The 57,671-nt window shown below is 46.5% G+C and carries 50 protein-coding genes, 1 other RNA gene, 1 pseudogene and 1 riboswitch (2 of these 53 only partly in view); of the genes and pseudogenes, 30 read left to right on the top strand and 22 right to left on the bottom strand.

Features of this window, described 5'->3' with window-relative positions; genetic code table 11:
* The 5 genes from lgt to ICN10_RS01285 all read left to right on the top strand — a co-directional run.
* Positions 1-679, top strand: partial view of a prolipoprotein diacylglyceryl transferase gene (lgt, locus tag ICN10_RS01305; protein ID WP_216211605.1) — the 3' portion only. It extends 110 nt beyond the left edge of the window; the window shows 679 of its 789 coding nt (coding positions 111-789); its start codon lies off the left edge, out of view; the stop codon is at positions 677-679.
* Positions 680-694: 15 nt separating this feature from the next.
* On the top strand, positions 695-1,603 hold the full coding sequence (locus ICN10_RS01300; protein WP_216211602.1) for a LysR family transcriptional regulator: 909 nt from the start codon (positions 695-697) through the stop codon (positions 1,601-1,603).
* Positions 1,604-1,738: 135 nt separating this feature from the next.
* Positions 1,739-3,043, top strand: coding sequence for a malonyl-CoA decarboxylase (locus ICN10_RS01295; RefSeq protein WP_216211598.1), 1,305 nt, complete (start codon positions 1,739-1,741; stop codon positions 3,041-3,043).
* A 191-nt stretch (positions 3,044-3,234) separates the two neighbouring features.
* Positions 3,235-4,191 (top strand): tripartite tricarboxylate transporter substrate binding protein, encoded by a 957-nt coding sequence (locus tag ICN10_RS01290; protein ID WP_255536860.1) that lies wholly within the window; start codon positions 3,235-3,237, stop codon positions 4,189-4,191.
* A gap of 39 nt (positions 4,192-4,230) precedes the next feature.
* On the top strand, positions 4,231-5,754 hold the full coding sequence (locus ICN10_RS01285) for a malonyl-CoA synthase (protein ID WP_216211592.1): 1,524 nt from the start codon (positions 4,231-4,233) through the stop codon (positions 5,752-5,754).
* On the opposite strand, the gene ICN10_RS01280 is transcribed toward ICN10_RS01285, so the two are convergent.
* The 5 genes and pseudogenes from ICN10_RS01280 to ICN10_RS01260 form a co-directional block, all read right to left on the bottom strand.
* A complete protein-coding gene (locus tag ICN10_RS01280; protein ID WP_216211590.1) occupies positions 5,755-6,573 on the bottom strand; it encodes a sulfite exporter TauE/SafE family protein in 819 nt (272 codons plus the stop codon).
* A non-coding RNA gene (ssrS, locus tag ICN10_RS01275) (6S RNA) lies at positions 6,574-6,792 on the bottom strand.
* 99 nt (positions 6,793-6,891) lie between these two features.
* Positions 6,892-7,107: pseudogene (locus tag ICN10_RS10190) on the bottom strand (cell division protein ZapA); the annotation flags it as partial.
* Positions 7,088-7,375: a hypothetical protein gene (locus ICN10_RS01265; RefSeq protein ID WP_216211587.1), complete on the bottom strand. Its 288-nt coding sequence runs from the start codon at positions 7,373-7,375 to the stop codon at positions 7,088-7,090. The pseudogene ICN10_RS10190 and the gene ICN10_RS01265, both read right to left, overlap by 20 nt.
* A gap of 102 nt (positions 7,376-7,477) precedes the next feature.
* Positions 7,478-9,610, bottom strand: coding sequence for a TonB-dependent receptor (locus ICN10_RS01260; protein ID WP_216211585.1), 2,133 nt, complete (start codon positions 9,608-9,610; stop codon positions 7,478-7,480).
* 131 nt (positions 9,611-9,741) lie between these two features.
* Positions 9,742-9,957, bottom strand: a riboswitch (cobalamin riboswitch).
* Positions 9,958-10,039: 82 nt separating this feature from the next.
* Here ICN10_RS01260 and ICN10_RS01255 point away from each other — a divergent pair.
* From ICN10_RS01255 to ICN10_RS01230, 6 genes are all read left to right on the top strand, one after another.
* Positions 10,040-10,657: a Crp/Fnr family transcriptional regulator gene (locus ICN10_RS01255; RefSeq protein ID WP_216186477.1), complete on the top strand. Its 618-nt coding sequence runs from the start codon at positions 10,040-10,042 to the stop codon at positions 10,655-10,657.
* Between the two features lie 202 nt (positions 10,658-10,859).
* Complete coding sequence (gene oxc, locus ICN10_RS01250) at positions 10,860-12,569, top strand: oxalyl-CoA decarboxylase (RefSeq protein ID WP_068323857.1); 1,710 nt, start codon at positions 10,860-10,862, stop codon at positions 12,567-12,569.
* Positions 12,570-12,617: 48 nt separating this feature from the next.
* The gene (frc, locus tag ICN10_RS01245) at positions 12,618-13,868 is read left to right on the top strand and encodes a formyl-CoA transferase (protein WP_216211582.1); all 1,251 of its coding nucleotides are present in this window, start codon (positions 12,618-12,620) and stop codon (positions 13,866-13,868) included.
* 71 nt (positions 13,869-13,939) lie between these two features.
* The gene (locus tag ICN10_RS01240) at positions 13,940-14,368 is read left to right on the top strand and encodes a PAS domain S-box protein (protein ID WP_216211580.1); all 429 of its coding nucleotides are present in this window, start codon (positions 13,940-13,942) and stop codon (positions 14,366-14,368) included.
* A 140-nt stretch (positions 14,369-14,508) separates the two neighbouring features.
* Positions 14,509-15,756 (top strand): formyl-CoA transferase, encoded by a 1,248-nt coding sequence (gene frc, locus ICN10_RS01235; protein ID WP_215399878.1) that lies wholly within the window; start codon positions 14,509-14,511, stop codon positions 15,754-15,756.
* Between the two features lies 1 nt (position 15,757).
* Positions 15,758-16,690 carry a methionyl-tRNA formyltransferase gene (locus ICN10_RS01230; protein ID WP_216211577.1) on the top strand — a complete coding sequence of 311 codons (933 nt, stop codon included), beginning with the start codon at positions 15,758-15,760 and terminating at the stop codon, positions 16,688-16,690.
* 29 nt (positions 16,691-16,719) lie between these two features.
* Here ICN10_RS01230 and ICN10_RS01225 read toward each other — a convergent pair whose 3' ends face one another.
* From ICN10_RS01225 to metG, 5 genes are all read right to left on the bottom strand, one after another.
* Positions 16,720-17,394: a DUF4239 domain-containing protein gene (locus tag ICN10_RS01225; RefSeq protein ID WP_216211574.1), complete on the bottom strand. Its 675-nt coding sequence runs from the start codon at positions 17,392-17,394 to the stop codon at positions 16,720-16,722.
* Between the two features lie 180 nt (positions 17,395-17,574).
* Positions 17,575-18,426 (bottom strand): pantoate--beta-alanine ligase, encoded by an 852-nt coding sequence (gene panC / locus ICN10_RS01220; RefSeq protein WP_216211571.1) that lies wholly within the window; start codon positions 18,424-18,426, stop codon positions 17,575-17,577.
* The gene (locus ICN10_RS01215; RefSeq protein ID WP_215346801.1) at positions 18,423-19,286 is read right to left on the bottom strand and encodes a ScpA family protein; all 864 of its coding nucleotides are present in this window, start codon (positions 19,284-19,286) and stop codon (positions 18,423-18,425) included. Before ICN10_RS01215 ends, panC begins: the two co-directional genes overlap by 4 nt.
* Positions 19,279-19,467, bottom strand: a complete 189-nt coding sequence (locus ICN10_RS01210) for a DUF3460 family protein (RefSeq protein WP_215346799.1) — start codon at positions 19,465-19,467, stop codon at positions 19,279-19,281. The genes ICN10_RS01215 and ICN10_RS01210 overlap by 8 nt, the downstream gene beginning before the upstream one ends.
* Before the next feature lie 103 nt (positions 19,468-19,570).
* The gene (metG, locus tag ICN10_RS01205; RefSeq protein WP_216211569.1) at positions 19,571-21,241 is read right to left on the bottom strand and encodes a methionine--tRNA ligase; all 1,671 of its coding nucleotides are present in this window, start codon (positions 21,239-21,241) and stop codon (positions 19,571-19,573) included.
* A gap of 161 nt (positions 21,242-21,402) precedes the next feature.
* On the opposite strand from metG, the gene ICN10_RS01200 reads away from it, so the two are divergent.
* Genes ICN10_RS01200 through ICN10_RS01185 form a run of 4 tightly spaced genes read left to right on the top strand, consistent with a single transcriptional unit; the run spans position 21,403 to position 26,046 of the window.
* Positions 21,403-22,245, top strand: a complete 843-nt coding sequence (locus ICN10_RS01200; RefSeq protein ID WP_216211566.1) for a formate dehydrogenase accessory sulfurtransferase FdhD — start codon at positions 21,403-21,405, stop codon at positions 22,243-22,245.
* A 40-nt stretch (positions 22,246-22,285) separates the two neighbouring features.
* Positions 22,286-22,852 carry a dCTP deaminase gene (gene dcd / locus ICN10_RS01195; RefSeq protein WP_216186498.1) on the top strand — a complete coding sequence of 189 codons (567 nt, stop codon included), beginning with the start codon at positions 22,286-22,288 and terminating at the stop codon, positions 22,850-22,852.
* Positions 22,853-22,864: 12 nt separating this feature from the next.
* Positions 22,865-23,782: an ion channel gene (locus tag ICN10_RS10185; RefSeq protein WP_216211563.1), complete on the top strand. Its 918-nt coding sequence runs from the start codon at positions 22,865-22,867 to the stop codon at positions 23,780-23,782.
* A complete protein-coding gene (locus tag ICN10_RS01185) occupies positions 23,779-26,046 on the top strand; it encodes an arginine/lysine/ornithine decarboxylase (protein ID WP_216211560.1) in 2,268 nt (755 codons plus the stop codon). The genes ICN10_RS10185 and ICN10_RS01185 overlap by 4 nt, the downstream gene beginning before the upstream one ends.
* Positions 26,047-26,094: 48 nt before the next feature.
* Here the strand turns inward: ICN10_RS01185 and ICN10_RS01180 are convergent, their stop codons facing one another.
* The 4 genes from ICN10_RS01180 to argH form a co-directional block, all read right to left on the bottom strand.
* Positions 26,095-27,351, bottom strand: a complete 1,257-nt coding sequence (locus ICN10_RS01180; RefSeq protein ID WP_216211558.1) for a hypothetical protein — start codon at positions 27,349-27,351, stop codon at positions 26,095-26,097.
* A gap of 105 nt (positions 27,352-27,456) precedes the next feature.
* Positions 27,457-28,986, bottom strand: coding sequence for a TRAP transporter large permease subunit (locus ICN10_RS01175; RefSeq protein WP_216211555.1), 1,530 nt, complete (start codon positions 28,984-28,986; stop codon positions 27,457-27,459).
* Positions 28,983-29,534: a TRAP transporter small permease subunit gene (locus ICN10_RS01170; RefSeq protein WP_216211553.1), complete on the bottom strand. Its 552-nt coding sequence runs from the start codon at positions 29,532-29,534 to the stop codon at positions 28,983-28,985. The genes ICN10_RS01175 and ICN10_RS01170 overlap by 4 nt, the downstream gene beginning before the upstream one ends.
* Positions 29,535-29,539: 5 nt before the next feature.
* The gene (gene argH, locus ICN10_RS01165) at positions 29,540-30,958 is read right to left on the bottom strand and encodes an argininosuccinate lyase (RefSeq protein ID WP_216211551.1); all 1,419 of its coding nucleotides are present in this window, start codon (positions 30,956-30,958) and stop codon (positions 29,540-29,542) included.
* Positions 30,959-31,001: 43 nt separating this feature from the next.
* Between argH and hemC the strand changes: the two genes are divergently transcribed.
* Positions 31,002-31,967, top strand: a complete 966-nt coding sequence (hemC, locus tag ICN10_RS01160) for a hydroxymethylbilane synthase (RefSeq protein ID WP_216211549.1) — start codon at positions 31,002-31,004, stop codon at positions 31,965-31,967.
* A gap of 14 nt (positions 31,968-31,981) precedes the next feature.
* The gene (locus ICN10_RS01155) at positions 31,982-32,806 is read left to right on the top strand and encodes a uroporphyrinogen-III synthase (protein WP_216211548.1); all 825 of its coding nucleotides are present in this window, start codon (positions 31,982-31,984) and stop codon (positions 32,804-32,806) included.
* 29 nt (positions 32,807-32,835) lie between these two features.
* On the opposite strand, the gene ICN10_RS01150 is transcribed toward ICN10_RS01155, so the two are convergent.
* Positions 32,836-33,408 (bottom strand): chorismate lyase, encoded by a 573-nt coding sequence (locus ICN10_RS01150; protein ID WP_216211544.1) that lies wholly within the window; start codon positions 33,406-33,408, stop codon positions 32,836-32,838.
* A 2-nt stretch (positions 33,409-33,410) separates the two neighbouring features.
* Entirely contained in the window at positions 33,411-34,907 is a 1,497-nt protein-coding gene (locus ICN10_RS01145) for a DEAD/DEAH box helicase (protein ID WP_216211542.1), read from the bottom strand.
* 243 nt (positions 34,908-35,150) lie between these two features.
* Between ICN10_RS01145 and leuE the strand changes: the two genes are divergently transcribed.
* Positions 35,151-35,831: a leucine efflux protein LeuE gene (gene leuE / locus ICN10_RS01140; protein ID WP_216211539.1), complete on the top strand. Its 681-nt coding sequence runs from the start codon at positions 35,151-35,153 to the stop codon at positions 35,829-35,831.
* Positions 35,832-35,835: 4 nt separating this feature from the next.
* Here the strand turns inward: leuE and ICN10_RS01135 are convergent, their stop codons facing one another.
* Positions 35,836-37,233 carry a coniferyl aldehyde dehydrogenase gene (locus ICN10_RS01135; RefSeq protein ID WP_216211536.1) on the bottom strand — a complete coding sequence of 466 codons (1,398 nt, stop codon included), beginning with the start codon at positions 37,231-37,233 and terminating at the stop codon, positions 35,836-35,838.
* 49 nt (positions 37,234-37,282) lie between these two features.
* Here ICN10_RS01135 and msrA point away from each other — a divergent pair, with 49 nt between their 5' ends.
* On the top strand, positions 37,283-37,855 hold the full coding sequence (msrA, locus tag ICN10_RS01130) for a peptide-methionine (S)-S-oxide reductase MsrA (protein WP_216211533.1): 573 nt from the start codon (positions 37,283-37,285) through the stop codon (positions 37,853-37,855).
* A gap of 12 nt (positions 37,856-37,867) precedes the next feature.
* On the opposite strand, the gene pdxH is transcribed toward msrA, so the two are convergent.
* Entirely contained in the window at positions 37,868-38,503 is a 636-nt protein-coding gene (pdxH, locus tag ICN10_RS01125) for a pyridoxamine 5'-phosphate oxidase (RefSeq protein ID WP_216211530.1), read from the bottom strand.
* Between the two features lie 22 nt (positions 38,504-38,525).
* Between pdxH and ICN10_RS01120 the strand changes: the two genes are divergently transcribed.
* From ICN10_RS01120 to pepN, 5 genes are all read left to right on the top strand, one after another.
* Entirely contained in the window at positions 38,526-39,287 is a 762-nt protein-coding gene (locus ICN10_RS01120) for a ThiF family adenylyltransferase (protein WP_068323788.1), read from the top strand.
* Positions 39,288-39,533: 246 nt separating this feature from the next.
* Positions 39,534-40,916 carry an amino acid permease gene (locus tag ICN10_RS01115; protein ID WP_216211528.1) on the top strand — a complete coding sequence of 461 codons (1,383 nt, stop codon included), beginning with the start codon at positions 39,534-39,536 and terminating at the stop codon, positions 40,914-40,916.
* A 12-nt stretch (positions 40,917-40,928) separates the two neighbouring features.
* Positions 40,929-42,047, top strand: a complete 1,119-nt coding sequence (gene ald / locus ICN10_RS01110; protein WP_216211526.1) for an alanine dehydrogenase — start codon at positions 40,929-40,931, stop codon at positions 42,045-42,047.
* 90 nt (positions 42,048-42,137) lie between these two features.
* On the top strand, positions 42,138-42,713 hold the full coding sequence (locus tag ICN10_RS01105) for a TMEM165/GDT1 family protein (RefSeq protein ID WP_216215092.1): 576 nt from the start codon (positions 42,138-42,140) through the stop codon (positions 42,711-42,713).
* Positions 42,714-42,758: 45 nt separating this feature from the next.
* The gene (pepN, locus tag ICN10_RS01100) at positions 42,759-45,368 is read left to right on the top strand and encodes an aminopeptidase N (protein WP_216211521.1); all 2,610 of its coding nucleotides are present in this window, start codon (positions 42,759-42,761) and stop codon (positions 45,366-45,368) included.
* Positions 45,369-45,371: 3 nt separating this feature from the next.
* Here the strand turns inward: pepN and ICN10_RS01095 are convergent, their stop codons facing one another.
* Both ICN10_RS01095 and ICN10_RS01090 read right to left on the bottom strand, forming a co-directional pair.
* The gene (locus ICN10_RS01095) at positions 45,372-45,755 is read right to left on the bottom strand and encodes a type II toxin-antitoxin system VapC family toxin (protein ID WP_216215090.1); all 384 of its coding nucleotides are present in this window, start codon (positions 45,753-45,755) and stop codon (positions 45,372-45,374) included.
* A 2-nt stretch (positions 45,756-45,757) separates the two neighbouring features.
* Positions 45,758-45,961 (bottom strand): type II toxin-antitoxin system VapB family antitoxin, encoded by a 204-nt coding sequence (locus ICN10_RS01090; protein ID WP_215359488.1) that lies wholly within the window; start codon positions 45,959-45,961, stop codon positions 45,758-45,760.
* A gap of 169 nt (positions 45,962-46,130) precedes the next feature.
* On the opposite strand from ICN10_RS01090, the gene ICN10_RS01085 reads away from it, so the two are divergent.
* On the top strand, positions 46,131-47,129 hold the full coding sequence (locus ICN10_RS01085) for a class 1 fructose-bisphosphatase (RefSeq protein ID WP_216861041.1): 999 nt from the start codon (positions 46,131-46,133) through the stop codon (positions 47,127-47,129).
* Between the two features lie 90 nt (positions 47,130-47,219).
* On the opposite strand, the gene cphA (ICN10_RS01080) is transcribed toward ICN10_RS01085, so the two are convergent.
* A complete protein-coding gene (cphA, locus tag ICN10_RS01080; RefSeq protein WP_216211518.1) occupies positions 47,220-49,790 on the bottom strand; it encodes a cyanophycin synthetase in 2,571 nt (856 codons plus the stop codon).
* A complete protein-coding gene (gene cphA, locus ICN10_RS01075) occupies positions 49,791-51,983 on the bottom strand; it encodes a cyanophycin synthetase (protein WP_216211515.1) in 2,193 nt (730 codons plus the stop codon). It lies immediately after the preceding gene.
* A gap of 204 nt (positions 51,984-52,187) precedes the next feature.
* On the opposite strand from cphA (ICN10_RS01075), the gene ICN10_RS01070 reads away from it, so the two are divergent.
* From ICN10_RS01070 to ICN10_RS01050, 5 genes are all read left to right on the top strand, one after another.
* Complete coding sequence (locus tag ICN10_RS01070) at positions 52,188-54,533, top strand: ABC transporter ATP-binding protein (protein ID WP_216211512.1); 2,346 nt, start codon at positions 52,188-52,190, stop codon at positions 54,531-54,533.
* Positions 54,530-55,009: a DUF1854 domain-containing protein gene (locus ICN10_RS01065; protein ID WP_216211509.1), complete on the top strand. Its 480-nt coding sequence runs from the start codon at positions 54,530-54,532 to the stop codon at positions 55,007-55,009. Before ICN10_RS01070 ends, ICN10_RS01065 begins: the two co-directional genes overlap by 4 nt.
* Positions 55,010-55,314: 305 nt before the next feature.
* The gene (locus ICN10_RS01060; protein WP_216215088.1) at positions 55,315-56,313 is read left to right on the top strand and encodes a tripartite tricarboxylate transporter substrate binding protein; all 999 of its coding nucleotides are present in this window, start codon (positions 55,315-55,317) and stop codon (positions 56,311-56,313) included.
* 84 nt (positions 56,314-56,397) lie between these two features.
* Entirely contained in the window at positions 56,398-56,925 is a 528-nt protein-coding gene (locus tag ICN10_RS01055) for a tripartite tricarboxylate transporter TctB family protein (protein WP_216211507.1), read from the top strand.
* A gap of 41 nt (positions 56,926-56,966) precedes the next feature.
* Positions 56,967-57,671, top strand: partial view of a tripartite tricarboxylate transporter permease gene (locus tag ICN10_RS01050; protein WP_216211504.1) — the 5' portion only. The gene runs 795 nt beyond the window's last position; the window shows 705 of its 1,500 coding nt (coding positions 1-705); the start codon lies at positions 56,967-56,969; the stop codon falls past the right edge of the window.

Raw genomic sequence — 57,671 nt, 5'->3', positions numbered from 1 at the left:
TCGCTTACGTATTCGAGCGCCGCGTTATCAGGCTTTAGGCTGGACCTACAAAGATCTTGAGGATCTCCTCTTTGCTGGTGTTCTCGGTGTTGTGCTTGGTGGGCGCTTAGGCTATACCTTGTTTTATATGCCAGGCTTTTACTTGGCCAATCCCTTGAGTATTTTCAAAATCTGGGAAGGTGGTATGTCTTTCCATGGTGGCTTGCTAGGGGTGCTTGCTGCTCTTTACTGGTTTGCCAAAAAACGGAAGACCACTTTCTTTGTTGTTAGTGATTTAGTAGCTCCACTCGTCCCATTTGGCTTAGCTTTTGGTCGACTTGGTAACTTTATTAACGGAGAGCTCTGGGGCAGACCTACTGATTTGCCTTGGGCAATGGTGTTCCCATTGGTAGATTCTGTGCCGCGTCACCCCTCGCAAATTTATCAACTACTAGGCGAGGGCATATTGCTTGGTATTGCGCTCTGGATTTATGCAGGTAAACCAAGACGTGTGGGTCAAGTGTCCGGATTCTTCTTATTGGGCTACGGTATTTGCCGTTTCTTAGCTGAATACGCGCGTGAACCAGATGCGTTCCTTGGTCTTCTTGGTCTAGGCTTGTCGATGGGTCAATGGTTATGCGTGCCAATGATTTTATTTGGCATTTATTTGATGACCGCATTTAAATCTAAAAGTATTTAATACTCATCACGCTCTATGTTGAATGAAGAACTGACGCTGCGAAAGTTAGAGATTCTTTGTTCTTTCGTGCGAACGGGGAGTCTCTCGCGAACTGCAGAAGAGTTGCACTTGAGCTCAGTCAGCATTCACAAGGCGTTGCACTCTCTTGAGTCAGGGATTGGTTGTCCTTTATTTGTTAAAGAGGGACGTCAATTAAAAGCCTTGCCAGCAGCGATCTATTTAGCTGAAGCAAGCAATGATTTGCTATCAGATGTAGATCGCATTCTAAAAAAGACGAGGGCTAAAGCGGGGGTTGAAAGTGGGCAAATTCGCCTAGGGTCTATGTACTCCCTGACTGCCAATATCATTCCTCGCATGATCATGGGCACCAAAATCCGCAGACCCGATTTAGATATTGATTTATTTCTTGGGTCTAATGAAGAGTTGATGAAGCGCTTGACTGAGGGTAGTGTTGATGCAGTTGTCATTGCTGTTCCAACGCAAGACTTGCCTGAGGGCGTCCAGGTTGTCTCTCTTTTTGAGGATCAGTTATTTTTGGCCTCCTCAAAAGGCAGCAAGCCTGCCGCAGCCGATATTGACCTATCCGAATATCAACATAAGAAATTTCTTACCCTTCAGGATGGCTTTGCTACTACCTCGGGGTTTTATGAGGCTTTCCAGCTCGCAGGCTTTAAACCTGATGTGGTCATGAAGGTAGGTGACATCTTCTCGCTGATGAATATGGTCTCAGGCGATCTTGGGCATTCCTTATTGCCGGGTAGGGTGAGGGCGCTAATGGGTGATGCAATTGAATTTACGCCTTTATTACCCAAATACCAGGTGATTCAGCGTATTGGTCTAATGTATCTTCAGGCTAATGAATCAAATCCCAATATTTTGGCTTTAGCTGCTGAAGCCCGCATGCTGCATCGCAAAAACTCATGATTTACCCTAATATTTTACGCATATCATTAACTTTAAGTTAATGATTATTCATTTAACTTAATTGATTTTGCATGTTCCGAGTAATAAATTGAATTCGATCTTAATTTTGTCGTTTTTCTTTTTTGAAAAGATTACATGCTCGAAAAGTTAGCAAAAGCCCGCAACCTGTCAAAGGCAAACAACGCCATTAAGCGCTTGATTTCTGAGCGAGGCGAATCTAATGCAGTCAGCATGGCAGACGATGTTGTGAACAACTATCGCAAGCTGACAAAAGATCAACACATTGCATTCTTTACCTATCTATTTGAGAAATTAAATCCTCAAGTAGATGCCGTATTGAAAGCTGCGCAAAACTATGCAGCTGAATCTACAGCTCGTAATTACATTCAATTACAAAAAGTTTCTGAATCTCCTAGACAAGAATTATTTCGCCGCTTGAATCGTGCTGGCCATGGAACTGCCGCTGTGGTGCAAATGCGGCGAGATCTTTTGCAAATATTGGATAAGAAGCCAGAGCTAGCAGCAGTTGATTTTGATATGCGCCATCTTTTGTCATCTTGGTTTAATCCGGGATTTTTGAAGATGCATCGTGTTGACTGGAAATCACCTGCAGAGGTTTTGGAGAAGTTGATTCAGCACGAAGCAGTGCACGCTATTGATGGTTGGGATGATTTACGTCGCCGCCTACAGCCTGATCGCCGCTGCTTTGCCTTCTTTCATCCGCAGCTGCCTAGCGAGCCTTTGATCTTTGTGGAAGTAGCCTTATTGCCCGAGATCCCAACTGTTATTACGCCTTTGGTGGATAAGAAGGCTGAGACAGTAGATCAGCCATCGCAATACAAAGTAGCGGTGTTCTATTCAATTAGTAACTGTGAGCCAGGTCTGCGTGGCGTATCAATGGGCAATTTCCTAATTAAGCGTGTTGCCGAGCAGTTGCATGCTGAATTCCCAGGACTTAAAACCTTTGTCACCTTGTCGCCGATTCCTGGATTTATGGATTGGGTATCTGCTGGTGCTAACTTGGGTGAAGATATTCCTGCGGAGAGATTAAAGCCAAACTTGCGCTCAGCTCGAGACCAGGCATTGGCAAATCTTAAGTTAGATGTGCAGTCATGGACAGAAAAACTCAGTGCTGGATGGCACCCCGATTTGGCGTCACCAAAAGAGCAAGAATCTTTGCTCTGTTTAGCCTCCATCTATTTAGGTCTCGGCTCTACTGGTCGTAATGGCAATCCAGTTGCTAAATTCCATTTAGGCAACGGCGCTAAGTTGCATTTAGTGAATTGGGCAGGGGATTTGTCGCGCAAAGGTTTGCGTCAGTCAGCTGGCCTAATGGTGAACTATCTCTATGACCTAGGGAATGTGGAAGAGAACCACGAGAAATTTGCCAATGGCGAGATTGTGTATTCAAGATCGGTAGGGCGCTTGATGGCGCCGTGAAAAGGAATTGAGGAGGAGATACCCTGGGGGAGAATCCAAAGAGATTCACTTTAGGGTTTAATAAGCGAACTGGGCGCAAAGATCCAGAAAGTAGTATGGTGTGCGATTCAGCGGTATTAATAATGAACATAGCCATGAAATAGTGGCAAGTGGAGGAGATGAAGATGTTTAATCAATCAAGCCTTTCGGCAATGATCAAGAAAGCAGTTCTTTTAGTTTGTGCTGCCCCTTTGGTGGTGATGGCGCAAGAATGGCCCAATAAACCGATTACCTTTGTTGTGCCCTTTCCTGCGGGCGGCGGTACAGATGCATTTGCTAGACCTTTGGCAACTCAACTGACTAAGCAGTTAGGTAAGCAAATCATTATCGATAATCGCGGCGGTGCTGGCGGAACTCTAGGTGCCTCAATCGCTGCTAAAGCTGCACCAGATGGCTATACCTTTTTTGTAGGCGCAGCCCACCATGCAATTGCACCTTCCATGTATCCAAACTTGGATTACGACATCGAGAAAAGTTTTGTGCCAGTTGCAATGATTGCAAGTCCACCGCAGGTGATCGTTGTTAATCCAAAGAATGTGCAAGTGAAAGACTTGAAAGAATTTATTGCGCTATTGAAGAAAAACCCAGGTAAGTTCAACTACGCCAGTGCCGGTAATGGCTCGACCCATCATCTGGCAGGCGAGCAATTTAAGATGTTGACCAAAACCTTTATCACGCACATTCCTTATCGTGGTGCTGGCCCAGCTATGCAGGATCTGATTGCGGGTCAAGTAGATATTGAGTTTGATGGTCTGGGCTCTTCTGCTGCACAAATTAAGAATGGCTCGATTGTGGCTTTGGCAGTTGCTTCACAAAAGCGCGCCCCAGGATTTCCGAATGTACCTACTGCAGCTGAAGCAGGTTTAGTAGGTTACGAGGTTTCTACATGGTATGGCTTGTTTGCCCCTAAAGGAACACCGCAACCGATCGTGGATAAGATGATCGCTGAGACACAGAAGGCGCTGAATACGCCTGAGATCAAAACTATCTGGACTAATAACGGTTCCGAAACTCCAAGTCTTTCAGGCGAAGCATTTGGAAAATTTGTGAGTGCTGATGTTAAGCGTTGGGCTGCTGTTGCTAAGGCCTCTGGCGCCAAATTAGATTAAGAATTTTATTAAATATTACCCCTGGGGTTTGAGGTTCAAATGAATTTATATTCACTATTGGAAAAAGGTTTTCCAAAAGATAAAAAAGCATGCGCTCTCGAGACGCATGATGGTTTGTATTACTCCTGGGGTGACCTAGAGTCTGCAACGGCAAAGCTGGCAAATTTACTTGCCAGCTTGAAGTTGCCAAAAGGGTCTAGGGTTGCTGTTCAGGTTGAGAAGTCACCTGAAGCTCTTTTTCTATACCTAGCAACGATTCGTGCGGGTTATGTTTACTTGCCACTCAACACGGCTTATCAGTCTGCTGAAATTCAATACTTCTTAGAGAACGCTGAGCCAGCGGTAGTTGTTTGCAGTAGTAAGAATCTATCTTGGGTATCTAAGGTTGCTGCTAAAGCCGGCACTAAGCATGTCCTTACCTTGGATGAAAACCGCACTGGTTCTTTGTTAGACCGTGCAGCTGGTTTAAGCGATAAATTCAAAACTGTACCTGCCAAGGATGATGATCTTGCCGCTATTTTGTACACCTCTGGCACTACAGGTCGTAGCAAGGGTGCAATGCTGACGCATAAAAACTTGGGCAGCAACGCTCAAGTATTGCAAAAGTTTTGGGGTTGGAAAAAAGGCGATGTTCTATTGCACGCTTTGCCTATCTTCCACGTTCACGGTTTGTTCGTTGCGGCTCATGGCGCATTGATTAATGGCAGCAAGATGATTTGGTTGCCGCGCTTGGATACTGCGCAACTGATCAAACATATGCCACAGTCAACAGTGATGATGGGTGTGCCAACATTCTATGTACGCTTATTAGCCGATAAAGGCTTTAATAAGAAAGTGGCGCGCAATATGCGTCTATTTGTTTCTGGTTCTGCTCCACTGCTTACAGAAACGTTTAATACTTTCAAGGAAGTCATTGGCCAGCCAATTTTGGAACGCTATGGCATGAGTGAGACTGTGATGTTGGTCTCCAATCCTTACAAAGGTAAGCGCGTAGGCGGCTCTGTTGGCCTGCCCCTTCCTGGGGTAAAGGTACGTGTAGTGAATGAAGACAATAAACCTTGTAAGGTCGATGAAATTGGCGGCATTCAGGTTAAAGGTCCCAATATATTCAAAGGCTACTGGCGTATGCCGGAGAAGACTGCTGAAGAATTTACCAAAGATGGTTGGTTCAAGACGGGTGACGTTGGTCGCTGGGGTGGTGATGCCAATGGTGGCAAAGCTCCGAAGGAGTACTTGTGCATCGTTGGCCGCAGTAAGGATTTAATTATTTCTGGTGGCTATAACGTTTATCCCAAAGAGATTGAAAGCTTTATCGATGACATGCCTGGTGTTGACGAAAGTGCTGTGATTGGCATTCCGCATCCAGATTTCGGCGAGGCAGTGATGGCGGTTGTTGTGCCTAAGGCTGGAGCCAAATTGAATGCCGAAGCGATGATCGCTACTTTGAAAACACAAATTGCAAATTTTAAGATTCCAAAGCGTGTGGAAATTGTTTCTGATTTACCGCGTAATGCTATGGGTAAAGTGCAAAAGAATATTTTGCGCCAGCAATTTACTGGTTAATTAATAACCAAATGCCTTGCGGCTTTCATTAAACATGAAGGCCGCAAGCATTAGTAGCATCACCCCAAAAATACGTTTGAGTTGTGCCACATCCAGTTTGCGAGCCATTTTGGCGCCAAGCGGCGCTGTGAAAATGCTCACTACTGCAATACACACTACCGCTGGTAAATAAACAAAGCCTAGGGATCCAGAGGGTAGGTTAGGGTGACCCCAACTACCGTACATGTAGCCTACAGTGGCTGCTGCTGCAATCGGAAAGCCCAAGCCAGAGGAACTCGCCATAGCAACGTGTGGTTTGACATTGCACCAGAGCATAAAAGGAACGGTGATGAAGGCACCACCAGCGCCAACCAAGCTAGCTAGAGCTCCAGCGAAGGATCCAAATCCAAATAATCCTAAAGACCCCGGCAAATCTCTTCCAGGTTTAGGTTTCTTATTTAGCAGCATCTGAATGGATGTATAGACAATAAAAATGGCGAAGAAAAGTGAGAGCCAAGAAGTATTTAGGGCTTCAAAAATCTCGCTGCCACCAATCAAGCTGCCAACGACCAAACCAGGACTCAGCGACGCAACTAACTTCCAGTCGATGGAGCCATGTTTGTGATGCGCCCAAATTGCGGAGGTGGTGGTGAATAAGATAGTGGCCATACCGGTAGCGATGGCCATGTGCACAATGACTTCTTGACTAAAGCCTTGATGGTTAAAAACTAAGATCATGAATGGCACCAGAATCATGCCGCCACCAATGCCTAGTAGACCCGCTAAAAATCCAGAGATGCTGCCGCAAAGCATCAACATGGCGATATCGCTTAGTAACATGAATTCCCCGCCTTAGCCGCTAGGCCGTCATCCTGAACCCTAAGGTTCAAGGTGGAACGGCTACTCTGTTTCGGGTGCATTAAGAGGTTCAGGGAGTGACCAAGTCTAAGTTGGCACTGTGAACTTTCGAAACGCTCACGCCCACAAGGTAAAGATCGTTCCGGATGCTTGCGCATCGGTTCAAGGAACTATTGGCCTTGGCGAACCAGGCAGGGAAAGGGTTTGCATCAAAGCGTCGACTTGATCTTCTAGAGCGCGAATTTCACTTTGCAGGCGGGTGATTTCATCGGAGCTCACGTTAGAGGAAGTACTTTGCTGCGTTTGATTTTTTTGTAATGTAATGAGATCGCCGGCAATTTTGAGTGCTGCCATCATGCTAGCGCGTTCAATACTACGGTTACCACCACTAATAGCAAGCTGAATTTGTTCGTCAACTAGGACGCATGCTGCTCTTAATAGAGGTTCATGCTCAGCGCTCGTTGCTAAGGTGATTTTTTGGCCGGCAAGACTTACTTCAATGCGTTGTTGGCTCATTATCATCCTCTAGATTATTGGGTGTAGCAACTTCGCCAAGTAGATTTAGTTGGCGACCATCACTTTGATCTGGTAAGCGACTCAAAATGCGTTGAACGCGTTTTTGAGCATCATCAATCTTGCCTTCCAGTTGCGCTCGATTTTGATTCAAGTTTTTTACTGCATCTTCAATCAATGAAATTTTTTCAGATACGCGGGCAATAGAGATGCTGAGCGAATTCAGGTCGCTAGCATCTTCGCTTGGGGGAATTGGGCTTAATTCACTCATATTGGCATTGTAGCCTCAGCTTCCACCCATGGGGGAGGACGCTACTTTAAGTCCCGCAATGCAGAATTGGGGCTTAAAGTAGGTGAATTATTGCTGGGGCATTTAATTGAAGTTGTATTTCAGGGTTACAAAAACCGACCTTGGTTCACTAGGGTAGTAGGAGTAACGACTTGAGACATTGCTTGGCGCAGTTCCGTACGTGGCATATTGCGCATTACCAACGTTTTTGACTGTAAGACGCGCTTCGACTCCCTGGAACTTATACGAGGTAAATATATCTCCAATGACATAAGACGGCATAACTGGTGTTGCGCTGTAGTAGCTTGGGCCGGTATCGTAATGCTGACTGCTAACGTAATTCACTACTCCACCGATAGTCCAATTTGTTGCAATGAGGTAATTTGCTCTAGCATTAAGAAGCGTGTCTGGAACTACTGGAATAGCATTTCCGGAAAAAGGCCCATTGGCATAGTATGACTTTTGGTATTTTCCTCCGAAGCCAATATTGAGTGAAGGTGAAATATTGGATGCAACATCCAATAGAACTCCGCCGCGATTCACTTGATAAATTGAGTTGTAGTTGTAACCTGTGGCGGGGTTATAGCTAATTTCATTTTGTGTCATCGACTTAAATATTGATGATGTCACTTTAGAGCTCAAAACATCCCAGTGGCCGCCAACCTCATATGTCTGAGTTGTTTGAGGTTGCAAAATCCCGCTAAAGACGGTTGAGGTGGTTTGGGTTGTTGGGTTGTATAGCAGACCCCAGTATTCGTCAATGTTAGGGAATCTGAAGGACTGATTCCATTTCACATACACACGTTGTCCGGGCAGGTAGTTGGCATTAAGCGCTAAATCTCCCGCATTAGCAGCATATTGCTGATTGCCGGAGACGGTCCCATTTGATGCGCTAATGGCAGAACTAGTCGTTGATGCTTGCTGCACTTGTCGGCGGAATCCTCCGCTTGCCTCCAAAATATTTCCTAGTGGGACTCTTTGCATTACGTAGACTGAATTATTAATTTGTGTAGCGTTTTGCGAGTCGCTTGTTAGATTGTTGTAATAAGTTCCAAAGGGATTGCTCGTGGCATCGAATTGATTCGCGAGAATAATGCTTTGAGATTGTGGTGTGTAGCTATTGCTGCCAGCTTGATTCGCTTTCGAGAAATCATAGCCAAAAATCGAAGTACCAATAACACCAAAGTCTGCCTTCAGACGTGGTGACAAAGCAAGTTGCCAGCCCTGCAATTTATTATTCATCGGACTACCGGCTGAACCAAACTCGGGGCTAGCAAAGTAATCTGCTTGGGGTACGTAGAAGAAAGAAGATTTATTGTTATAAGAGGTATCAATTTCTACTACGTAATTCTCGCTTAATGTTTTTGTTAATCCTTGGCGAAAGCCAGAATTGTTGGTTGTTATGTTATTGCCTGCATTTTGCGGTCTAACGGAGAGTGGGTTTCCTGAGCCAACCAATCCAACTACAGGACTAGCAAGTTGTGAATTGGTGTAGCCGTAATAAGCATCAACAAACAAGCGATCTCTGTTGCCTAAATCTTGCAAAATTTTTGCATCGATGGAGTAAGCGTTTGCCGCTGTATTGGGGCGCCAGCCATTGGTATTGGATGTGTTCGCACTGACTTGTACAGTGGTTTTATCGACCGTATTTCTGAAGATGGCATTGTTAATAGAAGTGCCCCAAGTACCATAGGTCGCAGAGGCCTGGTTAATGGTTTTCTTGCCGCCATTAGTAATAATGTTGATCACGCCACCAACTGCACCATTGCCGTATTGAACGCTTGCGCCACCCTGAAGAATTTCAATTCGCTCAATTGAGTCGATCGGAATGGATTCCCAGTCGATGCCGCCTGAATCAATGGGATTTACTCGGATGCCATCAACCAAAATTGCGGTTGTACTGTTGCCAGTTGGTCCAAATCCACCCATATCAACTGATGCATCCAGATTTAAGGCACTTGAATTTAAGCCGCTTACTCTTAAACCGCCAATTTGAGATAACACCTGGGGGATTGTGTTGGAAGTTGAGTTTTCAATTTCATCCCGCGTTATAACTTTGACGTTCGCTGGGACCTGATTAAGGTTTTCCTCAAATCGCGTACCAGTCACAATGAGTGTGGATGGATTATTTTCTGCAAATGCTACCTGGGTGATGCTGAGGGAGAGGAGGGCACCACATACTACGGCGATTTTTTTCTGCTTTAACTGTGATTTCATAAAAGACTTTCTGTTATCGATTGCCTAGCTAACTTCCCCGTTAGCTGGGTCGAACAGAATTTCACGTGCAGGAGTTCAGGCGTCAATGAGGCGCAGGTTGCGCTTTATTGGCGCGCGAAGATCCCCGTCCGCAAAATTCCACCTGTCTTGGCCGGTATCCGGGCTAGTAAATATCAGAATCTGGCCTTCCCATGCGATTGACGCGCACAGTGGCCTTGTCAGATTCCTGACGCCTTTGAATTCAATGAAAGACGCATTTACCTACCGTTGCGGGGGCAGCACACGTTTAGTGTTTCCCGTTTAACTTTATTGCATTGCAACAAAGCACCACGACCCCGCCATTCTAGCGGATTTGGTGGGGCCTAAGCCCAAAACGCCCGCTCAAAAAGGTAAAAAAGCCTACAATATGAGGTCTAGGAGTAAGCATTGATGACCGTATTAGATAAGCATCCCGAAAAAAACCTGATTCGCCTGCAGTTGAGCCAAAACTCGGTCTTAAAAAGCTTGGATCCAGCTGCAATGGCCGAGTTGGAGCGTCATTTAGAGATCTCCGACCTCAAAAAATCCGAAATTTTGCTTCATCAAGGCGACCATCAGATGGAGCAGTACTTTGTTTTGGACGGCATCCTAAAGCGTATTGTTTCTAGTGCGGATGCAAAAGAAATGATTCTGCGTTTTGCCATCGAAAAAGACATTGAAACTAGCTATGCGGCATGGCGCCTGAAGACGGCTGCCCCCTACAGTATTGCCTCTGTGACCAAGGCCCGCGTGGCTCGGATGCCTCTAAAGAAGTGGGCGGAGTTCTTGGATCAGCACAAGATTCTGAAAGAGAGTTTTGAGTTTGAAGTCATGCGCCTGATGAGTGAAATCATGGCTCATACGATTACTTTGCATATGCTCGATGCCCCGGGTCGGGTAGAGCGTTTCCTGCGTAAATACGAGGATTTGTTTGAGCTTCTCCCGAAAAAGGAGCTGGCGGCTTACCTCAACCTCTCCCCGGAGACCTTGAGTCGCCTCAAAACAAAGCATAAAGAGCTTTTTGTATAAGCAGTCACCCAGCTGTAATTACAGGATTTAGAGGGAAATTGACCGAAGTCAATGATGAACCCCCTCCCCAAGCCTAATATTCATCTCAGCCTAAGCGGGGTCAAAAATCCCGCAGTGCGATTAATAACTAAATTGGAGACATTAGCGAAAGCTAAATTGCATTAGCCCTTATCGGGCGATTTGTGATTCTTAAAAAATTTCTATGACAACAGATAATCAAAACACACAGTTAACGGATGGTTTCCATCTCGTCATTGATGCCTTAAAGGCAAACGACCTTGATACGATTTTTGGCCTGGTTGGTATTCCAATTACCGACTTATGTCGTTTAGCGCAGGCTGAAGGTTTGCGTTTTATCGGCTTCCGTCATGAGCAGCATGCAGGTAATGCTGCAGCGATTGCTGGTTACATGACACAAAAGCCAGGCATTTGCATGACAGTTTCTGCTCCTGGTTTCTTGAATGGTTTGACAGCACTTGCTAATGCAACTGTGAACTGCTTCCCAATGATTTTGATCTCTGGTTCAAGCGAGCGTGAAATCGTTGACTTGCAACAAGGTGACTACGAAGAGATGGATCAGCTCAATGCGGCTAAGCCATATTGCAAAGCTGCTTATCGTATTAACCATATCGAAGATATCGGCATCGGTTTTGCACGTGCAATCCGCGCTGCGGTTTCTGGTCGTCCAGGCGGTGTGTATTTGGACTTGCCAGCTCAGTTGCTCGCGCAAACAATGCCTGTTGAAGAAGCTAAGAAATCCATCTTCAAGGTAATCGATCCAGTTCCACGTCAGATCCCAGCAGCCGATGCGGTTGCTCGTGCATTAGACGTATTGAAGGGCGCTAAGCGTCCATTGATTCTGTTGGGCAAAGGCGCTGCTTATGCTCAAGCTGATAAAGAGATCCGTGATTTGGTTGAGAAATCTGGCATTCCTTATTTGCCAATGTCTATGGCTAAAGGTTTGTTGCCAGACAACCATCCACAGTCTGCTTCTGCAGCACGTTCATTTGTATTGGCTGAAGCTGATGCGGTGTTGTTGGTTGGTGCGCGTTTGAATTGGTTGCTTGCACACGGTAAAGGTAAGACTTGGGGTAAAGAGCCTAAGAAATTCATCCAAATCGATATTCAAGCAAACGAAGTGGATAGCAACGTACAAATCGCTGCTCCATTAATTGGTGATATCGGTTCATGCGTTGGTGAACTCTTGAAAGGTATTTCTGCTGTTCCTAAGCCAAGCGCTGAGTGGATTGCAGCTATCACCGAGAAGAAAGATAAGAACACAGCCAAGATGGCAGAGACATTGGCTAAAGAAGCAAACCCAATGAACTTCCATGGTGCATTGCGTGTGATTCGTGATGTGATCAAGAAGAACCCAGATGTGAACTTGGTAAACGAAGGCGCAAATACACTCGACTATTGCCGCGCAATCGTTGATATGTATAAGCCACGTAAGCGTTTTGACTCTGGTACTTGGGGAATTATGGGTATCGGTATGGGTTATGCGATTGGTGCTGCTGTAACTAGCGGTTTGCCAACAGTAGCCGTAGAGGGCGATAGCGCGTTTGGATTCAGTGGCATGGAATTAGAAACAATTTGCCGTTACAACTTGCCAATTACAACAGTTGTTTTCAATAACAACGGCGTATATCGCGGAACTGACGTTAACCCAACAGGTGGTGCTGATGTTGCTCCAACTGTGTTCGTTAAAGATGCACGTTACGACAAGATGATTGAAGCATTTGGTGGTGTTGGTTACTACGTAACTACACCAGCAGAGTTAGAAGCAGCGTTAACAGAAGCTATTGCTGCCGGTAAACCAGCTCTCATCAATGCTGTTATTGATGAAACTGCAGGTACTGAGAGTGGACGTTTAACAAACTTAAACCCATCCACAGCAGCTGCTAAGAAGTAATCCAAGATAAATTTAGAAGTAAACAAGAAAGACTTAAGGAGAAACAACATGACTAAACCATTAGACGGTATTCGCATTATTGACTTCACACACGTACAAGCAGGTCCTGCATGTACTCAGTTGTTGGCTTGGTATGGTGCTGACGTTATTAAAGTAGAGCGCCCAGGTGCTGGCGACGTTACACGTAGCCAATTGCGCGATATTCCAGGTGCTGACGCTTTGTACTTCACTATGTTGAACGGCAACAAGCGTTCTTTGACTTTGGATACTAAGACTCAAGAAGGTAAAGAAGTTTTAGAGAAGATGATCAAAACTTCTGACGTAATGGTTGAGAACTTTGGTCCAGGCGCTTTGGATCGTATGGGATTCTCTTGGAAGCGTATTCAAGAATTGAACCCAAAAATGATCATGGCCTCTGTAAAAGGCTTTAGCGATGGTCACTCATACGAAGATTTAAAAGTGTATGAGAACGTTGCTCAGTGTGCTGGTGGCGCTGCTTCTACAACTGGTTTCTGGGATGGTCCTCCTACAGTTTCTGCTGCTGCTTTGGGCGACTCAAACACTGGTATGCACTTGGCAATCGGTATCTTGACAGCATTGATGCAACGTGAAAAAACTGGCCGTGGTCAAAAAGTGTCTTGCTCAATGCAAGATGCTGTATTGAACTTGTGCCGTGTGAAGTTGCGCGATCAACAACGTTTGGACAAAGTTGGTTACTTGGAAGAGTATCCACAGTACCCACACGGCTCATTCACTGATGTAGTTCCACGCGGTGGTAACGCTGGTGGTGGCGGTCAGCCAGGTTGGGTATTGAAGTGTAAGGGTTGGGAAACAGATCCAAACGCATACATCTACTTCACAATTCAAGGTCATGCTTGGGAGCCAATTACTAAAGCTTTGGGCAAACCAGAGTGGGCAACCGATCCAGCGTATATGACTGCTGAAGCTCGTCAAGACAAGATTTTTGACATCTTCGCAGTTATTGAAGACTGGCTCAAAGACAAGACTAAGTACGAAGCTGTGGACATCCTCCGCAAGTTCGATATTCCATGCGCTCCAGTTCTCTCAATGAAAGAATTGGCTGCTTCACCAGACTTGCGTAAGAGCGGTTCTATTGTTGAAGTTGACCACAAAGTACGTGGTAAGTATTTGACAATCGGTAGCCCAATCAAGTTCTCTGATTTGGAAATCGAAGTGAAGCCATCTCCAGTATTGGGTGAGCACACTGATGAAGTGTTGGCTGACCTTGGCTATAGCGCTGATGACATCGCTAAGTTGCACACAGCTAAAGCAGTTTAATAATAAGTAACGCTGGCATTATCTTGAAGGCGCTCCTTGTGGGCGCCTTTTTTATTCTATAGACTGAACTCATGAATACCGATATCGATTTACATCAATTAGTGGAGTGCGTAGGTGATGCGATCATCGTGGCCGATGCCCATGAAAAGATTGCGCTTTGGAATCCTGCTGCTACTCGTATCTTTGGATATTCGGAGCAAGAGGCTCTCGGTCATAAGCTCGACCTCATTGTTCCTGAGCGCCAACTTCAAAAACATAATGAGGGTTACAGCCATTCCATGGAGACCGGCACCACCCGCTATGGAGCCTCTCTATTAAAGGTACCTGCCAAACACAAAGATGGCAGCATGCTGTCGATTGCCTTTACTGTGGGAATGCTATTCGACGCCTCCGGTAAGGCCAATGGTGTAGTGGCAATCATTCGGGATGAAACCGAGCGTTTTGCCCAGGAAAGAGCTCTTAAAAAGCGTCTTGCTGACCTTGAAAATCCTCAGCCTTAGCCGCATATAGCCTTATAGCGACGCCAATACAGGCTTAGAAGGGATCTGTGCCCAAATATTGGGCACGCATCATTTTTACCTATTTCCCGCTGGTAAAATTGCCTCAATTCAAAATTTTCATTCTTATTAGGACTTAAATCATGGCAAAAGCACTAGAAGGGGTCAAAATCCTCGACTTTACGCACGTTCAATCAGGCCCAACCTGTACTCAGTTACTGGCTTGGTTTGGTGCTGACGTAATCAAAGTGGAAAAATCTGGCGAAGGTGATGCAACACGCGGTCAGTTGCGCGATATCCCTGATGCCGACAGTTTGTACTTCACGATGTTGAACCATAACAAGCGTTCTATCACCGTAAATACCAAAACCCAAAAGGGTAAAGAAATTCTTGAGCGCCTCATTAAGGAGTGTGACGTGCTCGTTGAGAACTTTGCACCGGGTGCTTTGGATCGCATGGGATTTTCTTGGGAGCGTATTCAAGAACTTAATCCAATGATGATCATGGCTTCTGTAAAAGGCTTTGGCCCTGGTCCATACGAAGATTGCAAAGTGTATGAGAACGTAGCGCAATGCGCTGGCGGCTCAGCATCAACTACTGGTTTTGACGATGGCCCTCCAATGGTCACTGGTGCACAAATCGGAGACAGCGGAACTGGCTTGCATTTGGCGCTCGGTATTGTGACTGCTCTGTATCAACGTACTCACTCTGGCCGTGGTCAAAAGGTATTGGCAGCAATGCAAGATGCAGTATTGAACTTGTGCCGTGTGAAGTTGCGCGATCAACAACGTTTAGAGCGTGTTGGCTTGATGCAAGAGTACCCACAGTTCCCGAACGGTGAGTTCGGCGACTCTGTACCCCGCGCAGGCAATGCTTCTGGCGGTGGTCAGCCGGGCTGGATTGTGAAATGTAAGGGTTGGGAAACAGATCCAAACGCCTATATGTACGTAATCGTTCAGGCTCCAGTTTGGGAGGCAATTTGCAAAGTAATCGGTCGTGAAGATTGGATTACGGATGTACGTTTCGCATCACCAATGGCACGCTTGCCACATCTCATGGAAATTTTCGGTGAGATCGAGAAGTGGACTATGACGATGACAAAGTTTGAAGTAATGGATATCCTCAATCAGTACGACATTCCATGTGGACCAATTTTGTCCATGAAAGAAATTGCTGAAGAGCCTGCATTGCGCGCTACTGGTACCGTGGTTGAAGTGGATCATCCAATTCGTGGCAAGTACCTCACTGTTGGTAACCCAATCAAGATGTCTGATAGCCCAACGGATGTAACTCGTTCACCATTGCTTGGTGAGCACACCGATGAGATTCTGCATGAGTTGGGTTACACCACTGACGATTTGATTTCTCTCCGTCACGATAAGGTGATCTAAGATGCGGGTTGCTTTGATTGGGAGTGCGGATTTTGGTAAAGCGGCATTAGAAGCTTTTTTAGATCGCGGCGATGAAGTGGTTGCCGTTTTCTGTCCACCCGATAATCCCAAATCAAGCAAGCCGGAAGTCTTAAAAGAAGCTGCACTCGCAAGGGGCTTAAACCCCTTGCAGTTCGCCTCCCTGAAGGGTCCTGAGGCTGCTGAGGCCATGATAGATAGCAATGCAGACATCTGTGTAATGGCATATGTCATTCAATTTGTGCCGCAAGAGCTCTGCAAGATCCCGAAGCACGGCACTATTCAATATCACCCATCACTCCTACCTAAATATCGCGGTCCAAGTGCTATTAACTGGGCAATCGCATTAGGTGAAGAGAAAACGGGCTTAACAATCTTCCGTCCATCTGATGGTCTGGATGAAGGCGAAGTAATTTTGCAAAAAGAAGTTGCCATTGGGCCTAATGACACATTAGGCAAGATCTACTTTGATCATCTTTTCCCAATCGGCGTTAAAGCATTGCTCGAAGCTGCTGACTTAGTAGTCGCAGGCAAGCATCAAGAAATCGTTCAAGATGAATCACAAGCGAACTATGAAGGTTGGTTTGACGCGAACGCTGCACAGATTCATTGGGCTACACACATCAGTCAAATCTATAACCTGATTCGCGCATGTAATCCAGCGCCTGGTGCATGGACGAAGTTCGGCGAGCAAAAGGTTCAGATCTACGATTGCCATAAGCATGTAGCCGCTACATTCGGTGCCGTCAAAGGCAAGCCTGGAGAAGTAACTCAGATCACGCTAGATTCATTCTTCATCACCTGCCATGGCGGACAGATTGAAGTCCTCAAAGCCAAAGGCGCTGCAGGCAAGGTCACTGGCGCTGAATTGGCTAAAGAACTGAATTTAGAAGTAGGGCAGTTCTTCACGCTGTAACCCCGTTGACCTCGATTAGCCCCTGCAGATTATTTGATGATCTGCAAATAAGGAGCGTGCGAGATCGAAATTAGACCTTGATAGGGGCTGCTAAAGGTCAAAGCCAGAATACAAAGCGGCGTGAGAACAGTGAGGGTGGCGATTGACATTGCTACCATCAAGGCTTTCGGCTTCGTAGAGTGACTAAAAGCGACAGATATCAGCACCAATACTGCTAAAAAAAGGATTGCGTACCAGCGAACGGGGTGAAGGTCAAACGAAGCATAAGCTTGACGAGTTTCACGCGCGGTATTGATTGCATAGAACTCGTTTAACAATGCCTTTGATTCAGCCTTATCGGGCTGAATATTCACCGCCTTAAATATTTCTGATCTCATGACGATAAATTTTTCATTAGTAATTGGTGAGTTTGATCGTCCTGATGCTAACGTTTTCCACTCATCCTCAATGATTGACTTAATATAGACTTTGGCTGAAGCTGAAAGGTTGCTATCTCTCAAGTAAGGAGCGGAATTTGCTAGGCTGATAACAGTCATAATGCTTTGACTCTCGGTTTTAATGGCTCTAGTAGCAACACTATAGTTATCCCAAACGGAGGTTGCCAGCAGGGCGGCGGTTAAGGAAAATAGAACTGCAGGTAGGCTAAAAAAAGGAGCAACGAGACCCTCATATCTTTCAAGCAGGGATTTGCTTTTTGGACTCACAAAGAGCACTGTAATGATGGTTGAGAGCCCTATAAACCCAATACAAAGGGCTAAGATTAAACTAAGCTCAGTTTTGAAAAATAAGTTTTGCAATTTGCACCTTTCTAAGTTATCGGCGCTGCTTAAGGCATGATTTGCCATTGCCAAATTCTGAAAGCATGCCCCTAGATGCCCGAATGATTAAATCTCTAGGTTATCAATCAAGCGTGTTTTACCAAGCTTAGCCGCCGTCAGAATAACAAGCGGCTCACCAGCCTGCAGTTGCTCGTTCGATGCAGGCGCTAAATCACTTTGCTGACGAATGGCGATGTAATCTGGCTCCCAGCCACGCCCAGCAAGAGAAGCAACTGCTAATTTTTCAATTTCAGAGATGGTCTTCACATCGCGTACATTCAAATCAAGTACACGTTGGCGTACTTCTTTTAATGCTTTCATGAGCTCTGGTGCTTCAGCACGTTCCTCAACAGAGAGGTAGCCATTACGAGAGGAGAGTGCAAGACCGTCCTCTGCGCGAATCGTTTCGCCAGGAATGATGTCAACTGGCAAAGCAAACTGCTTGGCCATCTGACGAATGATCATTAGCTGTTGGTAATCTTTTTTACCAAACACGGCAACCTTAGGCTGAACACAAGAGAAGAGCTTGAGAACAACGGTGCAAACACCTTTAAAGAACCCTGGACGGAACTCGCCCTCGAGGATATCCCCTAATTGCTGCGGTGGATCAACGCGGTACTCTTGTGGCTGTGGGTATAGGTCGCGCTCAGTTGGTGCAAAAAGGATGTACACACCTTCTTTTTCTAGCTTATCGATATCAGCCTGCATGGTGCGAGGGTAGCTATCAAAATCTTCGTTAGGACCAAACTGCAAACGGTTCACAAAAATGCTGGCAACTACAGGATCACCATGTTGTCTTGCCAAGCGCATCAAAGATAGGTGACCTTCGTGAAGATTACCCATGGTTGGTACAAATGAAGCTCGGTTTTGACCTCTTAGATGGTCGCGCAACTCCTGAATGTCGCTAATGATTTTCATGCAACAGGGGTATAGGCAAGACGCACATAAATTGGTGCATACGGCTCAGCTTGAGTAATTTCTACCAAAGCTTCACGTGAGAGTTCAAGCATTGCGATGAAGTTCACGATCACCACAGGGATGCCTTTACCTGACTTAATCGCATCTTCAAACAGCTCACCAAACTCTACGAATTTAGTGCCTTGTAAACGGCGCAAGATACGTGTCATAAAGTCGCGTACTGATAATTCTTCACGAGTAATGGTGTGATGCTGAGTCAGTTTGGCGCGGTGGAGCACGTCACGCCAAGCTGCTTGTAAGTCTTCTACATTGACATCGGGCCATGCAATCGCAATGGTGGTATCCACATAGCCATGGGCCACTTGGAAGTCACGACCTTGTTGTGGAATCTGATCAAGCTCTTGAGCAGCAAGCTTCATGCGCTCGTACTCGAGTAAGCGGCGTACCAATTCAGCACGTGGATCTTCCACTTCTTCTTCGCTATCTGCCTTCTTCATTGGCAAGAGCATGCGGGACTTAATTTCAATCAACATAGCGGCCATAAGTAAATACTCGGCAGCTAGCTCTAGATTGTGATGACGAATTTGATCGATATAGCTCAGATACTGCTGGGTAACCTGCGCCATTGGAATATCCAGAACGTTGAAGTTCTGTTTGCGAATGAGGTAAAGCAATAGATCTAATGGCCCTTCGAATGCTTCTAGAAAAACTTCTAGTGCATCAGGTGGAATATAAAGATCAGTAGGGAGCTTAAAGAGTGGTTCGCCATACAGTTTGGCGAACGCTTCCGACATGCCATCGGTAACCGATGGAGTGCTATCTAGTAAATCGGATATTGGCTGAGTGCTGGGCTCAGTCATTCGAATAAACGTAAGCGCGTTGCTTGAGTTTTGCAGCTTTGGCGCGACGTTGATCTTCAACGCTCAATGGCTCTTTGTCCCACAAGAGGGCGCGGCCCGCTTGTTGCTCAGCCTCGAGGTTTGGATGCTCGGTCTTGAGTTCATTTAAGAACTGGGTGAATTCAGATTGATATCTTGCCATGGCATTTCCTAAAATACTCAATAAATTCAATAACTTATGAAATTAATTCGAAAAGTTATCTAGGGACTACAATCGCCATTATAGGTGCTTTTTAGGGGTATTTTTACAAGTTTGCCGCTAGTAAAGCCTCAATTTGAGGGGCTTCCACACGGGTCATTAGATGCTTGTAGGCCTTAATGGGGTTTTTGCTAGAAAGCGGGGTATTAATGTCGGCCCAGGAAAGGGGTGGCAAGGAGAAGAATTCCTCGACGCCAGCAACTACCTGTGGAATAACCGGCTTGAGATACAGGCTGAGCATGCGGAATGCTTCAAGAGTAATACTGCAAACCCTTTGCAACTCAGCTTCACGTTCTGGATCTTTAGCGATTTCCCATGGCTTGTTCTCGTCAACAAAGCCATTTACTTTATCTGCAAGTTCCATGACGGTACGCAGTGCTTTGGCATACTCGCGTCCCTCATAGAGTTCAGCAATTTTTTCGCTAGATGATGCAATTTCTTTTAGTAGTGGATTGCTCATTGCTTCATCAGAAACAACGCCTCCAAAACGCTTTACCAAGAAACCAGCGCTGCGACTTGCGATGTTGATGTACTTACCCAATAAGTCACTGTTAACACGCGCGACAAAATCTTGAAGATTTAAATCCAAATCTTCCATGCTGTCATTCAGCTTGGTTGCAAAGTAATAACGGAACCACTCTGGATTAAAGCCGCATTCAATCACACTGTTTGCAGAGATGAGTGTGCCGCGTGACTTACTCATCTTCTCGCCATCAACTGTTAAGAAGCCATGTGCAAATACATTAGTTGGCGTACGGTAACCTGCAAATTGCAGAGTAGCTGGCCAAAATAAAGTATGGAAATACAGAATATCTTTGCCGATGAAATGGTATTGCTCAGTTGTAGTGTCTGGCTTAACCCATTCATCAAAATTCAGGCCTTTAGCCTGGCAATAATTGAGGAAACTAGCGTAGTAACCAATAGGGGCATCAAGCCAGACATAGAAGTACTTGCCTGGCGCGTCGGGGATCTCAAACCCGAAATACGGGGCGTCGCGGGAGATATCCCAGTCGCCCAACTTGCTTTCGCCGGGTTGACCAACCCACTCTTTCATCTTATTGCGAGCCTCTGGCTGCAACGGTGTTTTTACTTGAGTCCAGTCGCGCAAGAACTCTTCGCAGCGCGGATCCGATAACTTAAAGAAGTAGTGATCAGAAATCTTTTTAATTGGTGTTGCGCCGCTAACTACTGAAAACGGATTCTTGAGGTCGGTAGGTGAGTAGGTTGCGCCACACTTTTCGCAGTTATCACCATATTGATCTTTCGCACCACACTTAGGGCACTCGCCTTTGATAAAGCGATCCGGTAAAAACATTTCTTTTACAGGATCGTAAGCTTGCTCAATAGCTCGCTTTTCAATCAATCCTGCATCACGCAGCTTTATGTAAATACTCTGCGCAAGCTTTTCATTCTCTGGACTATCTGTGGTGTAGTAGTTATCGAATGAAATCAGGAAGTTGTCAAAGTCACGCTTATGTTCTTTCCAAACATTAGCGATGAGTTCTTTTGGGGTAAGACCTTCTTTTTCAGCACGCAACATGATGGGGGTGCCGTGAGTGTCGTCGGCGCCAACGTAGTGCACTTCATGACCACGCATTCTTTGGAAGCGAACCCAAATATCGGTCTGTACATACTCCACCAGATGGCCGATATGGATCTGACCATTGGCATACGGTAGGGCGGAGGTAACAAGAAGGCGGCGTTGGGAACTGCTCATGTAATGCGGACTTAAATAAGAAGGTTAAAAGGTTAACTGGGGTTTAGCCCTCAATTATGCTGGCTTATGCAGTGATTTTAGTCTGCGGTTAAAGTAAAGCACCGTGAAGTCTTCATAAACACCGATAAACTTCCTTTAAGCCCGACCGCGAGAGAGTATTTATGGCAGCAAAACCCAATATTCAGATGTCCTGTGCCTCCGTGCCGGTAGTGCATGAGGTTGAGGTTATGGATGAAATGGGACGTCTTAAAAAGACCCATATTCCTGGCGAGCGCCCTCTAACTATTTACTTAGACAAGCGTGAGGTCGTGACCCTCATGACGCTGGGTAGTGCCCCAGAGGCTCTAGTTCTGGGCTATTTGCGTAATCAGCGCCTAGTTGAGTCTCCGGACGATATCGAGAGCATTCAGGTGGACTGGGAGACAGATTCAGCCGCTGTGAAAACCCGCCGGAGTACGGTGGATATTGATGCCCTAACGAGTAAGCGGGTGGTGACGACGGGATGTGGACAAGGCACGATGTTTGGTGGCCTTATTGAGGAGATGGACGAGATTCAGCTGCCTGAAGGTCCGACATTGTCTCAAGAGGCAATAGTTACCTTGATTGACTCGATCCGTATTCACGACACCATTTATAAAAAGTCTGGCTCGGTCCATGCCTGCGCAGTTTTTGAGCGCGACGGTAATGAGGGCGTGCGCCTTTTGCATTTCATTGAGGATGTGGGTCGCCATAATGCAGTCGACTCGATTTCTGGCTTGATGTGGTTGGCCAATAAACCGGGTAGGGATCTTATTTTCTTTACTACTGGCCGCCTAACCTCGGAGATGGTCATTAAGGGCGCCCAGATGGGCATTCCTTTCCTCTTGACCCGCTCAGGAGTCACTTTGATGGGGTTAGAGCTGGCTCGCAAAACCAATCTCACTATCCTGTCTCGCTGCTCTGGCAAACACTTCGAGATCTATAACGCCCCAGAGAGGGTCGTTTTTAGCCAAAAACCTCAATAAATTCGTGGGCAGGTGAGGGCGAAGGTTTTACAATTCGCCCATGACTATTAAATCTGACCACTGGATCCGCCGCATGGGCGAGCAAGGCATGATCAGCCCATTTGAACCTGGGCAAGTTCGCCAAGACGCCTCAGGAAACAAAATCGTAAGTTATGGCACTTCAAGCTATGGCTATGACATTCGTTGTGCAGACGAATTCAAAATCTTTACCAATATCAATAGCACCATCGTTGACCCGAAGAATTTTGACGAGCAATCCTTTGTTGATTTCAAGGGTGATGTTTGCATCATTCCGCCTAATTCATTTGCACTAGCAAGAACGGTCGAGTACTTCAAGATTCCACGTAGCGTATTAACCGTTTGCGTTGGTAAGAGTACATATGCACGTTGCGGCATTATTGTGAACGTCACACCATTCGAGCCTGAGTGGGAAGGTTATGTCACTTTAGAGTTTTCAAATACCACGCCATTGCCTGCCAAGATTTATGCGGGTGAAGGTTGCGCACAAGTACTCTTCTTTGAGAGTGATGAAGTGTGTGGTACATCGTATAAAGATCGCGGTGGTAAATATCAAGGTCAGCGGGGCGTGACCCTGCCAAAGACCTAAGCCATTACGGCAGTGCGTAAATTATTTCCATTTAATCGCCGTCCTGCGCGAATTAATTTAGATGAATATCGCGCAACACTCTCGCGTACTGAAATTGCGCGTCCAGAAAATAATTTTTATCACTGGCTTTTAGGGACCAGCTGGGGCAGCTTCTTGCTGTTGGTCGTCTTGGTTTATTTGGGCGGCAACCTCATATTTGCATTAGCCTACTTAGCTTGTGGTGATGGCGCTATTACCAATACCCAGCCAGGTTCGCTATTAGATGCATTTTTCTTCAGCGTGCAAACTATGGCAACAATTGGTTATGGTCGTATGACGCCCATAGGCAGTTGGCCAAATGCAATTGTGACTTTTGAAGCCTTTTTTGGAATTGTGTATTCGGCATTAACCACGGGTTTGGCTTTTGCGCGTTTCACTAGACCGACTGCTGGTGTACGCTTCTCTAAAGTGGCTGTCGTTGGAAGTCATGATGGCGTACAAACATTTAAGTTTCGCGTAGCCAATGATCGCAGCTCACATATTGTTGAGGCGCAGTTACGTCTGTGGTTGATCGCCGAAAGTATGACGAGTGAAGGTGAGCGCTATCGACGCTCAGTCGAATTGCAGTTACACCGTTCTGAGAGCCCAGTGTTCTCATTAACCTGGACTGCAATGCATAGTATTGATGAGACAAGTGCTCTAAAAGACTACTTGGGTAAAGCGGCAATTGAGCGCCAATGGCATTTACTTATTACCTTTACGGGTTATCACGAGAGCTTAGCCAATCAGGTCTACGCTCGCCATGTTTACTTGCCTAAAGATGTGCAGCAAAATGCGACATTCATCGATATAGTCACAGCATTACCAGACGGCGATCGAGTAATTGATCTAACCAATTTTGATAAGTGGGTTCCGAATTCATCGGACAAGTTAGTAGGGGAGTATTTATGAAATTTCGTTTCCCAATCATCATTATTGATGAGGACTTCCGCTCCGAAAATATTTCGGGCTCGGGAATTCGTGACCTCGCTGAGGCGATTGAGAATGAAGGTATGGAGGTTATTGGCTTAACTAGCTATGGTGACCTGACTTCGTTTGCTCAACAAGCTTCTCGCGCATCGACTTTCATTGTTTCGATTGATGATGAAGAGTTTGATTCCGATTCTGAAGACCATGATCTTCCGGCTTTAAATAACCTACGTGCTTTTATTACCGAAGTGCGTAAGCGTAATGAAGATATTCCAATCTTCTTGTATGGTGAGACCCGTACTTCACGTCATATGCCGAATGACATCTTGCGGGAATTGCATGGGTTCATTCATATGAATGAAGACACTCCGGAGTTCGTGGCACGTCACATCATTCGCGAAGCAAAGGTGTACCTGGATTCTCTAGCCCCACCATTCTTCCGCGCGTTAACTAACTACGCCTCTGAAGGTTCGTATTCTTGGCATTGCCCTGGTCACTCTGGTGGCGTTGCATTCTTAAAGAGCCCAGTGGGGCGCATGTTCCACCAGTTCTTTGGCGAAAACATGCTTCGCGCTGACGTGTGTAATGCTGTTGAAGAATTGGGCCAACTCTTAGACCATACCGGCCCAGTGCTGCAGAGTGAGCGCAATGCTGCCCGCATCTTTAATGCTGACCATTTGTTCTTCGTAACTAACGGTACTTCAACCTCAAACAAGATTGTTTGGCACTCTACTGTTGCTCCTGGTGACGTGGTATTGGTTGATCGCAATTGCCATAAATCTGTCATTCATTCCATCACCATGATGGGCGCGATTCCTATCTTCTTGATGCCTACCCGCAATCATCTGGGCATTATTGGCCCGATTCCAAAAGAAGAGTTTGAATGGAAAAACATCCAGAAGAAAATTGATGCTAATCCATTCATTAAGAATAAGAACGTAGTACCTCGCGTAATGACGCTGACTCAAAGTACCTATGACGGCATCGTCTACAACGTTGAGATGATTAAAGAGATGCTCGATGGCAAAGTTGACTCTTTGCATTTCGATGAAGCTTGGTTGCCGCATGCTGCCTTCCATCCCTTCTATAAGGATATGCATGCCATTGGCTCGGATCGTAAGCGCACCAAGAAGAGTTTGATGTTTGCTACCCAGTCCACCCATAAGTTATTGGCTGGCTTATCCCAAGCATCTCAAGTGTTGGTGCAGGATGCGGAAGATACGAAGTTGGATCGCGACTGTTTCAATGAAGCTTATTTGATGCATACCTCGACCAGTCCACAGTACGCGATTATTGCGTCATGCGACGTCTCTGCAGCCATGATGGAGTCTCCTGGTGGCACAACCTTGGTTGAAGAATCTATTGCTGAAGCAATGGACTTCCGTCGCGCTATGCGTGAAGTGGACGATAAGTTTGGTGCTGACTGGTGGTTTAAGGTCTGGGGTCCAGATCATTTGGCCGAAGAGGGTATTGGTGAGCGTTCAGATTGGGTCTTAGAGCCATCCGCTGCTTGGCATGACTTTGGTAAGTTGGCTAAAGACTTCAATATGCTCGATCCTATTAAGGCTACAGTAGTAACGCCTGGCTTAGATATTGAGGGTAACTTTGGCTCGATGGGTATCCCGGCTAGCATCGTTACCAAGTACCTTGCTGAACATGGTGTGATCGTAGAGAAGTGTGGCCTGTACTCCTTCTTCATTATGTTCACCATTGGTATTACTAAGGGTCGCTGGAATACTCTTGTAACTGAATTGCAGCAGTTCAAAGACCACTTTGATAAAAATGCGCCTTTGTGGAAAGTGTTGCCAGAGTTCGTAGCTAAACACCCACGCTATGAGCGCGTTGGCTTAAAAGATATCTGCCAGCAGATTCATGAGTTCTATAAGAGCCGTGATGTAGCGCGTATGACTACCGAGATGTATACCTCTGACATGGTTCCTGCGATGATGCCTTCAGAGGCATGGGCGAAGATGGCTCACAAACAGGTAGATCGTGTGCCGCTGGATCAACTGGAAGGGCGTGTGACTGCAATGTTGGTTACACCGTACCCTCCAGGCATACCATTGCTGATTCCGGGCGAGCGCTTTAACAAACGCATCATTGATTATCTCTACTTCGCTAGAGACTTCAACGAGCAGTTCCCTGGATTTGAAACGGATATCCACGGTTTGGTCAAAACTAGCGTGGATGGAAAAAGCGAGTACTACGTCGATTGTGTCAGGCAAGAGCGTGATATCACCCTCTAATAAATAAGGCCCCTAGGGGCCTTATTTATTTTGTGAATAAAGATTTCTCTACTTCAGCAATACCGATGGAGATGCTGGAATACTTCCCGGAATTTTCTGTAGTGACATAAATTGGGATAGCAACTTGATGGCGAGAGGTGAGTAGCCACTGTTCTGGCTGGGAATACTATAGACGCTGCCATCCAGGCCTTCGATGCTTGAGAAGGGTCTTGGCTGAGGTTTATCTTTGTCAACTACTAATAACGAATATTCATTTGAAGCGCTTTTATTGCTGTTAAAGGTAGTTGCGGTTGGGGGTAGAGTCAGCATATAAGGTGGGTCCGCCAACTGTGCTTTAACTACCTGGCCCAGGAACTCAAATATATTATTTGTGGAACGTATCCGAATTTCAGCTTTGGGTAATGCCTTCTGAGTAGGGCTAGTTTTCTTTAGATCTTGTGCAAGCGTTTCTTGGCAAAAAATTTCATCACCAAACTCCTCCCGGACAAAATTTTCATATTGTTTGGTCTTGATGCAAAGCTTATATTTTTTTGATACTTGGATTGGTTGAAATTTAAGTTCTGATGGCGGTCCAACTTTTTGCAAAATGATATCTGCGCTCTTCATGGCTTCAAGCGTATTGCCGCCAAAATTCGACTTAAGAGTGCTCATGTTTGCGGGAGGCCCAACCTTTTGGGAGGTATCTACCAAGTAAGCGCCAAGACCATAACCAATCAATTTATAGAGTCGTTTTTGAAACTCTGGATAGTCAGGTCGTAGGGGGTTATTAATTAGATAAGTTTGTGAGCCGTCAGGCTGAGTAATGATAATTTGATCAACCACTAGGCTAAGTAGAACTTCCTTCGGTATATGGTTGTGTTCAAAATACTTCACCGTCTCTATTGGGAGTTCACTCAAATAGCCCTTCCAAAATACTGCGTTATCTAAGGAAGATTGCGTAAAGTTAAATGTATTGCCAACCGATAGGGATACTCCGGGGGTGATGCTGTTAAGTGCACCGTTGATCGGAAGATAGCTGGAGTTGTAGGGCAGAATGCCACCCGAGAAAAATGCGCTTGCATATGGAGTAACGGTGAAGGAGCCCGAGCCGTTGATTGTCGGCATATCTAAAAAACTCACTGGGCGATTTTCAGAAGAGCGCAAGATATTCTGAAAGATCATATTGATCTGGTATTGCTCAAGCGTATTGGCATACTTTGCCGACATCGCACTAAAGTCCGGTGCTGTTGTTGATCCACAACCGCCTAATGCAAGAGTGAATATGCACGCGGGGAGCGTCTTACGAATTGAGGAAAGAAAGTTCATTATTTAACCCGATTGAATTTTCCCTAGCGTAATGGATTTTTAAGACAAAGACCCACTCTTCGCACATATTTGGGGAAAACCCCATCCCCCAATTAAGGGGTGACCCTACTTAGATGGCTTATCGAGCTGAAAAGTCACCGGGGCATCTTCATCGACTTTCGTTGATGGGGTATCAGACTTATTTTCTTCGCTTGTGAAGTTGAAATCCTGACTCTCTACGACTGCGGCAGGCTTATCTAAGAAGGTTGTCACCAAGGCGGGGAAAGCAATCACGACCGCAACCATCACTAATTGCAGCGCTACCCAAGGCAGAGCGCCCCAGTAGATATCGCTACTCTTCACTTCTTTAGGTGCCACTCCTCTGAGATAGAAAAGAGCAAAGCCAAATGGGGGGTGCATAAATGAGGTTTGCATATTCACGCAAAGCATGACCCCAAACCAAACTAAAGCAGCGCTGGCCGCTGCTTGTGGATTGCCATTCATGGATGCCAAAAGTACTGGCGCTAGTAGTTTGACGGCTACTGGTGCCAGCATTGGTACAACGATGAATGCGATTTCAAAGAAGTCTAAGAAAAAGGCTAAGAAGAAAACAAATAAATTCACAACAACTAAAAAGCCAACCCAGCCGCCCGGTAAATTGGAAAAAAGCTCTTCAACCCAGAAGCCGCCATCCACTCCTTGAAATACGACAGAGAAGCAAGTCGACCCAATCAAAATAAATACCACCATGGCAGTAATGCGCATGGTGTTTTGATAAGCCTCTTGTACTAGTCCCTTAAGGTTCGGAATGCTTGCCCTTCGAATCCACGCCAGTAATAGCGCACCCATTGCACCCATCGCTCCAGATTCTGTCGGTGTTGCAATGCCGGTCATGATGGTCCCCAGCACTAAAAAAATGAGCACTGCAGATGGGATGATTCCCATGAGACATTTTTTCCAAAGCGCCCAGCCCTTTAGTGTGAGGGCACTCTCAGGAACGGGTGGTAGGTAGTCAGGGCGTATACGGCTCAAGAAGAAGGTGTAGAGCGCAAAGAGCGCGATCTGAAGAAGTGAGGGCCCCCATGCGCCAAGATACATACTGCCTACATCAGCACTGCCACTTTGCGTCTTGAGTTGGTCAGCCAGAACAATGAGAACTAAAGATGGAGGCACTAGCTGGGTAATCGTTCCAGAAGCTGCCAAAACGCCCGTAGCGTAGCGCATGTTGTAGCCGTAACGCATCATTACCGGCAATGAGATCATCGCCATAGCGATTACCTGGGCGGCTACAGTGCCAGTAATTGCACCCAAAATAAATCCAACAATGATGACGGAGTAACCCAGGCCTCCACGTACACGGCCAAACAGTTGCCCCATCGAGTCCAACATTTCTTCTGCAAGACCACAGCGCTCCAGAATGGCGCCCATAAAGGTAAAGAATGGGATAGCTAGCAATAGATCGTTGGCGAGCACGCTACCAAAGATGCGCTGGGGAATAGCTTGCAAAAATGCCATTCCAAAAAAACCTTCGCTAATTGCAACGATGGAGAAAAATAATCCTGCCGCCATTAGTGAAAAGGCGACTGGGAAGCCGATCAACATAAAGACGATCAGTCCACCAAACATTAAGGGCGGCATCCACTCCAATGGAATCATTGCATTGGCTTTTCGTAACGAAGGTCTTCGGCAGGCAAGGTAATCTCACCTTTAAGTGCGCCGATGCGTTTAATGATTTCAGATAAGCCCTGTAGGCTCAGCATGAAAAATCCAAATGGAACCACAAACTTAATAGGGTAGCGCGCCAATCCGCCAGAGTTTAGTGAGTGCTCCATCACTAACCAAGATGGATAAAAAAGAGTGGTCCATGAGAGCCAAGCAAACAATAGGCAAGCTGGCATCAAAAAGAAAGTTAAGCCAAAGAGGTCAACCCATAAACGACCACGATCGGAAAGCTGGGAGTAAATTAAATCAACCCGAACGTGCTCGTTGCGTCTTAGTGTGTAGGAGGCGCCAAGCATGACTGCGGCAGCAAAGAGGTACCACTGCAGTTCTAGTGGCCAGTTATTGCTGATATCTAATCCATAGCGTAGGAGTGCATTAGCTGCTGACACTACGCAAGACAGCAAAATCATAATGCTGGCTGCCTTACCCAGAAGCTGGTTTACACGATCAATGCCCGCAGAGAGTTTGGACCAAAACCCCATGCAATTTAGAGGTCTGCACGACCCCGTTTGATGGCTGCAAGAACTTGAGCAGGGGCGGTGCCACCTGCGTGTTGGCGTGATTGAACTGAGCCATCCACTGTGAGCAATGCAAAAACGTCATCACTCATTAACTCAGGACGATTATCAAGACCACAAGCAAAGCGAAGTTCGGAGAGGCTGAGATCAGTCAGCATGCAGTTTCTGCCAACACAGGCCTTAACAGCATGGGCTACAGCTTCATGTGCATCACGGAAAGCCAAGCCTTTTTTAACCAAGTAGTCGGCCAAGTCTGTTGCTGTTGCAAAACCTTCTTCAGCAGCTTTCTTCATGACTTCAGCTTTAACTTCAATGTGCGGAACCATGTCAGCAAAAATACGCAAGGTATCTTGTACGGTATCTACCGCGTCAAATAAAGGTTCTTTATCTTCTTGGTTGTCTTTGTTATAGGCAAGCGGTTGACCTTTCATCAGGGTCAACAAAGAAATCAAATCACCATAAACACGACCAGTCTTGCCGCGAGCTAATTCAGGGACGTCAGGATTTTTCTTCTGCGGCATGATTGAGCTACCAGTGCAAAAGCGATCAGGTAAATCAATAAAGCCAAAGCGTGGGCTCAACCAAAGGATCAGCTCTTCAGAAAGGCGCGATACGTGCATCATCAAGATGGATGCAAAGGCACAGAACTCAATCGCAAAGTCACGATCAGATACTGCGTCCAAGGAGTTATTGCAGATGCCATCAAACCCAAGCGCCTTGGCGACTTGCTCGCGATCGATTGGGTAAGTAGTTCCTGCTAATGCAGCGGCACCTAAAGGCAAGCGATTAAAGCGTGCACGCAAATCCGCTAAGCGGCTTGCATCGCGACTAAACATTTCATAGTAGGCCATCAAGTGGTGACCAAAAGTAATTGGCTGCGCTACTTGTAAATGGGTGTGACCAGGCATGATGGTGGACGCATGCTTTTCAGCTAAATCCAACAATGCCACACGTAAAGATTTCAGAGTCACAGCAATGTCATCGACGCTGCCGCGCAACCAAAGACGTAGATCAGTTGCTACTTGGTCATTGCGTGAACGACCAGTATGCAGACGCTTGCCGGCATCGCCGACCAAGGCAGTAAGACGAGCCTCAATATTGAGGTGAACATCCTCAAGGGCGAGTTGCCAATTAAATTGACCGGACTCGATCTCACTCTTAATTTGTGCCATTCCCTTTTGAATATCGGCCAAATCTTGGGCACTAATGATTTTTTGGGTGGCCAACATCTCAGCATGGGCCAAGGATCCAGCGATATCTACCATCGCAAAGCGTTGATCAAAGCCGATGGAGGCTGTATAACGCTGTACTAGTTCGTCAACGGGTTCGGCAAAACGGGCCGACCAAGCTTGGGCTTTGTTGTCTAAGGAATTATTTGATGAGCTCATAAACACAGTATATTGGTGTAGGTCTTTGATTATTTTAAATGTTATGTCCCAAACCCTGAATTCCACCCCCTCGGCAGCCCCAAAGCGCCTCGTAATCGCCTCCCGTGAAAGTCGCCTAGCCATGTGGCAGGCTGAGCACGTCCGAGATTGCCTTAAAAAGCTCTATCCGGACTGCGATGTCCATATTTTGGGGATGACTACCCGCGGTGACCAGATTTTGGATAGAGCCCTCTCTAAAGTGGGTGGTAAGGGTCTTTTTGTAAAAGAGCTAGAAACCGCCCTAGAGGATGGTCGTGCAGATTTGGCAGTGCACTCCTTGAAGGATGTCCCTATGGTGATGCCAGAGGGTTTTGACCTTTCCTGCGTGATGGCAAGAGAGGATGCAAGAGACGCTTTTGTTTCTAATGATTACGCTAGCCTGGAAGAGCTTCCTGCTGGGGCAATTGTTGGCACATCTAGTTTGCGACGCGAATCTGTTTTGCGTGCCAAGTTTCCGCATCTCGAGATTCAACCCTTACGCGGTAATTTAGATACCCGCATGGGTAAATTGGATAAGGGCGAGTACCAAGCCATTATCTTGGCCGCTGCTGGTTTAAAGCGTTTAGGTTTGGAGTCACGCATCCGTGCATTCTTGCCATACGATCCTTACACGCCTGCTGCAGGTCAGGGCGCTTTGGGGATCGAAACTTTAAGTAAGCATCCCAACATCAAGCAATGGCTTGCTCCATTAAATGATTTACCAACTCTGTTCGCTGTTTCTGCTGAGCGCATGGTGTCGCGTCAATTAGGTGGTTCATGTGAGGTGCCTTTGGCTGCATACGCTGTATGGGATCAAAATCAAATGCAGATTCGCTCATTTGTCGCAAGCACCGATGGCAAAGCCATTTGTCTTGCTAACGGCAATGCGCAAGTGAAATCAGTCGAGGATGCAGAAGCCCTAGGCCTTTCAGTTGCAAAAGATCTGCTGTCACAGGGTGCGGCAGACTTAATCCCAAAGATTTCTAAATAAGTGCATTAGTAGCGATGAGCACTAAAACGATTGTCGTTACCAGACCTAGCGGCCAAGCGCGTCAGCTGATTGAGGTCCTCACTCGTGCAATCGAAGCGAGTGGAGTGGGGAAACGTAGTCTGCCAGAGATACTGTCGCTACCTTTACTAACCATTGTTCCAAAGTCGGACGAACATTTGGCGGACCATATTGCGACTGTATTAAGTAATGCTGATCTAGCTATCTTTGTTAGTCCCAATGCCATTGAAAGCGTGATGCGTTTATTGGAACGAGACTGGCAAGACTTTTCCAAGAGGATTATTCCTATTGGTGTGATGGGTGGCAGTAGTCATTTAGCTTTAAAAAACCATGGCATTGGTTTAGAAGAAAATCCGACACCTATCATCATCCCTAAAGATAATGAAAACTGGGATTCTGAGGGGCTGTGGCAGGAGCTTCAATCTCTTCAATGGAATTGGCAGAATAAGAAAGTGGTGATCTTTAAAGGTGAGGGCGGTCGTGACTGGCTAGCCGACACATTAACAAAGGCGGGCGCTGCTGTGGAAGCTATTTCCACATACAGCCGTGTGCCTTTAGATCTGGATAACCCCGCTTGGCATCTCGTGCGAGAAATGGATTTAAGCAAATCTCTTTGGTTGCTTACTTCTTCTGAGGCAGTGCGTTATCTGGGTGAAGTCATGAAAGATCAATTCACCCAAAACCTCAATGCGGCTAGCGCGCTATGCCCACATCACAATATTGCTGATGCAGCTGAGTTAATTGGATTTGGTGAAGTCTTTACCAGTGAACCTGGTGATGAAGCTTTGATTAAATCCACTTTAGCTTGGTTAACAATCTAAAAGCAAAAGCGAAGAGCTAAAACGAAGAGCTAAAACTTCACAGCATTCAATAAAGCAGGTAAGAAAATTTCATTTACCAAAATAGGGTGACCCTTTAATCGATAGAGGGTGCGTCGTGCCCATAGTGGTGAACTCAAACCAGGAATATGTTTGGAAGACTTTTTCCATAATTCACTGCTTTTATCTAAACGAGCAATATCTCGCGGAGGCTTTGCTTTTGAGTGCTTGCGGGTTTTGGCGAATAACACAGCACCTAGAGGTTTTGTGCCTAGGCGCAGGACCCCATGATTACTCCCGCTAGAGCTCAAGGTGGGGATGACACTGTGTGCCATGACTAAAGGAGTCCCATTGGCACAGAGAAGCACTTCACGCACTCGGCAGCGTCTGAGCTTGAAATGAAAATAGCGACTTTCGTCGCTATTAAGTGATTGAGGGCAGTCACGCAAAACCTGTACTTCTAGTTTTTGCCCAATTGCTTTCTCAATTTTTTGGGTGAGAGACCCGGTATCGCTTAGCCAAGGTTGCCACTCGCGTGGCGCCCGATGGATTTCACCGGAACCGACTCGATTCCATGCAGAACGGAGGCGATTACGGTGAATCATTTTTAGCTACCGCTAAAGTTGCGACGTTGACCGCCAGCCTTTGGTTTCGCAAAACGCGGACCACCTGCTGGACGTGAATCACCAGAGCGCGCTGGACGTGAGTCAGCAGAGCGGGCTGGACGTGAATCGCCTGAACCACCGCCACCAAAGCGAGACTCTGAACGAGCACCTGAGCCATAACGACCGCCACCACCGCCTGAGCGATTACCACCAAAGCCGCCGCCGGAACGACCGCCACCACCGCCTGAGCGACCGCCACCAGGACGACCACCGCCACCACCAAAGCTTGGCTTGGCTTGTGGCTCAAGACCTGCAATGACTGAAGCAACGATATCTTGCTGTGTAAAGCGTTCGATATTGCGGATCTTGGCACGATCACGATGTTCAACCAAAGTGATAGCAACACCATTGCGACCTGCACGACCAGTACGACCGATGCGATGCGTATAGTCTTCTGGTTTCATTGGCAAGCCAAAGTTAATTACGTGACTAATACGTGGCACATCAATACCGCGAGCCGCTACGTCAGTCGCAACCAAAATCTTGGTGTGACCCTTACGCAAAGACTCAAGGCGACGCATACGCACAGCTTGAGGCATTGCACCGTGAAGGGCAGTAGCTTCATAGCCATTAGCGCGCAAGGTGTCAGCAATTTTTTCGCTCTCAACTTGAGTGCTTGCAAACACAACCGCTTGATCTAAATCGGCATCAGCCAAAATGTGCTCAAGCAACTTATGCTTGTGTGACATGCTATCAGCCCAATGCAACTTCTGTTCAATGTTGGCGTGCTTTTCACCTGCGTGAGCAAGTTCAATACGCTTGGCATCTGTAGTCAACTCGTTTGCTAAAGACATAATCTTCGGCGCAAAAGTTGCAGAGAACATCAAAGTTTGGTTACGGCCTGCGCAACGCTTATCAATAGCCTCGAGATCATCAGCAAATCCCATGTCGAGCATGCGATCGGCTTCGTCGATAACGAGTTGTTTTACGTCGTCTAAGCGAATTGCCTTGCTGTCGCACAAGTCGAGCAAACGACCTGGGGTTGCAACAACTAACAATGCACCTTTTAACGCCTGGATTTGCTTGCCGTAAGGCATGCCACCCATAACAGTTGCAATACGGATACCTTTCATGCCACGAACTAAGTTCACTGCATCTGCGGCAACCTGCTGAGCTAATTCACGAGTAGGGCAGAGTACTAACACTTTAGGTTGTGCGCGACCTGGTACAGGTGAGTTATTCGGGTTGTCTTCGATGAGTTGATTAATCAAAGGCAATAAAAAGGCTGCGGTTTTACCGCTACCGGTTTGGCTGCTGACCAATAAGTCACCACCAGCTAAGGCTGCAGGAATAACCTGAGCTTGCACGGAAGTGGCTTGGGTATAACCCAGTTCAGCAACGTTTTTAAGGAGTGATGCCGCTAGGGCGAAATTCTGGAATTCATTTCCAGCACTCTTTGAGTCGTGTGACTCGTGTTTAGTTTCTTTAGAAAAAGTCATGCTATTACACATCCCCTTTAAGGGATGTCTCCGTATGTTGCACCCATGGTTTTTTATAGGGTGCGATGGTCAAAGGCATCGACCATCAGACAAGCGGCAGCGTTGTTGTGTTTATGACTTCTAAACTAATCGCTGAAATAGAGCTGGGGGGCGATGAATCAAATTGCTTTAAAAAGCCTCCCATTATGACAGTTTGAGGGCTCGATTACAAGGGTTTTCCCGAATTAATTATATGATTGAGTGATGGAATGGCTCTCTCTCAGTCTCTTATCACCCAGTAATGCGGGAATCATGGATTTCCCGACATATCTTTTGGGGACTATTTTTACGATCTTGTTTCCCGGCCCCAACTCCTTGTATGTATTAACAATCACCACGCAAAAGGGTTGGCGATTTGGTGCGTGGGGTGCACTGGGAATTTTTATTGGCGACTCGATCCTGATGATTGCGGTTGCCTTGGGTGCCGCATCTCTTTTGTTATCGTCGCCCATGCTCTTTAATATTGTGCGAACTTTAGGCGCAATCTATTTGGCATGGATGGGATTAGGTTTATTGCGAAGCGGTCTTAAGCGCTGGAAACGAGAGATGGCGGAGGGGGCAGATGGAGATCTGCATGTGCGCATGATGCGCTTGCATCCATTGGTAGCTGCACTGACGCTATCGCTGACAAATCCTAAGGCAATTCTTTTCTTCATTGCCTTCTTCTCGCAGTTTATTCGTCCGGATTTTGATCATCCTGCTCATACGTTCTTCTATCTTGCGATCGTCCTGCAAATTTTGAGTATGGCTTATTTGACCAGCCTAATTTGTGTTGGACAAATCTTCTTGAAGTTTTTCCAGCGTCAAGCTCGTCTGGCCGCAGCACTCTGGATGCTGGCAGGCATCTTATTTATTGGCTTTGCAATGAGACTGCTGCTGGATTAAAGTTTTACTTCAGATAGCGCAATAACCACTCGGTCATTTTTCCGTAAGGAGGGCGCGCTGTTTTTGTGCCTTTGAAGAAATTCAAACCAAAGAAACCGCGTACTTCAAGAATCGACTTCTGGTGGCTAAAGGTATCAAAGCCTGCTTTACCGTGATAGCTGCCCATGCCGCTGGCGCCAACACCACCAAAAGGTAGATCTTCAATAGTGATGTGAAGTAGTGTGTCATTGACAGTAACGCCGCCAGAGCGAGTCTCACTCAAAACCCGCTTCATATTCTTTTTGTCTTTACCAAACCAATACAAAGCAAGGGGGTTCGGCTTGTTATTGACATAAGCAATTGCGGCAGAAGTGTCAGTAACAGTCACGATTGGCAGAATAGGCCCAAAGATTTCTTCATGAAGAATACGCGCTTCTGGCGAAACGTTGATCAATGCAATTGGCTCAAATGGTCGTGCGCCGGCACCTGGGTTATTAAGGAGAGGTATAGCTTTGGCTCCACGATCTAGCGCATCACTTACTAAGTGTTGCCAGTACTCTAGTTGTCTTTCATCAATCGGGCCAGTTAATTCTGCAGGATTGCTAAATTGAGTTTGTGCTGCAGCTTGCAACTCTTGAATAAATGCATCTTGAAGACTTGCTTCAATCAAAACATAGTCTGGCGCAATGCAGGTTTGTCCGCCATTCAGCAACTTGCCATAGGTGATCGAGGCAGCCGCATCTTTGAGTTTGGCACTCTTATCAATAATGACGGGGGTCGTACCACCTAGCTCCAGTGTGACCGGCGTGAGGTTCTCAGCCGCAGCGCGCATCACCTTTTTACCGATTGTGCCGGAGCCAGTAAAGAAGAGGTGATCAAAAGGCAACGCTGCAAATTGCTCAGCTACATCGGGACCGCCAGTAGTGACACAAAATTCTGATGGGTGGAAATACTCTTGAATTAAGCTCGCAACAAATCCGGAGGTACGTGAACTACGTTCAGATGGTTTTAGCCATACGCGGTTGCCAGCAGCAAAAGCAGCGATCGCTGGTATGAGGGCTAATTGCACAGGATAGTTCCATGGGCTCAAAATTCCAACTACACCAAGCGGCTGACTTTCAACATAGGCATGTGAAGCGCCCATATGAAAAGGCACTTCTCTTTGCTCCGGCTTCATCCATTCTTTAAGGTGCTTGCGTGTGTATTTGCATGCCTGATAAATCATCTGGCATTCAGCAAGTCTTGTCTCTACGGAATGGCGAACGCCAAAGTCTGCCTCAAGAGCTTTGCAAATTTTCTCTTCATTAGCTTCAATCATTTTTTCAATGCGAGCAATGCGATCTAACCTGACTTCAATCGTAGGATTTGGTTCAGCAGCAAAGGCTGCCTTAATTTCGTCAAGCTGGATAGTGAAGCGATTCATAGGGGATTATTGGTTGGCAGATATTGGAATAAGGCATTAGGATAAAGCCATGGAAACAAATATCAATAAAAACGAACCCCTTTTAGAGCGTGCAACCCTTGGTGGGGGCTGTTTTTGGTGTCTTGAGGCGGTTTATCAGCAAATTACCGGGGTGAAATCCGTGGTTTCTGGTTACGCTGGCGGTGCCAGACCTAATCCGACTTATGAAGCTGTCTGTACTGGCGTATCTGGCCATGCGGAGATTGTGGATATTTTGTTTGATCCACAAGTGGTTTCATTTCGGGATTTGCTGGAAATCTTTTTTGTGATTCATGATCCAACGACTTTGAATTATCAAGGCAATGATCATGGCACGCAATATCGCTCTGTCATTTTTACGCATAGTGATGAGCAAACTAAGATTGCGCGTGAAGTAGTGGCGGAGTTGGAGGATTCAAAAATCTACTCCAATCCTGTAGTAACGCAGATTGATGCTGCGCCAACCATTTATCCGGCTGAAGAGTATCACCAGAACTATTTTCAGCAGCATCCCAATCAGGGGTATTGCATGGCGGTGGTTGCGCCTAAGTTGGCTAAATTTAGAGCGAAATTTAAATCGCTCATAGCGCCTCAATACTCCTAAGGCTGAAAGAGCTTAAGGAGCTAAGCGGTTCACATGCCACTGATTTCCATCTAGCTTGTAGTGCATGCGGTCATGCAGTCTCGAAGGACGACCCTGCCAGAATTCAATTTCAGTAGGGCGTAGGCGGTAACCACCCCAATGCTCTGGACGAGGGGGTTTGTCACCAAATTCCGCCTTAAAGCGTTTCTCTGCTTCTTCCAAGAACTCGCGGTTAGGGATAGCCGCACTTTGAGGCGATGCCCAGGCACCAATTCTGGAAGCAGGTGGACGGGAATGAAAGTACTCGTCACTCTCAGCGGCGGTCGCTTTCTCAACAATGCCTTGAATACGCACCTGGCGCTCCAGTTCATGCCAGTGAAAGAGTAGAGCTGCCTGCGGGCGAATAGCTAAATCGCGACCTTTTTGGCTTTCGTAGTTGGTAAAAAAGGTAAAGCCACTTTCATCGGCGCCTTTTAGTAAGACAATACGGGCTGATGGATTTCCTGCTTGATCTGCTGTCGCCAGGGTCATGGAGTTGGGTTCCGGGCACTCTGCCTTCATTGCTTGTTCAAACCAAAGTTGAAAAAGCTGCAGGGGGTCCTGTGGAACTTCGGTCTCTGATAGCTGGCCAAAGGTATAGTTTTTGCGGAGTTGAGCAATGGAGTCCATTTATTCAGTATAAAGAGAAGCTATGGCAGAAGACAAGGCAGAAGATAAGGCAGAAGGCAGCTTAGAAAATCGTCGTTTTGGCGGAGTCTCTAGACTCTACGGACCAGAGCTGCGCGAACGTTTTCTAAATGCCACTGTAGTGGTGGCAGGTCTAGGAGGAGTTGGCTCTTGGGCTGCCGAGGCTTTGGCGCGCACTGGCATAGGACATTTAGTCTTGATTGATTTTGATCATATTGCTGAGAGCAACACAAACCGACAATTGCATGCTTTGGAAGGGCAGTACGGTAAAGCAAAAGTTGAGGCGATGACGCAACGCATTCTGCAAATTAATCCAGAAATCAAGCTCACTTCTTGTGATGAGTTTTTGGAACCAGAAAATCTCGATCGACTTATTCCGGAAAATGCATTGGTGTTGGATGCCACTGATTCAGTGCAGACCAAAATTGCTTTATCTGTTTGGGCTGTTAAAAATCAGCGTGCATTAGTAATGTGTGGTGCTGCCGGCGGAAAATCTGATCCAACATCTGTGCGTTGTGAAGATCTTTCTCGTACCGAACAAGATGCTTTGCTAGCTAAGGTTCGCCAAGGGCTAAGACAAGATCACGGCTTTTCCAGAAATCTCAAGAAAAAGATTGGCATCCGTGCTATCTACTCTCACGAGCCCCGTGCAGGTGCTTCTAGCGGTGGCTTGGCTTGCTCCGGCTATGGTTCTACGGTGATGGTTACCGCTGCCTGTGGCTTGGCGGCAGCTGCGGAAATACTCAATCTGATTGCTGCTCAGTAGTCTTTTTGTAAAAAGTGCCTGAAATCCTTAGGGGGATTCCCTGTAGGAATTTACTGATTCTTTTGCAATCACCAATAATTTATTGCAAGACCACTCATTGATTTCAAAGACATTTTTATTAATGTCTATTCAGATTTATTCAATTCGTCACTTTAGTAATTTTTCACCTCTAGTGCTCATCATCAGTCCTCCCTAGACTTTGCTCCGTTGGTAAATCGCCAACGACAAATCGAAAGGAGGTCTCTCTTGCAGACTGAACACACTGGCTTAAAGCGCCACCTCAAAGTACGTCACATTCGTTTGATGGCCTTAGGCTCAACGATCGGAGTGGGCTTATTTCTTGGATCGGCTAGCGCCATACAAATTGCTGGCCCATCTATTCTTTTGGGCTATCTGCTTGCAGGCTTGGTTGCCTTCATTGTTTTACGTACCCTTGGTGAAATGGCGGTGCATGAACCTGTAGCAGGCTCCTTTGCGGCTTATGCCAATAGTTATGTCGGTCCACTGGCCGGTTACATGGTGGGTTGGGGTTATTGGACCTATTGGATTGTGGTCGGCATTGCCGAAGTCACGGCCGTAGGTATTTATATGGGGATATGGTTTCCAGAGACGCCACAGTGGATCTGGGCGCTTTCCTCAATTGTGATGATGGGTTTAATCAACCTCATTGCCGTAAAAGTATTTGGTGAGTTTGAGTTTTGGTTTGCCTTGATTAAGGTGGTAGCGATTGTCGCCATGATTGCTCTCGGCGGCTCGGTCATCTTGTTTGGATTTACAAATGATTGGCAACCGATTGGCTTAAGCAATCTGTGGCAACACGGTGGCTTCTTCCCAAATGGCATTAGTGGAATGTTGCTGTCACTACAAATGGTTTTGTTTGCTTATGTTGGTATCGAGATGATTGGCTTGTCTGCGGGCGAAGCTGAGAACCCACAAAAAACGATTCCCATGGCTATTGATTCTCTGGCATGGCGCATTCTGATATTTTACATGGGTGCCATTCTCGTGATTTTGGCTATCTTCCCTTGGAATCAGGTGGGTCAACAAGGCAGTCCATTCGTAGTGATGTTTGAAAGATTGGGCTTACGTGAAGCGGCTGGGTTAATTAACTTTGTTGTCATTACCGCTGCACTTTCATCTTGTAATGCAGGCATCTTTAGCGGTGGGCGTTTGTTGTATTCCCTATCGTCTAATGGTTACGCGCCTAAATCCTTTTCAAAGCTCTCAAAGTATGGAGTGCCACACCGAGCTGTGATGTCTACAGTCGGAGTCTGCATGACAGGCGTAGTACTGAATTATTTCGTGCCTGATAAAGCTTTTCAATACATGATGGCAGCAGTGACATTCATTGGTTTGATGGTCTGGATTGCCATTCTGATTACGCAGATTAAATTCCGTCACTCTCTATCTAAATCCCAAGTAGCTCAATTAGCTTATCGCGCTCCTTGGTGGCCGTATTCCTCGTGGTTCGCTTTGGCATTCATTGCTCTGGTAGTGGTGTTAATGGGCTTTCATGAGGATGCACGGATCGCATTAATAGTCGGGCCGTGCTTAATGGGCGTGTATCTCGTGATGTTTTATGTCGTGGGCTTACATCGCAATACCGCAAGCAAGCGTGAATTTAAATAATAGGAGATAGCAATGATTATTGGTGTACCTCAAGAGGTAAAAAATAATGAGTTTCGGGTCGGCCTAACACCCGGTAATGTGAGCGGGCTATGTAAGCAAGGACATTCTGTTCTTATTCAGCGGGGCGCTGGGGCGCAAATTGGCTTGAGCGATGAGGCCTATCGCCTTGCTGGCGCTAGCTTAATCAATAGTGCCGCTGAAGTGTTTCACAAGGCGGAGATGATTGTGAAAGTCAAAGAGCCTCAGGCGCAGGAGTGCGCCATGCTGCGCGAGGATCAAATTCTGTTCACATATTTACATTTGGCTCCAGACCCCAAGCAAACAAAAGCCTTGCTGCAATCCGGTGCAACTTGTATTGCCTATGAAACTGTCACTGCTATGAATGGCGCCTTACCTTTATTGGCGCCTATGAGCGAGGTGGCTGGGCGCATGTCCATTCAAGCAGCTGCATCACATCTTGAGAAAACCAATGGCGGCCTAGGGGTGCTGATGGCTGGAGTACCTGGCGTTTCACCGGCAAAGATTGTGATTCTGGGTGGAGGTGTAGTGGGGCGCAATGCTTTGCAAATGGCGGTTGGTATGGGTGCAGATGTTTGCATCTTTGATCGCGATATCGAGCGCTTACGTCAGATTGATATGTTCTATGGCAATCGAGTGCGAACTTTTTACTCTGATAGTTTGCTAATTGAGCAGGAGGTCTGTGAGGCAGATGTTGTGATCGGAGCTGTCTTGCTTCCTGGTGGTGCAGCACCAAAGTTGGTGACGCATGACATGATCAAAAAGATGAAGCCAGGTTCAGTGGTGGTGGATGTAGCCATTGATCAAGGCGGTTGTTTTGAAACTTCAAAACCGACAACCCATGCAGACCCTACGTTTGTAGTGGATGGGGTGCTGCATTACTGTGTTGCTAATATGCCGGGCGCAGTTTCTAGAACATCTACCTTTGCCCTCACCAATGCAACCTATCCTTTTGTAGAGGCTTTAGCCAATCGTGGTGTGATGAAAGCGCTTTCCATTGATCACCATTTGCGTAATGGTTTAAGTGTTCATAAAGGAGTCTTAACTTCAGAGCCGGTTGCACAGGCTCAAGGGCTGGATTGCGCCTCAGCTGAGGAGTTATTGGTGGCATAGCAGATATCCAAAAATGGCTAGTCCAGTGAGTACGGGATTTAAACTATCCCCAATGTGCAAATCATTGCAAAACTGACTGGACCTACTTACATGGATTTTTCAGCATTAACTCTCTCCGCTGGGGTAGTTGCCTTAGCGGAGATGGGTGATAAAACCCAACTGCTTTCTTTGATGCTAGCAGCTCGCTATCCAAGGCAAGCTATGGCAATCATTGCTGGTATTTTTATTGCCACGATCGCTAATCATGCATGCGCAGCCTTACTGGGGCATTGGTTGACGACTCTGGTGTCACCCGATGTTATGCGCTGGATTTTAGGATTGAGTTTCTTGGGCATTGGTTTGTGGTTGTTGGTGCCGGATCATATTGACGACGCTGCTGGATCCAAGGTGGCTGATAAGGCTTTACAAGTATTTTTGCTGACGACTGGCCTGTTCTTTTTGGCCGAGATGGGTGATAAGACACAAATTGCCACTATTGCCCTGGGTGCTCGTTATGAGGATGTAGTCTCAGTAACCATTGGCACCACATTGGGGATGATGTTGGCCAATGCTCCTGCAGTCTGGATTGGTCAAAAGTTCACCAAGCGTATGCCTATCAAGTGGGTGCATGCCATAGCGGCCATTACCTTTATTACTATTGGCATTGCTACCTTGATCTGGGCTTGATTTAGAGGGTTCACCAGTTCGCCGGCCTAGACTTAAAATAGGCTCATGAAAACTGATCTCCCACAGAGCTTTCGTCGGCTCGAATACCGTCCTCCTGTTTACACCTTCGATCAGGTCGAGCTTGATATTGCTCTAGACCCAGCCAGAACGATTGTTAAAAGTCGAATTGAAGTTCTGCCAGGCAAAAGCTTTGAACCAGGGGCTCCCTTGGTATTGGTCGGACATGAACTCGAGTTCGTCAGCTTGCGGATTAATGGCGAGGCCCATCGTCATTTTGAATTAACCCCTGAAACACTCACAATCCATTCTTTGCAAAATGAAGGTAAAGATAAATTTATCGTTGAAATTATTTGTGTTTGTGTGCCAGAGAAAAACACAACCCTGATGGGTTTGTACGTTTCTAATGGCAACTTCTTTACCCAGTGTGAGGCCGAGGGTTTTAGAAAGATTACTTATTTCCTAGATCGTCCAGACGTCATGGCGCGATTCAAGGTAACGCTGCGCGCTCGTGAGGCAGAGTGCCCAGTCTTGTTATCTAACGGTAACCTGATTAATACAGAAAAACTTCCTAATGGTTGGCATAGTGCGACCTGGGAAGACCCATTTCCGAAGCCTTCGTACTTGTTTGCCTTGGTGGCAGGCAAGCTTGAGTGCATTGAAGAGACTATTACTACCAGTAGTGGTGCTAAGAAGCTCTTACAAATTTGGGTTGAGCCGCATGATCTGAAGAAGACCCGTCATGCTATGGACTCTTTGATTGCTTCAATCCACTGGGATGAAAAACGCTTTGGCCTTGAGCTGGATTTAGAGCGTTTCATGATTGTGGCTGTGAGCGATTTCAATATGGGCGCGATGGAAAACAAGGGATTGAATATTTTCAATACCAAGTTTGTTCTTGCTCAACCAGAAACAGCAACTGATGCTGACTTTGCCAATATTGAAAGCGTTGTTGCGCATGAATACTTTCATAACTGGACTGGTAACCGAGTGACGTGTCAGGACTGGTTTCAGTTATCGCTGAAGGAAGGTTTAACCGTTTTCAGAGATCAAGAGTTTTCTGCTGACCAAATGGGTAGTGAATCGGGCAGGGCAGTAAAGAGAATTGAAGATGTTCGATTGCTGCGTCAGCTCCAGTTCCCAGAAGATGCGGGTCCGATGGCGCATCCAATTCGTCCTGATGAGTACCAAGAGATTAATAACTTCTATACCGTTACCGTGTATGAGAAGGGCTCTGAGGTCGTCCGGATGTACCAAACCCTGCTTGGTAGGGATGGTTTCCGCAAGGGTATGGATTTGTACTTCAAGCGCCATGATGGGCAAGCAGTGACCTGCGATGATTTCTTGATGGCGATGGCTGATGCTAATGGCAAAGACCTGACTCAGTTCAAGAATTGGTATAGCCAAGCAGGGACTCCAAGAGTGAAGGTGCAAGAGCATTACGACGCTGCCAAAAAACAGTACCAACTCACATTGACGCAAAGTTGTACGCCGAGTCCCGGTCAGCCAGAGAAAAAGCCTTTTCATATTCCATTGAAGATGCGTTTAATTACTAAAGCCAACGATCAAAAAGAGCAGTTGCTGGAGTTGACGCAAGGTAGTCAGACTTGGACCTTTTACAATATTGCAGAGCGTCCAGTGCTATCGATTAATCGCAATTTCTCGGCACCGATTAACTTAGATTTTGAGCAGTCTGAAGCAGATCTCTTAACGCAATTCTCTAGCGATGACGATGCGTTCAATCGCTGGGAGGCTGGTCAAAAACTAGCAATGCAAATGATTCTGAACAATCGCTTGCCTGATGCCCAGCTCATTGAGGCCTATCGCAATATCCTGCTTGATCCTAACTTGGATCCTGCCTTTAAAGATCTAGCCCTGACGCTACCTGCTGAGTCTTATTTGTATGAGCAATGTACGAGCGTGGATCCGCAGAAGATATTTACTGCACGCCGTGCCTTCCGCAGAGAAATTGCTAAGCAACTCCAGCTGGAGTGGGCTGCCTTGTATCAGCAGATGCAAACACCAGGGCAATTTAAGTCAGACGGAGTGGACTCTGGAAAGCGCGCACTCAAGAACTTGTCTTTAAGCATGTTGCTTGAAGCGGCGCCGGGAGTATGGGCGCCAATGGCTGCTAATCAGTATCAAATTGCTGACAATATGACTGAACGTTACGCTGCTTTAGCTGCGTTGGTGGTTCATGGTGCAAAACCAGCCAAAGAGTGTTTAATTGATTTCTACAACCGATTTGCTAATGATGCTTTAGTGATTGATAAGTGGTTTGGTTTGCAATCAAGCCGTCCACCAGTTGATGGTCTCGACTCTACGCTGGAAGAGGTGAAGAAGCTGCGCGAGCATCCTGCATTTAAGTTAAATAATCCTAACCGAGTACGCAGCGTCATTCATGCCTTCTGTGCAAACAACCCGGCAAGCTTTCACCAGGCTGATGGCAGTGGGTATGAGTTCTGGGCCGATAGCGTCTTGGCGCTTGATCCCATTAATCCTCAGGTTGCCGCTCGTCTTGCTAGAGCCCTGGATCGCTGGCGCTTATTTGCTCAACCCTATCAAGATCGCATGAAAGCCGCTCTGGAGCGTGTTTCAGCGTGCCAGACACTCTCTCCAGATGTGAGAGAGGTCATAGGAAAAGCGCTGGGTAACTAAGGACTAATGGAGCTTGTTGCTGTACGAAACACCCAAGCGAACCGCAAGCTTTTCTAGGTTCTTATCGAAAGTCCAGAGCCGAGCGTTTTCTGAAAGCAGGGTTGATGCAAGAAGCGAAACGTCGATTGCGCCACATCCAGATTCTTGAAGCCGATGCTTTTCAATAAAGTCTAATATTTCAGTTGGGGTGGCCACAGTTGCTTGTTGCAATTTTTTAATATAACTTAAGGTATTAGAGCGTGGGGCAGGTGGTGAACCACATGCCAATTCAATTAAAACTAAGGGATGGCAAAGAATTTGGTCGTTTATCAAAAGGGATTCAAACGATTCATTTGATTTTCTAAAGTGGGCCACCCAAACAGACGTATCAACTAAAACCATGGTCATAATCACTGACCATCCTTCATTTTGCGGCGAGGAATAGTTTTCATCTGCGGGGCTTTTCCGCCCAGTGCTGCTAATCTCTTTGCTACTTGTACTCTTATGAAGACATTAATTGCCTCCCTGAAGAGGTCTGCTTTATCCATTTCGGGATCAGCGAGATCCAATCCCCTCTGGTAAAGGTCGTCATCAATGGTGACAGTGGTTCTCATGGTTACTCCTCATCAATAATGATGCATTATAACATCAAAAATAACATCAAAGTTAGAAGGGTTGGTTGTAAGGAGAGCGGTTTATTGAAGAAATAGTCAGTTTTTCAGATTGGCATTGAGAACAGGGCAAAATAGATCCTAATTTCAATAGAGCTTTGGAGAGATACCTTTGTCCTCAAGTACCCATATTAATTTCAAGCAATATTTAACATCTGCAAAACCTGCGGGCGCGGCTATTCCTGCTGGGTTGCAAGATTTGCTTACGGCGGTAGTTAATACCTGTTCAACACTGAGTCATGAAGTGGCTCAGGGCGCATTGATTGGATTGCTCGGCTCAGCAGGCACTGGCAACGTACAAGGTGAAGTTCAGCAAAAGCTCGACATCATTGCAAACGATTTACTGATTGATGGTGTCAAGGGTTGCAAGTCTCTTGCTGGTTTGGCCTCTGAAGAGATGGAGCTGCCTGTTCCCGTTCAAGGAACAGGGGATTACTTGCTCTTGTTTGATCCACTCGATGGCTCATCCAATATTGATGTGAACGTTTCTATTGGGACGATTTTTTCTGTTCTAAAGAAACAAGACCCTAACGCACCTTTACAGACTTCTGATTTCTTATTGTCAGGTCGCCATCAAGTTGCTGCTGGTTACGTGGTGTACGGTCCTCAAACCACAATGGCATTGACCTTAGGTGATGGTGTAGTGATGTTTACGCTCAATAAAGTCACCGGCGAGTTTTTATTGATCAAGGATTCAGTAACAATTTCCCATTCAACTAAAGAGTTTGCAATCAATATGTCCAATATGCGTCACTGGGCTGATCCAGTACGCCGTTATGTTGAGGAGTGTCTTGCTGGCGTGAGCGGTGCGCGCGATAAGGATTTCAATATGCGTTGGATCGCCTCTATGGTGGCAGATGTACATCGCGTTCTCTCCCGTGGTGGGGTGTTTATGTACCCATGGGATCAGCGTGAGCCACATAAGCCTGGCAAGTTACGCTTGATGTACGAAGCCAATCCTATGAGTTTCTTAGTGGAGCAGGCGGGCGGTGCTTCTACCAATGGTACAGATCTGATTATGGATTTACAGCCAACCGATTTACATGAGCGTGTTTCTGTGATGTTGGGTTCGAAAGAAGAGATCGATCGTATTCAGCATTACCACTCATAAGTTGATCAACTTATCCAAATAAAAAACCCAATCAGCTGATTGGGTTTTTTATTGTTCTGAAGTAATTTCAGAGGACCATCAATTTCGCCCTTAAGGTTTTACCTTTTCTTTGAGATAGGCAAGTGATTCTTCCACTTGATCGATGAGGATGAGGCAGATATCGCCAGCAGATAGATCATCTAGAGCGGTATCAATTGCTTTAAATTCACCATGAATCTCTTTAATTTGCTTTGCCTTGGTAGCTCCCGCTAGACCTTCTTGAAGTAGCTTTAATACTTCGCCGTCTTCGCGTCCACGCTGGCAGGCATCTTGATAGAGGATGACGTTGTCAAAAGCATTGCCTAAGATGCGAGTGAGATCACGAATATCTTCGTCACGACGATCACCTGCGCCACTAATCACAACATGGCTCTTATTTGGCTTCATTGCTTCGATGGCGCTAGTTAAGGCCCGCATCGCATCTGGATTGTGACCATAGTCAGCAATGACAGTTGCGCCATTGTGCTGGAATTGATTAAAGCGACCCGGTACTGAATTGGCATTGCTTTCAAAGCTGTGTAAACCACGTGCAATCTTTTCTGCATCCAGACCTAAGGCCCAAGCTGCACCGATTGCAGCCATCGCATTTTCCACCTGGAAGCCCAGTACACCATTTTGGGTCAATGGAATCTCACTGACAGGGAAGCGGAACATCACGCGTGCACCTTTGGAGGCAACGATATAGGTGCCATCAAAGTAAATGACTTTCTTGTTTTTGGCGCGATGTGCTGCAATCACTGGATGGTGCTGGTTTTGGGCAAAGAAAATAACCCGACCAGAACATTTATCACCCATCTTGGCAACCATTGGGTCAGCCGCGTTGAGAACTGCTGCTCCAGTAGGGGCAACGTTTTGCACAATCACGCGCTTGAGGATGGCCAAGTCTTCAACGCTGGTAATGTAGTTGAGGCCAAGGTGATCGCCTTCACCAATATTGGTCACTACGGCCACTTCACAGCGATCAAAGCCAAGTCCCTCGCGAAGCATGCCGCCTCGAGCAGTCTCTAATACTGCCGCATCCACATCAGGGTGCATCAATACATTGCGTGCACTCTTAGGGCCGCTGCAATCGCCTGTATCGATTAAGCGATGATTGATATAAACACCATCTGTGCCAGTCATACCAACACGCAAACCTGTCTCAGTAATCAAGTGAGAGATCAGGCGAACGGTTGTGGTTTTGCCATTGGTTCCAGTGACTGCTACGACAGGAATGCGTCCATCTTCGCCTGGAGGGAACATCATATTGACGATGTCCTCACCAACAGGGCGGCCTTTGCCGTAGGACGGCTTTAGGTGCATACGCAAGCCAGGCGCTGCGTTTACTTCAACAATGCCACCGCCTTGTTGCTCAAGTGGCTTATAGATAGATTCACAAAGGATATCTACACCAGCAATATCAAGACCAATCATTTGAGCGGCTGCTACAGCACTTGCTGCGACATCAGGATGAACGTCATCGGTAACATCAGTTGCAGTGCCGCCGGTACTTAAATTGGCGTTGTTACGCAGCAGAACGCGCTCACCAGTTTTAGGAACATGTTGTGGGGTAAGGCCAGAACCTGCCAAATGTGCCAGGGCAATGTCATCAAAACGAATCTTGGTCAGTGCAGTAGCGTGGCCATCGCCACGCAATGGATTTTTGTTCTCTATTTCGACTAATTCAGCAACGGTATGAGTGCCATCACCAACTACCTGGGCGGGTTCGCGGCGTGCAGCAGCAGAAAGACGATTGCCTACTACTAGTAAGCGGTAGTCTGCGCCTGGCAGATAGCGCTCAACAATAGTTTCGCGACCAAAGGCTTGAGTCACGATAAAGCCGGCACGTACCTCTTCTTCAGTCTGAATGTTGGCAACAACACCTTTACCTTGATTGCCGTCCTTTGGCTTAAGCACAATAGGGCCACCAATTTTTTGAGCGGCGCGCCATGCATCATCGGCGGTCGTAACCACTTCACCAATCGGAACGGAGACACCAGCAGCAGCAAGTAAGTTCTTGGTGAGCTCTTTATCTTGCGCAATCGCTTCAGCAATTGCACTGGTATCACTGGTTTCGGCAGCTTGAATACGTTTTTGTTTGCTACCCCAGCCAAATTGCACCATGCTGCCTTCAGTCATGCGGCGATAGGGGATATTGCGTTGAACTGCTGCATCGACGATAGATCCAGTGCTTGGTCCTAAACGGACATCTTCATACAGCGCCTCTAGTTCGGAGAGTGCTGCAGCTAGATCAAATGGCGCATCGTTGAGCGTTGCTTGAATTAATGCAAAACCAAAGTCAAAAGCCATCCGACCAACGACTTCTTCGGTGTATTCAACAACGACTTGGTAAACGCCTGCGTCTACAGTTTGAACAGTGCGACTAAAGGTAACCGGGCAACCTGCTTGCGCTTGAAGACCTAGGGCTGCATGCTCTAAAGCATGTGCCAATGAAAGCACCTCATTGTGGCCGCCGCGACGCATGCTGCCGAGCTGCGGAAAGCGTTCACGAATCTTAATTTCAAACTGGGGAATAGAGTCGATTGAACGCTCTGATTCATCACAAGAAACAATGGCTTCTAAAGCGGTATGACGGCTCCATAAATTTGGGCCGCGCAACATACGAATGCGGGTAATTTCCAATTAAGCCCCTGTAGCAGTAGTGGCGTCAGGTACGAAAGTCTCTGCACCTGCTTCGATAACGTTAAACGGAATGTCTAAAGCCCAGGCTGCAGCAATAGCCGCACCTAAATTCATAGTCTTCCAAGGAGTAGAGCTGTTTGCCTCTGAGTGGCGTGGCACAGGAATGGATTTCTGATCCAATTTGCCGGACTTCAGAGTAATTTGTTGTTTACCAATCGTCACTGCACGACCGCCATTGAGCAGGTGAGTCTTAATGATTTCAGATTCTGGATTTTCACTAAAGAAAATCACATCGCCATCGCAAAGTTCTGCCATTTGAACGCACATTGCATCATCAGCGTTCAGAACCGCTACGCCTGTTGGTAGAACAACGTCGACCTGTGTACGAACAATGCTAAAGACTTGATCTTCATCGTAGATAGCGTATTGCGGGAAATTGGCCTTAGGATCGACATTAAGTACCACGCCGACCTGGCAACGATCGTAGGCCAAACCCTCGATCAACATTGATAGGTGATTGTTCTCAATGACCACTGCTTCTACAGCACGATTGAGAAGGGTGCGACGGGCATTTTCCCAGTTCGACGAGTTGGAATTTGGAATGGCACGATTGCCAAAAAATAAGCCCTTGCTGCAAGATAGGCCAACATAGACATTGGTAAGGCGCAAGAAATGCGCAATCATTTCAGCAACGGGAGTTTTGCCACGCTCACCACAAACACCAACCACTGGGATGCGGAAATCCGCGCCAGGAGGGAAGAGATGATTGGCGATTTCTTTGCCAACAGGCTGGGGTTTGCCGCTAGCGGGCTTTAAGTGCATCAATAAGCCTGGGCCGGCATTAACTTCAACAATGGCGGCGTTTTGGTCTGCTAATGGCTTGCTAATATCTTGCGCTACTAAATCAACACCGGCGATTTCTAGGCCAACAACACGAGCAGCTAAAGCTACTTGGCTAGCAACATCTGGGTGAATTAAATCAGTGACATCAAATGCAACGTTACCGTTACTTTGAATTAATACTTTTTGATCAATGGCAGGAATACTGTCGCCAGTTAATTGCTGGCGCGCTAGTTCAAGCTCTACTGCAGAGTCAATACGAACTGGATTAAGAGGGTGCTCTTCCGCAGTACCACGACGTGGATCAGAGTTAATCTGAATTTGAATGAGTTCATAAACGGTGTGCTTGCCATCACCAGTAACCCAAACCGTTTCACCTTTTGCAGCAGCAACAACTTTATTACCGACTACGAGCAAGCGATGTTCATCGCCAACAATGTGACGTTCAACCAATACTTCACTACCTTCATCAATCGCAACTGCATAGGCAGCTTCAATTTCTTGTTGGGTGTAGAGGTTAATAAATACGCCGCGACCATGGTTACCATCGATCGGTTTCACTACTACTGGCAAGCCGATGTCTTGCGCAGCTTCCCATGCATCATCAGGGCTGGTGACAGTTCTACCTTCCGGTGTTGGTACGCCTGCGCTACGCAGCAAGCTCTTGGTTAAATCTTTGTCGCGAGAAATCGTTTCTGCAATCGCGCTTGTCTGATCAGTTTCAGCAGTCCAGATGCGACGTTGCTTAGCTCCATAACCCAATTGCACTAAGTTACCTTCTGATAAACGAATCGAAGGAATGCCGCGCTCTTCAGCAGCATTAACAATGCAAGCAGTACTTGGACCTAGCAAAAGATCGTCACCAAGGTCGCGTAAATTTTCGATGATGGTTTGCACTAGAGCTACACAATCACTGTTGTCTTGTGCCAAAGCTAAGTAAAGGTCACGCGCATATTTAAGGGCAGTTAATGTGACCTCTTCATTGATGGCGCTAACCATCACTTTATAAACACCACGACGATCACCGTCACGTGCTTTGCCAAACCCGCCAGGAATGCCGGCTAAATTTTGCAGCTCAAGCGTAAGGTGCTCCATGATGTGAGCAGGCCAAGTGCCTTCTTCAACGCGCTTTAAGAAGCCGCCAGTTTCACCATAACTGCAACGATGTTCAACCAGGCTTGGCATTGCCTTCACAAGGCGATCGTAAAAGCCGGGAATGAGATTAGAGGGATAGTCCTCTAAATCGCCAATATCGACCCAAACCTCGATAACAGGATGGTAGGTCCACATATTGGGGCCACGGAGATGCTTAACGCTCAGAATCTCGATGGATTTATCTAGTAATTGGGGCATATGCAGTGTTGCGATGGCCGTCGCCAGGGTTTTGGCGTTGACGCGTCAGACAGTCTCTCTGTTTCTAGTAGTTATTGAAAAACTCACAAAAGTAGCAAAAATACATAAAAAGGCCTATATAGACAATTTAACGGCTTTTGCCCCCCTAAAGTTGACAGGAGCAATAAATCTAAATAATTTAGCTCCACTATACTTTTAAGGTCAATGAAGCCACAAATCTTACCTTTTGCCCCCGTGCTGCCAAGCTCTTGGGAGGCTGTTTTAGCGAATCAAAACACCCCAGTAAAGAGTCCCGATGCCCTGCTGGCTTGGGTTGAGCTCGATCTGGATGCGGATTTGCGCTTTGAAAAAAGCCTGCTTTTGCTCAGTGAAGAGGGTCTATTTTGGACAGATGGCAAGGTATTTGAATCTTGGCAATTGGGTCAAGGCACCCATTTAGTCCATGGTGATCATGCAGGAGTAGGGCATCTGAGGCTAGAAACTGCCGATAAGTTACTCAAGTCTTGGAATTTCACCTTAGCTGTGAATCCGCAGGTGCTTCGATTGCAATCGAGCTTTAAGCAGCTTAATCGTGGTGAAGAGATTAGTAGTGGGGAGGTTAGTGAGTACGACAAACAGGTATGCCCAGCTTGCTTGAGTCCTAAGCCTGCAAACTCTGAGAGCTGCCCAACTTGCGATCCCGAGGATGACGCACCTCCATCGACTTGGACATTATTTAAGCTCTGGCGTTTTGCCCGTCCCTACAAAAAGCAATTGCTACTCGGCTTTGTATTAACTCTGCTATCTACTGGCGCTACATTAATTCCACCGTATCTCACGATGCCGTTAATGGATCACGTGTTGATCCCATACGAGAAGGGCAATCCGATCGACTTCCATTTAGCCAGCATGTATCTCTTGGCTTTATTTGGTGCTGCGATCGTTGCATGGGGCTTGGGTTGGTGGAAAACATATTTACTTGCTCTAGTGAGTGAGCGTATTGGCGCTGACTTAAGAAACACTACCTTTGAGCATTTACTCAAACTCTCATTGGAATATTTTGGTGGCAAACGTACAGGCGACTTGATTGCACGTATCGGCGCAGAGACTGATCGCATCTGCGTTTTCTTGTCTTTGTACGCACTCGATTTTGCAACTGATGTGTTGATGATCACCATGACAGCGGCGATCTTGGTATCCATCGATCCCTTGCTAGCTTTAGTTACTTTGGCGCCATTGCCATTCATCGTCTGGATGATTCACGTAGTGCGTGATCGCCTACGTTTTGGTTTTGAAAAGATTGATCGCATTTGGTCTGAAGTGACTAATATTCTTGCTGACACGATTCCAGGCATTCGTGTTGTGAAAGCATTTGCACAAGAAGATCGTGAACTCAAGCGCTTTGTAGATTCGAATAAACACAACCTACAAATTAATGATCGCGTGAATCGCGTCTGGGGATTGTTCTCTCCTACAGTGACACTGCTGACAGAAACAGGTTTGTTGGTGGTGTGGGGCTTTGGTATCTGGCAAGTAGCGCATCAGAAAGTCACTGTTGGCGTCTTGATTGCATTCTTGGCATACATCGGACGTTTTTATATTCGCCTCGATTCAATGAGCCGCATTGTTTCTCATACCCAAAAAGCAGCTGCGGGTGCTAAGCGTATTTTTGACATTCTCGATCACGTCTCTAGTGTTCCGGAGCCTATTAACCCAGCTCCTTTGGGTGAAGTCAAAGGCCGCATCTCGATGCGTGGTGTGGGTTTCCGCTACGGCAATCGCGCTGTCACTAAAGGTATTGATTTGGATATTGCCCCCGGTGAAATGATCGGCTTAGTAGGGCATAGCGGCTCAGGAAAAAGTACTTTAGTGAACTTGATTTGCCGTTTCTATGACGTGAGTTCTGGCTCTGTTTCATTAGATGGGCGCGATATTCGCAGCATCGCCATTTCTGACTATCGCAAGCGCATTGGTCTGGTATTGCAAGAGCCATTCTTATTCTTTGGTACGATTGCTGAGAATATTGCTTACGGCAAACCTGATGCCACTCGTGAAGAAATTATTGAAGCAGCACGCGCAGCTCATGCCCATGAGTTTATTCTGCGCCTGCCCCTAGGTTATGACTCTCTAGTTGGTGAGCGTGGTCAGTCTTTATCGGGTGGCGAACGTCAGCGCATCTCTATCGCACGTGCCTTGTTAATTAATCCAAGCATTTTGATTTTGGATGAAGCAACCTCATCTGTTGATACGACAACTGAAAAAGAAATTCAGCGCGCATTGGATAACTTAGTTAAAGGCCGCACCACGATTGCGATTGCGCACCGTCTCTCCACTTTGAGAAAAGCGGATCGCTTGGTTGTGTTGGATAAAGGTGAGATTGTTGAAATTGGTTCTCACGAGCAGCTAATGGAAGCTCAGGGCGCTTATTACACCTTGTACCAAGCTCAGCTACGTCATGCGGCAGAGTTGGTTGAGGGCGGTGCTATTGGCGAAAGCTTGGAAGAAGAACAGGCTGAGCAGCAAGAAGAAAAACTAGAAGAAGTGGCTAAGAAAATTGGGGGTGGGGTATGACGCAAATTAATCAATCCACTCATCAGCTCGAGCGTGATGCGCTAGGCCGCCTAGTCTTTATTGATAAGAAGGGTGAGCGACATGTAGGCGTTCATCCAGTAAGAGCCTTTCCGATTACTGCGCCTGGCGCAGGTATTGGCATCATGAACCAATCCGGTAAAGAACTTTGCTGGTTTCCAAACATGGCTGCGATCTCTGAAGCAGAACTTGGATTGATTGAAGAGGAGCTGGCCGAGCGTGAGTTCATGCCGGTCATTGAAAAAATCACCAAGGTCTCAACCTTCGCCACGCCAAGTATTTGGGATATCGAAACCGATCGTGGCCCAACACGTATACGCCTCAAGGGTGAAGAAGATATTCGTAGGATTGCTGGTAATACCTTGCTGATTGCCGACTCGAATGGTTTGCAGTTTTTGATTAAAGACTCCACGCAACTGGATAAAGTCAGTAAGAAACTTCTAGATCGCTTCCGTTAAGCAGCGGTATTCTGCGGTCATGTTAAGGGAAAACCCTTAACAATAATTTGCATAAAAGACCTTTTAAAAATGTGCATTTTTCGTGCATTAAATGCAGTTTTTTATCTCTGATGTAAGTACACTATCTACGGTCTTTGGCTTGAGTTATCAGGGTTTCTACTAGATTTCAGAAGCCCGTGTGAATCGATTGCGAAATTATTGATGGTAGTCAAGTTTTACTGGCACATCTTGTTTAAAAATCACTCACACAACAAATAAGCCAAATTAAATTGGTTAACCATTTTTTGGAGACATATCTTATGAAGATGAAATTTAAAGGTGCATTGATTTCTACCGCTTTAGCTCTTGGTGTTGCAGGCGTATCTCCTGCATTCGCTGCATGGGAGCCAACCAAGCCTGTTGAGTTCATTATTCCAGCTGGTCCTGGCGGCGGCGCTGACCAAATGGCTCGCATGATCCAAGGCATCATTACTAAAAACAACTTGATGAAGCAGGCTGTTATTCCTGTGAATAAGGGTGCAGGTGCTGGTGCAGAAGGTTTCTTGGCAATGAAAGAAGCGAAGGGTGATCCAAATAAAATCGTGATCACACTTTCAAACTTATTTACAACTCCCTTAGCAACAGGTGTTCCATTCAACTGGCAAGACATCACTCCAGTAGCGATGTTGGCACTCGACCAATTCGTTTTGTGGGACAACGCTGACAAACCATACAAGACTGCTAAGGAATATATCGACGCAGCTAAAGCTGCTGGTCCAGGCAAATTCAAAATGGGTGGTACTGGTTCCAAGTCTGAAGACCAGATCATTACTGTAGCGATTGAAAAAGCAACTGGTGCTAAGTTCACTTACATCCCATTCAAGGGAGGTGGCGACGTAGCGGTTCAGTTGGTTGGTAACCACATTGATTCTTCTGTGAATAACCCTATTGAAGCAGTTGCCCAATGGCGTGCAAATAAATTACGTGCATTGTGCGTATTTGATGACACACGTATGCCATACAAAGAGAAGGTTACTGATACTCAATCATGGTATGACGTACCAACTTGTAAAGAAGCTGGCGTTCCAACTGACTATGTCATGTTGCGCGGCATCTTTATGGCTCCTGGTGTAACTCAAGAGCAAGTTGATTTCTACATCGACTTGTTTAAGAAAGTTCGTGCTACTCCAGAGTGGAAGAAGTTCATGGCTGATGGTGCATTCAATCAAACATTCATGACCGGTAAAGAATTCAGAAACTGGCTCACATTGAATGAAGCTTTGCATAAGCAATTGATGTCCGAGGCAGGATTCTTAGCTAAGTAATTTTGTTAGAACAAGATGGGACCTCCAGTAGGGGGTCCCATTTTTTAAGTAAGTGCGTTAATCAACTTTATTAAAAATATAAAAATGTCTGAACATACAAATAATTCAAATCAAGAATCAGCGATCAGCGTAAGAGCGATGGATATCATCACTGCGCTCGTATTCATTGCGATTGGCCTGACAGTAATGGTCGGCAGCTTGAAATTGGGTGCTAGCTGGGGTGCGGATGGTCCAGAAGCGGGATATTTCCCTTTCTACATTAGCTTGATTATTTTGCTTTCAAGCACAGTCACTCTTTACCAAGCTGCGATCGTTAATAAGAAAAAGAAAACAGAGTCATTTGTCGATAGCGAGCCATTAAAGCAAGTTATGGCCGTGCTTCTGCCGGCGACTGTGTTTGTATTGGGCGTGCAATTAATTGGTATTTATGTTTCTGCTGCTCTCTACATCGCGATCTTTATGGTGTGGTTAGGCAAGTATCCAATTTGGAAGGCTGTTGCTGTGTCTGTTGGCGTGAGCGCTGCCCTCTACCTCATGTTTGAGTACTGGTTCCAAGTTCCATTGCCACACGGTGCCTGGTTTAACCCGCTCGAATTCTTGGGTGTGCAATAAAAAAGAATAACTATTAAAAAAGATTAAATAAGGAGTTCAAGTTGGAAGAAATTAGCGCTCTATTCAACGGCTTTGCCGTTGCAATGACACCCTTTAACTTGCTGTTAATGTTGGTTGGTGTAACGCTCGGTGTGATCATCGGTGTGTTGCCAGGTTTAGGTGGTGCAAACGGTATTGCGATTCTGTTGCCGTTGACATTTACCATGCCACCAACTTCCGCGATCATCATGCTCTCCTGTATTTACTGGGGTGCGTTGTTCGGCGGAGCGATTACATCGGTGCTCTTTAATATTCCCGGCGAGCCGTGGTCTGTTGCGACAACCTTTGACGGTTACCCAATGGCCCGTAATGGCAAAGCTGGCGAAGCATTGACTGCAGCCTTCACATCTTCATTCGTAGGTGCTTTCTTTGCGATCGTGATGATTACCTTCTTGGCACCATTGGTTGCGAAATTTGCACTCCAATTCGGTCCACCGGAGTTCTTCTCGGTCTACCTGCTTACCTTCTGTAGTTTCGTGGGTATGAACAAGGGATCGCCATTTAAGACCATTTCAGCAATGATGTTGGGCTTCGCCTTGGCTACTGTTGGTATGGATACGGTTACTGGCCAGTTGCGCTTGACATTCGGTAACCCAGAATTAATGCGCGGCTTTGACTTCTTGATCGCTGTGATCGGCTTGTTCGGTATCGGTGAGATTCTCCTGTCAATGGAAGAAGGCTTGGCATTCCAAGGTGCAGCAGCGAAG

The sequence above is a fragment of the Polynucleobacter sp. 86C-FISCH genome, from assembly GCF_018882415.1.
Taxonomy (GTDB): domain Bacteria; phylum Pseudomonadota; class Gammaproteobacteria; order Burkholderiales; family Burkholderiaceae; genus Polynucleobacter.
Note: the sequence above shows the minus strand (reverse complement) of the source record. Positions and strands in the feature narration are given on the sequence as shown.

Bases quoted from the DNA above. Each gene is read 5' to 3' on its own strand.
- ICN10_RS01300 (WP_216211602.1), top strand. From the start codon at position 695: ATGTTGAATGAAGAACTGACGCTGCGAAAGTTAGAGATTCTTTGTTCT.
- ICN10_RS01295 (WP_216211598.1), top strand. From the start codon at position 1,739: ATGCTCGAAAAGTTAGCAAAAGCCCGCAACCTGTCAAAGGCAAACAAC.
- ICN10_RS01290 (WP_255536860.1), top strand. From the start codon at position 3,235: ATGATCAAGAAAGCAGTTCTTTTAGTTTGTGCTGCCCCTTTGGTGGTG.
- ICN10_RS01285 (WP_216211592.1), top strand. From the start codon at position 4,231: ATGAATTTATATTCACTATTGGAAAAAGGTTTTCCAAAAGATAAAAAA.
- ICN10_RS01280 (WP_216211590.1), bottom strand. From the start codon at position 6,573: ATGTTACTAAGCGATATCGCCATGTTGATGCTTTGCGGCAGCATCTCT.
- ICN10_RS01265 (WP_216211587.1), bottom strand. From the start codon at position 7,375: ATGAGTGAATTAAGCCCAATTCCCCCAAGCGAAGATGCTAGCGACCTG.
- ICN10_RS01260 (WP_216211585.1), bottom strand. From the start codon at position 9,610: ATGAAATCACAGTTAAAGCAGAAAAAAATCGCCGTAGTATGTGGTGCC.
- ICN10_RS01255 (WP_216186477.1), top strand. From the start codon at position 10,040: ATGACCGTATTAGATAAGCATCCCGAAAAAAACCTGATTCGCCTGCAG.
- oxc (WP_068323857.1), top strand. From the start codon at position 10,860: ATGACAACAGATAATCAAAACACACAGTTAACGGATGGTTTCCATCTC.
- frc (WP_216211582.1), top strand. From the start codon at position 12,618: ATGACTAAACCATTAGACGGTATTCGCATTATTGACTTCACACACGTA.
- ICN10_RS01240 (WP_216211580.1), top strand. From the start codon at position 13,940: ATGAATACCGATATCGATTTACATCAATTAGTGGAGTGCGTAGGTGAT.
- frc (WP_215399878.1), top strand. From the start codon at position 14,509: ATGGCAAAAGCACTAGAAGGGGTCAAAATCCTCGACTTTACGCACGTT.
- ICN10_RS01230 (WP_216211577.1), top strand. From the start codon at position 15,758: ATGCGGGTTGCTTTGATTGGGAGTGCGGATTTTGGTAAAGCGGCATTA.
- panC (WP_216211571.1), bottom strand. From the start codon at position 18,426: ATGAAAATCATTAGCGACATTCAGGAGTTGCGCGACCATCTAAGAGGT.
- ICN10_RS01215 (WP_215346801.1), bottom strand. From the start codon at position 19,286: ATGACTGAGCCCAGCACTCAGCCAATATCCGATTTACTAGATAGCACT.
- ICN10_RS01210 (WP_215346799.1), bottom strand. From the start codon at position 19,467: ATGGCAAGATATCAATCTGAATTCACCCAGTTCTTAAATGAACTCAAG.
- metG (WP_216211569.1), bottom strand. From the start codon at position 21,241: ATGAGCAGTTCCCAACGCCGCCTTCTTGTTACCTCCGCCCTACCGTAT.
- ICN10_RS01200 (WP_216211566.1), top strand. From the start codon at position 21,403: ATGGCAGCAAAACCCAATATTCAGATGTCCTGTGCCTCCGTGCCGGTA.
- dcd (WP_216186498.1), top strand. From the start codon at position 22,286: ATGACTATTAAATCTGACCACTGGATCCGCCGCATGGGCGAGCAAGGC.
- ICN10_RS01185 (WP_216211560.1), top strand. From the start codon at position 23,779: ATGAAATTTCGTTTCCCAATCATCATTATTGATGAGGACTTCCGCTCC.
- ICN10_RS01180 (WP_216211558.1), bottom strand. From the start codon at position 27,351: ATGAACTTTCTTTCCTCAATTCGTAAGACGCTCCCCGCGTGCATATTC.
- ICN10_RS01175 (WP_216211555.1), bottom strand. From the start codon at position 28,986: ATGATTCCATTGGAGTGGATGCCGCCCTTAATGTTTGGTGGACTGATC.
- ICN10_RS01170 (WP_216211553.1), bottom strand. From the start codon at position 29,534: ATGGGGTTTTGGTCCAAACTCTCTGCGGGCATTGATCGTGTAAACCAG.
- argH (WP_216211551.1), bottom strand. From the start codon at position 30,958: ATGAGCTCATCAAATAATTCCTTAGACAACAAAGCCCAAGCTTGGTCG.
- hemC (WP_216211549.1), top strand. From the start codon at position 31,002: ATGTCCCAAACCCTGAATTCCACCCCCTCGGCAGCCCCAAAGCGCCTC.
- ICN10_RS01155 (WP_216211548.1), top strand. From the start codon at position 31,982: ATGAGCACTAAAACGATTGTCGTTACCAGACCTAGCGGCCAAGCGCGT.
- ICN10_RS01150 (WP_216211544.1), bottom strand. From the start codon at position 33,408: ATGATTCACCGTAATCGCCTCCGTTCTGCATGGAATCGAGTCGGTTCC.
- ICN10_RS01145 (WP_216211542.1), bottom strand. From the start codon at position 34,907: ATGACTTTTTCTAAAGAAACTAAACACGAGTCACACGACTCAAAGAGT.
- leuE (WP_216211539.1), top strand. From the start codon at position 35,151: ATGGAATGGCTCTCTCTCAGTCTCTTATCACCCAGTAATGCGGGAATC.
- ICN10_RS01135 (WP_216211536.1), bottom strand. From the start codon at position 37,233: ATGAATCGCTTCACTATCCAGCTTGACGAAATTAAGGCAGCCTTTGCT.
- msrA (WP_216211533.1), top strand. From the start codon at position 37,283: ATGGAAACAAATATCAATAAAAACGAACCCCTTTTAGAGCGTGCAACC.
- pdxH (WP_216211530.1), bottom strand. From the start codon at position 38,503: ATGGACTCCATTGCTCAACTCCGCAAAAACTATACCTTTGGCCAGCTA.
- ICN10_RS01120 (WP_068323788.1), top strand. From the start codon at position 38,526: ATGGCAGAAGACAAGGCAGAAGATAAGGCAGAAGGCAGCTTAGAAAAT.
- ald (WP_216211526.1), top strand. From the start codon at position 40,929: ATGATTATTGGTGTACCTCAAGAGGTAAAAAATAATGAGTTTCGGGTC.
- ICN10_RS01105 (WP_216215092.1), top strand. From the start codon at position 42,138: ATGGATTTTTCAGCATTAACTCTCTCCGCTGGGGTAGTTGCCTTAGCG.
- pepN (WP_216211521.1), top strand. From the start codon at position 42,759: ATGAAAACTGATCTCCCACAGAGCTTTCGTCGGCTCGAATACCGTCCT.
- ICN10_RS01095 (WP_216215090.1), bottom strand. From the start codon at position 45,755: ATGACCATGGTTTTAGTTGATACGTCTGTTTGGGTGGCCCACTTTAGA.
- ICN10_RS01090 (WP_215359488.1), bottom strand. From the start codon at position 45,961: ATGAGAACCACTGTCACCATTGATGACGACCTTTACCAGAGGGGATTG.
- cphA (WP_216211515.1), bottom strand. From the start codon at position 51,983: ATGCCCCAATTACTAGATAAATCCATCGAGATTCTGAGCGTTAAGCAT.
- ICN10_RS01070 (WP_216211512.1), top strand. From the start codon at position 52,188: ATGAAGCCACAAATCTTACCTTTTGCCCCCGTGCTGCCAAGCTCTTGG.
- ICN10_RS01065 (WP_216211509.1), top strand. From the start codon at position 54,530: ATGACGCAAATTAATCAATCCACTCATCAGCTCGAGCGTGATGCGCTA.
- ICN10_RS01060 (WP_216215088.1), top strand. From the start codon at position 55,315: ATGAAATTTAAAGGTGCATTGATTTCTACCGCTTTAGCTCTTGGTGTT.
- ICN10_RS01055 (WP_216211507.1), top strand. From the start codon at position 56,398: ATGTCTGAACATACAAATAATTCAAATCAAGAATCAGCGATCAGCGTA.